At 63.9% G+C, this 51,581-nt stretch carries 53 protein-coding genes and 1 pseudogene; 19 read left to right on the top strand and 35 right to left on the bottom strand.

Annotated elements, in window-relative coordinates; translation table 11 throughout:
- Nucleotides 1-134 precede the first annotated feature (134 nt).
- A complete protein-coding gene (locus FS320_RS09185) occupies nt 135-968 on the bottom strand; it encodes a lytic murein transglycosylase (protein ID WP_152711033.1) in 834 nt (277 codons plus the stop codon).
- A 442-nt stretch (nt 969-1,410) separates the two neighbouring features.
- On the opposite strand from FS320_RS09185, the gene FS320_RS09180 reads away from it, so the two are divergent.
- From FS320_RS09180 to FS320_RS09170, 3 genes are all read left to right on the top strand, one after another.
- Nucleotides 1,411-1,728, top strand: a complete 318-nt coding sequence (locus tag FS320_RS09180; RefSeq protein ID WP_152711031.1) for a hypothetical protein — start codon at nt 1,411-1,413, stop codon at nt 1,726-1,728.
- Between the two features lie 87 nt (nt 1,729-1,815).
- Complete coding sequence (arsC, locus tag FS320_RS09175) at nt 1,816-2,241, top strand: arsenate reductase (glutaredoxin) (RefSeq protein ID WP_152711029.1); 426 nt, start codon at nt 1,816-1,818, stop codon at nt 2,239-2,241.
- A gap of 72 nt (nt 2,242-2,313) precedes the next feature.
- Nucleotides 2,314-3,093, top strand: a complete 780-nt coding sequence (locus FS320_RS09170) for an SDR family oxidoreductase (RefSeq protein ID WP_152711027.1) — start codon at nt 2,314-2,316, stop codon at nt 3,091-3,093.
- 24 nt (nt 3,094-3,117) lie between these two features.
- On the opposite strand, the gene FS320_RS47000 is transcribed toward FS320_RS09170, so the two are convergent.
- The 4 genes from FS320_RS47000 to FS320_RS09155 all read right to left on the bottom strand — a co-directional run bounded on the left by FS320_RS47000 (nt 3,118) and on the right by FS320_RS09155 (nt 8,001).
- Nucleotides 3,118-3,624 carry an MFS transporter gene (locus FS320_RS47000; protein WP_244627051.1) on the bottom strand — a complete coding sequence of 169 codons (507 nt, stop codon included), beginning with the start codon at nt 3,622-3,624 and terminating at the stop codon, nt 3,118-3,120.
- Nucleotides 3,543-4,352, bottom strand: a complete 810-nt coding sequence (locus FS320_RS09165) for an MFS transporter (protein ID WP_202882840.1) — start codon at nt 4,350-4,352, stop codon at nt 3,543-3,545. The genes FS320_RS47000 and FS320_RS09165 overlap by 82 nt, the downstream gene beginning before the upstream one ends.
- Nucleotides 4,353-4,626: 274 nt before the next feature.
- Nucleotides 4,627-6,432 (bottom strand): translation elongation factor 4, encoded by a 1,806-nt coding sequence (gene lepA, locus FS320_RS09160; RefSeq protein WP_152711025.1) that lies wholly within the window; start codon nt 6,430-6,432, stop codon nt 4,627-4,629.
- A 90-nt stretch (nt 6,433-6,522) separates the two neighbouring features.
- Nucleotides 6,523-8,001 (bottom strand): SulP family inorganic anion transporter, encoded by a 1,479-nt coding sequence (locus FS320_RS09155; RefSeq protein WP_152711023.1) that lies wholly within the window; start codon nt 7,999-8,001, stop codon nt 6,523-6,525.
- Nucleotides 8,002-8,730: 729 nt separating this feature from the next.
- Here FS320_RS09155 and FS320_RS09150 point away from each other — a divergent pair.
- Nucleotides 8,731-9,060 carry a hypothetical protein gene (locus tag FS320_RS09150; protein WP_152711022.1) on the top strand — a complete coding sequence of 110 codons (330 nt, stop codon included), beginning with the start codon at nt 8,731-8,733 and terminating at the stop codon, nt 9,058-9,060.
- A gap of 99 nt (nt 9,061-9,159) precedes the next feature.
- Here the strand turns inward: FS320_RS09150 and FS320_RS09145 are convergent, their stop codons facing one another.
- Nucleotides 9,160-9,564 (bottom strand): hypothetical protein, encoded by a 405-nt coding sequence (locus tag FS320_RS09145; RefSeq protein WP_152711020.1) that lies wholly within the window; start codon nt 9,562-9,564, stop codon nt 9,160-9,162.
- A 137-nt stretch (nt 9,565-9,701) separates the two neighbouring features.
- Nucleotides 9,702-10,793: a heat-inducible transcriptional repressor HrcA gene (hrcA, locus tag FS320_RS09140; RefSeq protein ID WP_152711018.1), complete on the bottom strand. Its 1,092-nt coding sequence runs from the start codon at nt 10,791-10,793 to the stop codon at nt 9,702-9,704.
- Between the two features lie 149 nt (nt 10,794-10,942).
- On the opposite strand from hrcA, the gene rph reads away from it, so the two are divergent.
- Nucleotides 10,943-11,656, top strand: a complete 714-nt coding sequence (rph, locus tag FS320_RS09135) for a ribonuclease PH (protein WP_152711017.1) — start codon at nt 10,943-10,945, stop codon at nt 11,654-11,656.
- Nucleotides 11,653-12,294, top strand: a complete 642-nt coding sequence (locus FS320_RS09130) for a non-canonical purine NTP pyrophosphatase (RefSeq protein WP_152711015.1) — start codon at nt 11,653-11,655, stop codon at nt 12,292-12,294. Before rph ends, FS320_RS09130 begins: the two co-directional genes overlap by 4 nt.
- A 162-nt stretch (nt 12,295-12,456) precedes the next feature.
- On the opposite strand, the gene FS320_RS09125 is transcribed toward FS320_RS09130, so the two are convergent.
- Both FS320_RS09125 and FS320_RS09120 read right to left on the bottom strand, forming a co-directional pair.
- Nucleotides 12,457-12,930 carry a DUF2852 domain-containing protein gene (locus tag FS320_RS09125; protein WP_152711013.1) on the bottom strand — a complete coding sequence of 158 codons (474 nt, stop codon included), beginning with the start codon at nt 12,928-12,930 and terminating at the stop codon, nt 12,457-12,459.
- A gap of 74 nt (nt 12,931-13,004) precedes the next feature.
- Nucleotides 13,005-13,673, bottom strand: coding sequence for a TetR/AcrR family transcriptional regulator (locus FS320_RS09120; protein ID WP_152711011.1), 669 nt, complete (start codon nt 13,671-13,673; stop codon nt 13,005-13,007).
- A gap of 293 nt (nt 13,674-13,966) precedes the next feature.
- Between FS320_RS09120 and hemW the strand changes: the two genes are divergently transcribed.
- Entirely contained in the window at nt 13,967-15,127 is a 1,161-nt protein-coding gene (gene hemW, locus FS320_RS09115; RefSeq protein WP_152711044.1) for a radical SAM family heme chaperone HemW, read from the top strand.
- Nucleotides 15,128-15,278: 151 nt separating this feature from the next.
- Here hemW and gshB read toward each other — a convergent pair whose 3' ends face one another.
- The gene (gene gshB / locus FS320_RS09110) at nt 15,279-16,223 is read right to left on the bottom strand and encodes a glutathione synthase (RefSeq protein ID WP_152711009.1); all 945 of its coding nucleotides are present in this window, start codon (nt 16,221-16,223) and stop codon (nt 15,279-15,281) included.
- 163 nt (nt 16,224-16,386) lie between these two features.
- On the opposite strand from gshB, the gene FS320_RS09105 reads away from it, so the two are divergent.
- Nucleotides 16,387-17,271 (top strand): lipid kinase, encoded by an 885-nt coding sequence (locus tag FS320_RS09105; RefSeq protein WP_152711007.1) that lies wholly within the window; start codon nt 16,387-16,389, stop codon nt 17,269-17,271.
- On the opposite strand, the gene FS320_RS09100 is transcribed toward FS320_RS09105, so the two are convergent.
- Nucleotides 17,268-17,477: a DUF1127 domain-containing protein gene (locus tag FS320_RS09100; RefSeq protein WP_152711005.1), complete on the bottom strand. Its 210-nt coding sequence runs from the start codon at nt 17,475-17,477 to the stop codon at nt 17,268-17,270. The genes FS320_RS09105 and FS320_RS09100 overlap by 4 nt on opposite strands.
- Before the next feature lie 104 nt (nt 17,478-17,581).
- On the opposite strand from FS320_RS09100, the gene FS320_RS09095 reads away from it, so the two are divergent.
- Nucleotides 17,582-18,454 (top strand): LysR family transcriptional regulator, encoded by an 873-nt coding sequence (locus FS320_RS09095; RefSeq protein ID WP_152711004.1) that lies wholly within the window; start codon nt 17,582-17,584, stop codon nt 18,452-18,454.
- Here the strand turns inward: FS320_RS09095 and FS320_RS09090 are convergent.
- Together FS320_RS09090 and rsmI are read right to left on the bottom strand one after the other, a co-directional pair.
- The gene (locus tag FS320_RS09090) at nt 18,451-18,828 is read right to left on the bottom strand and encodes a YraN family protein (protein ID WP_152711002.1); all 378 of its coding nucleotides are present in this window, start codon (nt 18,826-18,828) and stop codon (nt 18,451-18,453) included. The genes FS320_RS09095 and FS320_RS09090 overlap by 4 nt on opposite strands.
- Nucleotides 18,825-19,763, bottom strand: coding sequence for a 16S rRNA (cytidine(1402)-2'-O)-methyltransferase (rsmI, locus tag FS320_RS09085; protein WP_152711000.1), 939 nt, complete (start codon nt 19,761-19,763; stop codon nt 18,825-18,827). The genes FS320_RS09090 and rsmI overlap by 4 nt, the downstream gene beginning before the upstream one ends.
- A 139-nt stretch (nt 19,764-19,902) precedes the next feature.
- On the opposite strand from rsmI, the gene FS320_RS09080 reads away from it, so the two are divergent.
- A complete protein-coding gene (locus FS320_RS09080; RefSeq protein WP_152710998.1) occupies nt 19,903-21,186 on the top strand; it encodes a penicillin-binding protein activator in 1,284 nt (427 codons plus the stop codon).
- A gap of 168 nt (nt 21,187-21,354) precedes the next feature.
- On the opposite strand, the gene FS320_RS09075 is transcribed toward FS320_RS09080, so the two are convergent.
- From FS320_RS09075 to FS320_RS09060, 4 genes are read right to left on the bottom strand one after another with little or no spacing between them, the layout of a single operon-like run.
- Nucleotides 21,355-21,864 (bottom strand): OsmC family protein, encoded by a 510-nt coding sequence (locus FS320_RS09075; RefSeq protein WP_152710997.1) that lies wholly within the window; start codon nt 21,862-21,864, stop codon nt 21,355-21,357.
- Between the two features lie 19 nt (nt 21,865-21,883).
- A complete protein-coding gene (locus tag FS320_RS09070) occupies nt 21,884-22,672 on the bottom strand; it encodes an ABC transporter ATP-binding protein (protein WP_152710995.1) in 789 nt (262 codons plus the stop codon).
- Nucleotides 22,672-23,526, bottom strand: coding sequence for an ABC transporter permease subunit (locus FS320_RS09065; RefSeq protein ID WP_162002905.1), 855 nt, complete (start codon nt 23,524-23,526; stop codon nt 22,672-22,674). The genes FS320_RS09070 and FS320_RS09065 overlap by 1 nt, the downstream gene beginning before the upstream one ends.
- Before the next feature lie 23 nt (nt 23,527-23,549).
- Nucleotides 23,550-24,518, bottom strand: a complete 969-nt coding sequence (locus FS320_RS09060) for an aliphatic sulfonate ABC transporter substrate-binding protein (protein WP_152711042.1) — start codon at nt 24,516-24,518, stop codon at nt 23,550-23,552.
- Nucleotides 24,519-24,780: 262 nt separating this feature from the next.
- Here FS320_RS09060 and FS320_RS09055 point away from each other — a divergent pair, with 262 nt between their 5' ends.
- From FS320_RS09055 to FS320_RS09045, 3 genes are all read left to right on the top strand, one after another.
- The gene (locus tag FS320_RS09055) at nt 24,781-27,531 is read left to right on the top strand and encodes a [protein-PII] uridylyltransferase (RefSeq protein ID WP_152710991.1); all 2,751 of its coding nucleotides are present in this window, start codon (nt 24,781-24,783) and stop codon (nt 27,529-27,531) included.
- A gap of 64 nt (nt 27,532-27,595) precedes the next feature.
- Entirely contained in the window at nt 27,596-28,219 is a 624-nt protein-coding gene (gene grpE / locus FS320_RS09050; RefSeq protein WP_152710989.1) for a nucleotide exchange factor GrpE, read from the top strand.
- A gap of 279 nt (nt 28,220-28,498) precedes the next feature.
- On the top strand, nt 28,499-29,143 hold the full coding sequence (locus tag FS320_RS09045; RefSeq protein ID WP_338105311.1) for a trimeric intracellular cation channel family protein: 645 nt from the start codon (nt 28,499-28,501) through the stop codon (nt 29,141-29,143).
- Nucleotides 29,144-29,230: 87 nt separating this feature from the next.
- Here FS320_RS09045 and FS320_RS09040 read toward each other — a convergent pair whose 3' ends face one another.
- The 10 genes from FS320_RS09040 to dnaK all read right to left on the bottom strand — a co-directional run bounded on the left by FS320_RS09040 (nt 29,231) and on the right by dnaK (nt 38,224).
- Complete coding sequence (locus FS320_RS09040; RefSeq protein ID WP_152710987.1) at nt 29,231-30,169, bottom strand: hypothetical protein; 939 nt, start codon at nt 30,167-30,169, stop codon at nt 29,231-29,233.
- Nucleotides 30,170-30,214: 45 nt separating this feature from the next.
- A complete protein-coding gene (locus FS320_RS09035; RefSeq protein WP_152710985.1) occupies nt 30,215-30,835 on the bottom strand; it encodes an alpha-ketoglutarate-dependent dioxygenase AlkB family protein in 621 nt (206 codons plus the stop codon).
- A 169-nt stretch (nt 30,836-31,004) separates the two neighbouring features.
- Nucleotides 31,005-31,625, bottom strand: a complete 621-nt coding sequence (locus FS320_RS09030) for a 2,3-bisphosphoglycerate-dependent phosphoglycerate mutase (RefSeq protein WP_152710983.1) — start codon at nt 31,623-31,625, stop codon at nt 31,005-31,007.
- Nucleotides 31,626-31,664: 39 nt separating this feature from the next.
- Nucleotides 31,665-32,471, bottom strand: a complete 807-nt coding sequence (gene dapB, locus FS320_RS09025; RefSeq protein ID WP_152711039.1) for a 4-hydroxy-tetrahydrodipicolinate reductase — start codon at nt 32,469-32,471, stop codon at nt 31,665-31,667.
- A gap of 294 nt (nt 32,472-32,765) precedes the next feature.
- Nucleotides 32,766-33,068, bottom strand: coding sequence for a DUF1330 domain-containing protein (locus FS320_RS09020; RefSeq protein WP_152710981.1), 303 nt, complete (start codon nt 33,066-33,068; stop codon nt 32,766-32,768).
- Nucleotides 33,069-33,072: 4 nt separating this feature from the next.
- The gene (locus FS320_RS09015) at nt 33,073-33,360 is read right to left on the bottom strand and encodes a DUF1330 domain-containing protein (RefSeq protein ID WP_152710979.1); all 288 of its coding nucleotides are present in this window, start codon (nt 33,358-33,360) and stop codon (nt 33,073-33,075) included.
- Between the two features lie 163 nt (nt 33,361-33,523).
- Entirely contained in the window at nt 33,524-34,249 is a 726-nt protein-coding gene (gene pyrF / locus FS320_RS09010; protein WP_244627049.1) for an orotidine-5'-phosphate decarboxylase, read from the bottom strand.
- Between the two features lie 8 nt (nt 34,250-34,257).
- Nucleotides 34,258-34,881, bottom strand: a complete 624-nt coding sequence (locus FS320_RS09005) for an rRNA adenine N-6-methyltransferase family protein (protein ID WP_162002904.1) — start codon at nt 34,879-34,881, stop codon at nt 34,258-34,260.
- 66 nt (nt 34,882-34,947) lie between these two features.
- The gene (gene dnaJ, locus FS320_RS09000; RefSeq protein WP_152710976.1) at nt 34,948-36,099 is read right to left on the bottom strand and encodes a molecular chaperone DnaJ; all 1,152 of its coding nucleotides are present in this window, start codon (nt 36,097-36,099) and stop codon (nt 34,948-34,950) included.
- Nucleotides 36,100-36,304: 205 nt separating this feature from the next.
- Nucleotides 36,305-38,224: a molecular chaperone DnaK gene (gene dnaK, locus FS320_RS08995; protein ID WP_152710975.1), complete on the bottom strand. Its 1,920-nt coding sequence runs from the start codon at nt 38,222-38,224 to the stop codon at nt 36,305-36,307.
- A 344-nt stretch (nt 38,225-38,568) separates the two neighbouring features.
- On the opposite strand from dnaK, the gene FS320_RS08990 reads away from it, so the two are divergent.
- Nucleotides 38,569-38,997: a GFA family protein gene (locus FS320_RS08990; protein WP_162002903.1), complete on the top strand. Its 429-nt coding sequence runs from the start codon at nt 38,569-38,571 to the stop codon at nt 38,995-38,997.
- Between the two features lie 213 nt (nt 38,998-39,210).
- On the opposite strand, the gene FS320_RS08985 is transcribed toward FS320_RS08990, so the two are convergent.
- The gene (locus FS320_RS08985; RefSeq protein WP_152710971.1) at nt 39,211-39,450 is read right to left on the bottom strand and encodes a helix-turn-helix domain-containing protein; all 240 of its coding nucleotides are present in this window, start codon (nt 39,448-39,450) and stop codon (nt 39,211-39,213) included.
- A gap of 308 nt (nt 39,451-39,758) precedes the next feature.
- On the opposite strand from FS320_RS08985, the gene FS320_RS08980 reads away from it, so the two are divergent.
- Entirely contained in the window at nt 39,759-40,133 is a 375-nt protein-coding gene (locus FS320_RS08980) for a hypothetical protein (protein ID WP_152710969.1), read from the top strand.
- A gap of 52 nt (nt 40,134-40,185) precedes the next feature.
- Here FS320_RS08980 and FS320_RS08975 read toward each other — a convergent pair whose 3' ends face one another.
- Entirely contained in the window at nt 40,186-41,094 is a 909-nt protein-coding gene (locus tag FS320_RS08975) for a methylated-DNA--[protein]-cysteine S-methyltransferase (RefSeq protein WP_152710968.1), read from the bottom strand.
- A 924-nt stretch (nt 41,095-42,018) separates the two neighbouring features.
- Nucleotides 42,019-42,528: a DUF2244 domain-containing protein gene (locus FS320_RS08970; RefSeq protein WP_152710966.1), complete on the bottom strand. Its 510-nt coding sequence runs from the start codon at nt 42,526-42,528 to the stop codon at nt 42,019-42,021.
- A 20-nt stretch (nt 42,529-42,548) separates the two neighbouring features.
- Between FS320_RS08970 and nth the strand changes: the two genes are divergently transcribed.
- Together nth and FS320_RS45110 are read left to right on the top strand one after the other, a co-directional pair.
- On the top strand, nt 42,549-43,292 hold the full coding sequence (gene nth / locus FS320_RS08965; protein WP_152710964.1) for an endonuclease III: 744 nt from the start codon (nt 42,549-42,551) through the stop codon (nt 43,290-43,292).
- 90 nt (nt 43,293-43,382) lie between these two features.
- Complete coding sequence (locus FS320_RS45110; RefSeq protein ID WP_153885295.1) at nt 43,383-43,706, top strand: hypothetical protein; 324 nt, start codon at nt 43,383-43,385, stop codon at nt 43,704-43,706.
- Here the strand turns inward: FS320_RS45110 and FS320_RS08955 are convergent.
- Nucleotides 43,697-44,494, bottom strand: coding sequence for an undecaprenyl-diphosphate phosphatase (locus tag FS320_RS08955; protein WP_152710961.1), 798 nt, complete (start codon nt 44,492-44,494; stop codon nt 43,697-43,699). The genes FS320_RS45110 and FS320_RS08955 overlap by 10 nt on opposite strands.
- Before the next feature lie 179 nt (nt 44,495-44,673).
- On the opposite strand from FS320_RS08955, the gene FS320_RS08950 reads away from it, so the two are divergent.
- On the top strand, nt 44,674-45,366 hold the full coding sequence (locus FS320_RS08950) for a glutathione S-transferase family protein (protein ID WP_152710959.1): 693 nt from the start codon (nt 44,674-44,676) through the stop codon (nt 45,364-45,366).
- Nucleotides 45,367-45,374: 8 nt separating this feature from the next.
- Entirely contained in the window at nt 45,375-46,508 is a 1,134-nt protein-coding gene (gene queG, locus FS320_RS08945) for a tRNA epoxyqueuosine(34) reductase QueG (protein ID WP_162002902.1), read from the top strand.
- A 163-nt stretch (nt 46,509-46,671) separates the two neighbouring features.
- On the opposite strand, the gene olsB is transcribed toward queG, so the two are convergent.
- The 4 genes and pseudogenes from olsB to FS320_RS08925 all read right to left on the bottom strand — a co-directional run bounded on the left by olsB (nt 46,672) and on the right by FS320_RS08925 (nt 51,354).
- The gene (olsB, locus tag FS320_RS08940; RefSeq protein WP_152710957.1) at nt 46,672-47,604 is read right to left on the bottom strand and encodes a l-ornithine N(alpha)-acyltransferase; all 933 of its coding nucleotides are present in this window, start codon (nt 47,602-47,604) and stop codon (nt 46,672-46,674) included.
- Nucleotides 47,605-47,782: 178 nt separating this feature from the next.
- A pseudogene (locus tag FS320_RS08935) lies at nt 47,783-48,686 on the bottom strand (YifB family Mg chelatase-like AAA ATPase); the annotation flags it as partial.
- Nucleotides 48,687-48,990: 304 nt separating this feature from the next.
- Nucleotides 48,991-50,622 (bottom strand): TnsD family Tn7-like transposition protein, encoded by a 1,632-nt coding sequence (locus FS320_RS50680; protein ID WP_420846717.1) that lies wholly within the window; start codon nt 50,620-50,622, stop codon nt 48,991-48,993.
- Nucleotides 50,623-50,730: 108 nt separating this feature from the next.
- The gene (locus tag FS320_RS08925; protein WP_152710954.1) at nt 50,731-51,354 is read right to left on the bottom strand and encodes a hypothetical protein; all 624 of its coding nucleotides are present in this window, start codon (nt 51,352-51,354) and stop codon (nt 50,731-50,733) included.
- Nucleotides 51,355-51,581 lie beyond the last annotated feature (227 nt).

The raw sequence follows: 51,581 nt of genomic DNA, 5'->3' as shown, positions 1-51,581 counted from the left end.
TCAGAGGCCTCGGCCTCGCCTCTGTCCACGTCCAGCCAGTCGAGTAATCCGACGAACCGCCGTATACGGACCCGTATGTACGGTGGTGTGGGAGGGGTGGAACCGCGAGGCTCCCCCCTATCCCGATTGAACGGCTACTGGCTCATCGATGCCGATGTCTCGTCGCCGGCGAGCTTCGAGGCGTAGTAGGCGATCGTGCGCGAATAGACCTGCGACTTGTTCCAGGCCCGGATGGCCTCGAAATTGGGTGAGCCTGGCTCCCAGTCGCCACCTCGGACCCAGCCATGACCCTGAAGATAATTGGCCGTCGAGGCCAACACGTCGGCCGGACTGTGCAGAAGATCGGCGCGGCCGTCACCATCGAAATCGATGGCGTATCTGACATAGTTCGATGGCATGAACTGGGTCTGTCCCATCTCGCCCGCCCAGGCTCCGCGCATCTCGGCGGGGGTCAGGTCGCCACTGTCGACGATGCGCAGCGCATCGAAGAGATGGGCCTTGAAGAAGTCCGAGCGCCGGCAATCATAGGTCAGCGTTGCGACGGAGCGGATCACCGGCAGATTGGCTTTCACCGCGCCGAAATCCGTCTCGAGACCCCAAATGGCGACGAGGACCGGGGCGGGCACGCCGAAGCGCTGCTCGATCCGCGAGAGAGTGGCCGCATGCCGCTTCAGCATCGTGGCGCCGCCTCTCAGGCGCGCGGGAGAGACCATGCGTCCCGCGAATTGCTCGAAGCTCTGCTTGAACACGCCCTGGCCACGATCTTTGCGGATGATGCTCTGGTCGAAGATGACGCCGGACAAACCCTGCTTTACGGCTTCTGGCGAAATGCCCTGCGCTACCGCTTCCTGTCCGATGTCATCGAGCCATTTCTCGAAACCTGCCGGATCGCGGCAGGTTGCAGCCGCTGCCTGGCCTGCTGCGAGCAGGATCGCCGCCAGAAAGGAGGCGCGTATGAAAGCCTGCATTAAGTCTCTCCAGGGTCATTTCGTTCCTGTGCGAGGTAGGGCCCGGCTCGTGCAACTCAAGAGCGTTGCAGTTTCGAGGCAACCGGTGCGGTTTGCGCGCGCTGCTATCAATGTGAAGGTTCGTTCCCCCTGGAGGGTCCGGTGCACAGCGTAAGATGGTGGGAAGCATGGTCTGGCAGGCTTGCCCTTCTGGCAGGGCTTGCCATTGCTTCCGTGGCGCAGGCCGCGAACGATCCGCTCGACAGCACCGGCGGGAGCGAGCCGATCAAGGCGCATTTCGATTCCCTTACGCACCAGACCCGGGTTTCCGGCAAGGTCGCGCCGGATCTCTGCTTCTCCTTCACACTGCCGGACGAGTGGCGCCTCACGGAAGCGGGTCTGAGCCATTGTCACGGACGCGGATCTCACGGTCGGTCTTCGCTCGGCCCAGGAATTGCGCGACATGCCGCAATCCGATCTCGCGACCCGGGACGCTGCAGTTCTGCAGCAGGACTACGAGCAGCTTCTCGGGCGTCCCGCGCAATCGGTGTCCCTGTCTTCCGACGCCGGAGCGACCCGCTGGTCCGCGACCTGGATCGATGCCAGTCTGCCATCAGCCTCACATGCCATGACGGTCGAGACTCTGATCGTGCCGCTCTCGAGCGAATGGGTGCTCGAACTTTCCCTCTCCGGCGTCGACACGCAGGAAGCCTACAATGGCCTTGCAGGGCACCTGCTGGCGCGACTGAAGGTTCAGGGCCGGCCGGCCTGCCGGAGCTGAACTCCTGCAACAGGCATTAGCCCCTAGTCATTCCCGACATGCGATGGCATCCATCGCTGCCACTTCATGCGATTGTCAGGATAAGCCATGGACGTGATCATCTACCACAACCCGCAATGCGGGATCTCCCGCAACACCCTGGGGCTGATCCGCAATGCCGGGATCGAGCCGCACATCATCGAGTATGTGAAGACCCCGCCGACGCGTCTGCTCCTGCGCCAGCTGATCGAACGCATGGGCGTGAGCGTCCGCGACGCGATCCGCGAAAAGGGAACGCCCTATGCGGAACTCGGGCTCGGCGACCATTCCTTGAGCGACGACCAACTCCTTGATGCGATGATCGCGCATCCTATCCTGATCAATCGGCCCATCGTGGTCACGCCCCTGGGCGTCAGGCTCTGCCGCCCGTCCGAGACCGTGCTCGACATCCTGCCGCCGCAGCAGGGCGAATTCGTCAAGGAAGACGGAGAGCCGGTGGTCGACGCCTCCGGGCGCCGCGTCGGTCTGGCATAGGGCTCAAGGGAACAAGCTGCCCGTCCTCCGGTTCAGGGACTGGACAATCCCGCTTGGAGGAAAGGCAGCATCATGGAGCTTCAAGGCAAGGTCGCGCTCGTGACAGGCGCAGGATCGGGCATCGGCAAGGCGACGGCCCTGCGCTTCGCGCGTGAGGGCGCCATGGTCGGTGTGCTCAGCCACACGGAAGACGAGATCCGAAAGGTCGCCGAGGAGATCGAGCGGGCAGGCGGCAGAGCCATTGCGCTCGTGGCCGATGTAGCGGATGAAGGCCAGATGCGCAAGGCGGTGGCCGATCTGGTGCAGGCTCATGGCCGGCTCGACATCGTCTTCGCCAATGCAGGCATCAACGGCGTCTGGGCGCCCATCGACGAGCTGCAGCCGCAGGAATGGGATCGCACGATCAACACCAATCTGCGCGGCACCTATCTCACGCTCCATCATGCCGTGCCGCATCTGAAGAAGGCCGGGGGCTCCATCGTCATCACGGCATCGATCAATGGATCCCGCACCTTCACGAGCGCCGGCGCGACGGCCTATTCCGCCACCAAGGCGGCCCAGGTGGCGATGGCGCAGATGCTGGCGGTCGAGCTCGCCAAGCACAAGATCCGCGTGAACGTGGTCTGCCCCGGCAAGATCGATACCGAGATTTCCGACAACACCGAGAAGCGCGATACGCAGGAGGCGGAGGTCCCGGCCGAATATCCGGCCGGTTCGATCCCGCTCACCGGCCAGGAGCCCGGCACAAGTGAGGAGGTCGCCGAACTCGTACTCTTCCTCGCCTCCGACCGCGCACGCCACATCACCGGCACGCCGGTCTGGATCGATGGCGGCCAATCGCTGCTCGTGTAGGCTCACAACTTCAGCTGGAGGCGCTCACGACGCCTCCAGCTGCGTTCCGACGGGAACGGTCGGTTCCGGGGTGAAGGTCTCCTTCTTCTCCGTCGGAGGCGCAGCGCGCTGCAGGCTGCGATAGGCACCCCAGATCGCCATGAGCGCCTGGGCGGTGATGACGACATAGAGAAGGCCCAATCGCCCGAACTCCGTCATAGCCATTCCTGAGATCACCGGGCCGATGGCTGCGCCCACGCCTTGCAGGATCAGGAGACCGCCGGCGGCGGCTACGAACTCACCCGGCTTCACCATGTCGTTCACATGCGCCGTGACGATGCTGTAGGTCGGGATGACGCTCCCGCCGAAGATCGCGACATAGATGAAGAGCAGCCAGATCGACACGGTCGCCGGCACGAAGTGGATGAGCGCGAGAAGGATCGCCGCCGCCATGCCAGACGCGCCGATGATCACATGGCGCCGGTCCATGCGGTCCGAGAGCCAGCCGAGGGGATAGGTGGTGACAAAGCCGCCCAGCGTCCCGCAGGCCATGAAGATGGCGATCTCGGTCGTTTCGAGCCCGCGTTCCTGAGCCCAGATCGGGCCAGCGCGAAGAACGAACTCGTGGTGATGCCGCAGAGAACCGCAGCCACCACGCCGAAGGGCGATTGCCTGTAGAGCTGCATCAGATTGATCTTCCTATCGCTGACCGCATGAGCCGGCGCGGTCGCCCGCGACAGGGCCGTCGGCACGAGGGCGAGAGAGATCAGAATGGTGACGAAGCAGAACAGCCGATAGCCATGCGGATCGCCCGCGGGCAGGAGCATCTGACCGCCGATTCCGGCGATCAAACCCGTCATTCCATAAACACTGAGAATCTGCCCGCGCGTCTGCGCATTGACGGAGGCGTTGAGCCAGCTCTCGACGACGATGAACAACCCGGCAAAGCAGAAGCCGGTTACCGCGCGCGCGGCGATCCAGACGGCCGGGCTGATGACGAGCAGATGCAGCAGGGCCGTCGAGGCGGCGATGGCCGCCAGCGCCGCGAAGGTCCGCGTATGTCCCACCTGCTGGATCACGCGTCCGGCATAGAGAGAGCCGACGACGATGCCGACCCAGAAGGCGGCACCCACGGCTCCGATCTGTGTTGGCGTGAACTGCGCGATGCTCCCGCGCACGCTGAGCAGCGTGCCCTGAAGCGTGTTGCCGATCTGCATGAGAGCGTAGCCCAGAAGGAGGGCGAAAAGCGTCGGCAGCGTGGCCCGCAGGGACGAAGACATGGACTCTCCTGTATTGCGAGATCCTGTGGCTCGGAGGTGCGGTATCGAAGGTTGAGCCTCGCCGACATGGACATGCCGAAGCCCGGCGTCCGCAGACCCCGTTCCTTCAGCCTATGACATGTGCGAGACCAAGCCCCGTGCCTGGGTTGAACTCTGGGAGGGAGGGCAGGTTCCAGCGCTTTTTGCTGCAGTGCAACCGACAAAAAGAATGGCCCGGCTCATGACCGAGCCGGGCCTGTCAAACGTTGCCGTGAAGGCCTCGACGGTGTCTCCTTTAGGAATCCATCTTCAGCGCGGCGATGAACGCCTCCTGCGGGATGTCGACCTTGCCGAACTGGCGCATCCGCTTCTTGCCTTCCTTCTGCTTATCGAGCAGCTTGCGCTTGCGCGAGGCATCGCCGCCGTAGCACTTGGCGGTCACGTCCTTGCGCAGCGCCCGGATGGTTTCGCGGGCGATGATCTTGCCGCCGATGGCCGCCTGAACCGGGATCTGGAACATGTGCGGCGGGATCAGCTCCTTCAGCTTCTCGCACATGGCGCGGCCGCGGCCCTCGGCGCGGTCGCGGTGCACCAGCATGGAGAGCGCATCCACGGGCTCGCCGTTGACCAGCACCGACATCTTCACGAGGTCGCCCTCTCGGTAGTCGGAAATGTGGTAGTCGAAGGAGGCATAGCCCTTCGAGATCGACTTCAGGCGATCGTAGAAGTCGAACACGACCTCGTTGAGCGGCAGGTCGTAGACCACCATGGCGCGCTTGCCGACATAGTTCAGGTCGATCTGGACGCCGCGCCGCTCCTGGCAGAGCTTCAGCACCGAGCCGAGATAATCGTCGGGCGTGAGGATGGTGGCGCGGATCCACGGCTCCTCGATGGTCTCGATCTTCATCACGTCCGGCATGTCGGCCGGGTTGTGCAGCTCGATGGTCGAGCCGTCACGTAGCTTCAGGTGATAGACCACGCTCGGCGCGGTGGAGATGAGGTCGAGATTGAACTCGCGCTCCAGTCGCTCCTGGATGATCTCGAGATGCAGCAGGCCGAGGAAGCCGCAGCGGAAGCCGAAGCCGAGCGCCGCGGAGGTCTCCATCTCGTAGGAGAAGCTGGCGTCGTTCAGGCGCAGCTTGCCCATGGCGGCGCGCAGGTTCTCGAACTCGGCGGCATCGACGGGAAAGAGGCCGCAGAACACCACCGGCTGCACGGGCTTGAAGCCCGGAAGCGCGTCCGTCGTGGGCTTGCGCTCGTCGGTGATGGTATCGCCGACACGGGTATCGGCCACCTCCTTGATCGAGGCGGTGAAGAAGCCGACCTCGCCGGGGCCGAGTTGGGCCATTTCTTGCATCTTCGGCGAGAACACGCCGACCCGGTCGAGACTGTAGGAGGCGTTTGTCCCCATCATCTTGATGGTGGAGCCCTTCTTCATCGACCCGTCGATGATGCGCACGAGCACGACCACGCCGAGATAGGCGTCGTACCAGGAATCGACCAGCAGCGCTTTGAGCGGTGCATCCGGATCGCCCTTCGGCGGCGGCAGCTTCTTGACGATGGCTTCCAGCACGCCCTCGATGTTCAGGCCTGTCTTGGCCGAGATCGGCACCGCATCTGAGGCGTCGATGCCGATCACCTCCTCGATCTGCTCCTTGATCCGGTCCGGATCCGCGGCAGGCAGGTCGATCTTGTTGAGGACCGGGACGATCTCGTGGTTGGCATCGATGGCCTGGTAGACATTGGCCAGCGTCTGCGCCTCCACGCCCTGGGAGGCGTCGACCACCAGCAGCGAGCCCTCGCAGGCGGCGAGCGAGCGCGAGACCTCGTAGGCGAAGTCCACGTGGCCGGGGGTGTCCATGAGGTTCAGGATGTAGGTCTTGCCGTCCTGCGCCTTGTATTCCAGGCGCACGGTCTGCGCCTTGATGGTGATGCCGCGCTCGCGCTCGATATCCATGTTGTCGAGCACCTGCTCCGTCATCTCGCGGGCCGAGAGCGCCCCCGTGGTCTGGATCAGGCGGTCGGCGAGCGTCGACTTGCCGTGGTCGATATGGGCCACGATGGAGAAGTTGCGGATATTGTCGAAGGTGCGAGCGGTCATCAGTAAACTCTGGCGGGTGTGAAACCCTGTTGGCCGGGCAATAGCAGCCCGGCCCCCTTATGCCAAGGGAAGGCGGTGTCGCGTGGCCCGTTAGTGGCCCGAGGCCAGCCCGACTCCCTCCTTGTTGTGGGTGCCCAGCTTCTCGACCAGGCTGGCGCTGGCCTCGTTGAGGCCCACGACCTCCACCGGGATATCGTGGTGGCGGAACTTCAGCACAACCCGGTCGAGGGCGTTGATGCCGGTGATATCCCAGAAATGGGAGCTGCCGACATCGATGACGACCCGCTTCAAGTCCTCCTCACGGAAGTCGAAGGCGCTGTGGAAGGCCTCCGCCGTGGCGAAGAAGATTTCCCCGTCGACCCGGTATGTCCGCACGTCTCCCTCGCGGGTGGACGTAACGCCGAAGAACTTGGCGACCTTGCGGGCGAAAAAGATGCCGCTCAGGATCACGCCCACCAGCACGCCCTTGGCGAGGTCATGGGTGAGGACGACGACCGCCACGGTGGCCAGCATGACGATGCTCGAGCTCTTCGGGTGCAGGCGCATGGCCAGGATCGAGCCCCACTGGAAGGTGTTGATCGAGACCATGACCATGACGGCGACGAGCGCCGCCATGGGGATCTGGCGCACCCATTCGTCGAGCACGAGGATGAGGAAGAGCAGGAAGGCCCCGGCCCAGAGCGTCGAGAGCCGTCCGCGGCCGCCGGACGAGACGTTGATCACCGACTGGCCGATCATGGCGCAGCCGGCCATGCCGCCGAACAGGCCCGCCACGATGTTCGCGAGGCCCTGACCCGTGCATTCCCGGTTCTTGGAGCTGTCCGTGTCCGTCATCTCGTCCACGATGGCGGCCGTCATGAGGGATTCGAGCATGCCCACCATGGCAAGCGTGAGCGAGTAGGGAAGAATGATCTTGAGCGTTTCGAGGTTCAGCGGCACGTCGGGCAGGGCGAAGGCCGGAAGGTCGCTCGGCAGCTGGCCCATGTCGCCGACAGTCCGCAGGTCGAAGCCGAAGTAAATGGAAATCGCCGTGAGCAGGACGATCGTCACGAGGGCGGAGGGCACCGCCTTCGTGACCAGCGGCAGCAGGTAGATGATCGCCAGGCCCACGGCGACTATGCCGTACATGAGCGGGCCCTGGCCGGTGAATTCCGGCAGCTGCGCCATGAAGATCAGGATGGCGAGCGCGTTCACGAACCCCGTCACGACGGAGCGGGAGACGAAGCGCATCAGATCGCCGAGGCGCAGGGCGCCGGCAACGATCTGGAACGCGCCGGTCAGAAGCGTGGCGGCGAGCAGATATTGCAGCCCATGGTCCTTCACCAGTGATCCCATAACGAGGGCCATGGCACCGGTCGCGGCCGAGATCATGCCCGGCCGCCCGCCTGCGATCGCCGTGATGACTGCGATGCAGAAGGAGGCATAGAGGCCGACCTGCGGATCGACACCGGCGATGATCGAGAAGGCGATGGCCTCAGGGATCAGAGCCAGGGCGACGACGGTGCCGGCGAGGAGATCGGCACGAACGTTGGGAAACCACTCGGCCTTGAGGCGGGAGAGATGAGTCATGTTGGAAATTCTCGTGAGCCCGACGGGGCTAGCGGGGCCGCAAGAACAGGCGTCGCTGTACAACAGGAGCGTCCATTAGGCGAAAGGAATGGAATGGGCTCAACAACCAAGAATGCGCTCGAAGCGCATTACGGCGGGGTCATCCGCGGGAACTTCGCAAGGGTATCACCGTAATCCACGCTCCTCCATACCAGTCTGATTTCGCATTGCAACGTGCCGGGCTGGGATCGGGGCATGTGACAGACGCATTTTGTGAATGGGGCGGATTAGTAATCTTGTCTCCGCGCCCCAGCCTTCCGTAATCCATTCAGGCATTGGAGGCGGCGATGGCAGGAGCCCCAGCAATCTCAGATGCTCCGCACGATCTCGGGACGGCAGCCGTCCCGAGCTTCACAGACGCATCGGCCCATTCCAGATGGCCCTCTACGGGCTCGGCAGCATGCTGGGTTCCGGTGTCTACGGCCTAATCGGAGCGTGGCATGGAGCATCGTGTGGAACCGCAGGTCCGCGTCAGCGAAGAGTGGACCCGGTTTTCTGGATCGACCGATGCGCTCGTCCAAGAAGACGCATCGATCCCAAACGTGCAAATCCACTTCTGGGTCCGATGCTCGAGCCCCGCAGACCTCACTTTTACTGTTAACAATTCCTTAATTTCGGGCACGCTCCCGCTTCATTCCGCAGCGTCATTGTCTAAGGTGATCGTCACAGACGTCTGCAAATGTTGATGCCGTGCTCTACCCGCTGACACAGAACCCGAACTTTCGCGTCCTGGACGCCGTCGGGCGGGATTTTGCCTCGCATCCGCCATCGCCGCCGCTGCCGTTATTCGGGCCGAGGACGGGCCAGCCGCGAAGCGCCGGGGACCTCGCGTTGGAGGGCGGCTTCGGCAGTCTCAGCGACATGCTGTGCCGCATCGCGGAAGTCGATCTGTCTCGCTACTCGCAATCGGCGGCTCTGCGGCAGTGGTATTACACGGACGGATCCAAGGGCGGGCTTCAGGCCATGATCAATGCCCAGTACAAATTCTTTGCGCCGGACCTGTCGGTCGAGGGCCCTTAGAGACGTCGTGCTCTTGCCTGAGCGGGCCTCGCATTCGAGCGCGGGACGTGAAGGCGAGCGCGGAACCGGGAGCCCGCGCGTGCCGAAGGAAGGGGACGATTAACGAGCGCACTCGACCGGAACGCGCTGTTCAGTGCCCTGGACCAGGACGGTACGGCAAGGAACCCCGTTGATGACCCGGATCTCATGGGGCGCAGCCGTGGGGAAGGCGGAGGCCGGCGTTCCGGACACGGGGGCTCGGGCCGCCGGAACCATGAGGACGCTGCCGGTCGTCGTCGGATCCATGCCGATCATGCCGGCCGAGCTGGCGCACTGGACCGGGACGCGCTGATTGCTCTCGCGGTCGAGAATGGTGCGGCAGGGAACGCCGTTGATCATCTGGACTTCGTGCGGAGCGGCATTCGGGAAGGGGGAGCCGGGCGTGCCGCTGGTCTGGGCCTGGGCCAAGCCGAGGGTGCCGAGCATCATGAGGCTGGCGCTGGCGATGATCGTCGCTGTCTTCAAGTGAACCTCCTGCATCGATAGGAACATTGGCCGCTTGCGCGGACAGGAGGTTTAACGCTTCAGACGAAGATGGTTCCCTTGTATCGGGGCAACGTGATGCAAAGCGCGCCGCCGCACACAGGCGTCGATCGGTGCCCCTACCGCCCCTGTTCCAGGATGCGCGAGATCACCTTGGCGGTATAGTCGACCATGGGGACGATGCGAGCGTAATTCAGTCGGGTCGGACCGATGACGCCCAGAACTCCGACGATCTTCTGGCTGCCGTCCCGGAAGGGGGCGGCGATCATCGAGGAGCCGGAGAGCGAAAAGAGCTTGTTCTCCGAGCCGATGAAGATGCGCACCCCTTCGCCGCCCTCGGCCCGACTCAGGAGGTCGATCACGTCGGTCTGGGTCTCCAGGTCCGAGAAGAGCAGGCGGATGCGCTCCAGATCCTCGGCCGCCTTCAGATCGTCGAGGAGGTTGGCCTGCCCGCGCACGATGAGCTGACGGGAATCCGCCGGTCCCACCGTGGTGGCGAGCCCCGCCTCCACGAGCCTCGCGGTGAGCGCGTCGAGCTCCCGCTCCATGTCTTCGCGGCGGGTCTGGATCTCCCGCTTGATGTCGCCGAGAGTCTTGCCCTGGATGCGGGCATTGAGGAAATTGCCGGCCTCGACCAAGGCGCCTGCGGGCAGGCCTGCGGGCAGGTCGAGAAGGCGGTTTTCCACAGAGCCGTCCGCGGAGACGAGCACCACCAGGGCGCGGGCCGGGTCGAGGCGCACGAATTCGATGTGCTTGAGGCGCGCATTGGACTTGGACGTCACGACCACGCCGGCGCCTCGCGAGACGCCCGACAGCAGCGCGGAGGCCTCGGCCAGCGCCGTTTCCAGGGTGTGGCCCGAGGCAGCGGCCCGCATCTGCGCCTCGATGCGCGAGCGCTCCTCGGAGGTGACGTCGCCGATCTCCATCATGGCATCAACGAAGAAGCGCAGGCCCGTCTCCGTCGGCAGGCGGCCGGCGCTGGTATGGGGCGCGAAGACCAGGCCCGCCGTCTCCAGATCCGCCATCACGTTGCGGATCGACGCGGGAGAGAGCGTCATCGGCAGGATGCGCGAGAGATGGCGCGAGCCCACGGGCTCGCCTGTCATGAGATAGCTCTCGACGATCTGGCGGAAGATTTCACGGGAACGGTCGTTCAACTCCGCGATGGCGCGGGTTTTCGACAGATGGGAGAAGGGACCGGTTGGATGCATCCGAAGGGTTCTACGCTCTCACAATTCCACCCTGCAAGTCAGTATTATGTGCGGATCGGAAGCCTCTTCGGCAAGCCTTGCGCTTGCCTAAACCGCCCCGCCGCTTCAAACAGGTGGAGAATCGCAAGATCTTTCAGGAGAATCCCGCCATGCGTCCTTCCAACCGCGCCCCCGACGAACTGCGTCCCGTCACCTTGGAGCGCGGGGTCGCGCGCTATGCGGAAGGCTCCTGCCTCGTCTCCTTCGGCAACACGAAGGTGATCTGCACCGCTTCGCTCGAGGAAAAGGGCCCGCCGTGGCTGCGCGGCACCGGCCGGGGCTGGGTGACGGCGGAATATTCCATGCTGCCCCGCGCCACCCATGAGCGCACCCGTCGCGAGGTCAATTCCGGCAAGCCTTCGGGCCGCACCCAGGAGATCCAGCGCCTCATCGGTCGGTCGCTCCGCGCCGTCGTCAACCTGCCGGCCATCGGCGAAAAGCAGATCGTCGTCGATTGCGACGTGATCCAGGCCGACGGCGGCACCCGCACGGCCTCCATCACCGGCGCCTGGGTGGCGCTGCACGAATGCTTCACCTGGATGCAGAACCGCTCGATCATCTCGATCAATCCGCTGCGCGAGCCCGTCGCCGCCATCTCCTGTGGCATCTACAAGGGCCAGCCGGTGCTCGATCTCGATTATGCGGAGGATTCCGCCGCCGAGACCGACGCCAATTTCGTGATGACGGGCTCCGGCGGCATCGTCGAGGTGCAGGGCACGGCCGAGGGCAAGCCCTTCTCGGAAGAGGAGTTCCTGAGTCTGCTTCGCCTCGCCAAGGCCGGCGTGACACAGCTGGTGGACCTGCAGAAGAAGGCCGTGGCATGAGCATTCATCGTTCCCTGACCGGCAAGGTCGTCATCGCGACCCACAACGCAGGCAAGCTGCGCGAGATGCAGGAGCTGCTCGCTTCCTTCGGCGTGGAGGCCGTGTCGGCGGGCGAACTCGGCCTGCCGGTTCCCGACGAGACGGGGCACATGTTCGCCGAGAACGCCGCCATCAAGGCCCACGCGGCGGCCATGGCCACCGGCCTGCCGGCGCTCTCCGACGATTCCGGATTGTGCGTCCATGCTCTGGACGGCGCGCCGGGCTTGTTTACGGCCGACTGGGCCGGCCCGAAGAAGGATTTCCATGCCGCCATGGAGCGGGTGGAGCGCGAATTGCTGAAGCGCGAGGCGACGGACCGCAGGGCCCATTTCGTCTCCGCCCTCGTCATTGCCTGGCCCGACGGGCACGAGGAGCTGTTCGAGGGGCGCGTCTTCGGCGAGGTCGTGTGGCCGCCGCGCGGCGACAAGGGTTTCGGCTACGACCCCATGTTCCAGCCGGATGGCTTCACCGAGACGTTCGGGGAGATCTCCTCGGAGGAAAAGCACGGCATCGACTGGTCGAAGCCGGAACCTTCCGGCCTGTCCCACCGGGCCCGCGCCTTCTTGAAGCTGGCCGCCGGGTGCCTGCACCGGGCCTGACGCCTTCGACGTCATCGCCGGCCTTGTGCCGGTGATCTCGAATGCCTGAAGCGCCACGCTTCTCCGGCCGAGATGACCGGGACGAGCCCGGCCCTGACGAAAAGAGCTGTTCAAAAAGAAAGAGCGCCCCGGAGGGCGCTCCACTGACTTGGATAATTCGGATCAGACGTTCGTCGTGCCGTTGTTGCGGCGCTTGGCCATGTAGGCATCGAACTCCTCGCGGTCCTTGGCCCGCTTCAGCTCCTCGACGAAGTTCCGGAAGTCGCGCGCTTCCTCGTCGAGCTTGCGGCGCTCTTCCTCGAGGCGCTCGAGCTCGCTGCGGCGGTAGTCGTCGAACGCCGCGTTTCCTGTGCTGGCGAAGCCGAACCCGGCAGGGCCACGCGAGGCGAAGAAGTCATCCTTGGCCCGACCGAAGGTGTCGCGGAAGAACGCCTTGGCCTCGTCGTATTTCGGATATCCACACATTTTCCACACCAGATAGGCCAGCGCGAGCGGCCAGACGAAGATAAAGCCCAGAATGATGCCGACGATCTCCAAACCGCGTCCGGGCTTGCGCCCGCAGCGGCGATGAGCGCCGTTGTTCCAGGGGCCCGCATGCGGGCCCGCGTTCCAGGCGGCAGAGGCAGAGTCAGACATTGGAGGTCCCTATGTTAATGCTAACAACATTAACATGCGGATCGATTTTGGCGCTTTCAAGAGAGGTTTCGTCGTTATTTTCCAGAATTGCCGGTGCGGCCTTTCAAGGCACCATGGACAAGGGCGAGCACGCCGGCGCGCAGCAACTCGTACTTGTCCGGCAGGCCCGGACCCTTTGGCAGTTGACCTGCGGCGTCCAGAGTTGCGATACCGTGGGACAGGGCCCAGACCTCTATGGCGATGAAGCGGACGTCGACGCTCTCGAAGCCGTCGGGAAACGTCTCTGACAGCGCCTGGACCAGGAAGTCGAAGGCGTTGCCGACGGGCTTGCCGCCGTTCTTGATCTCCTTGGTCCAGAATGGGCCGCAAGTCTCGCCCTCGCTGGGCCTGGCCGAGAACATGGCCGTGTAGAAGCCGGGTTCCTGCTCGGCGAAGGCGAGATAGGCCTCACCCATGCGGGTGAAGCGCTCCAGCGCTGTCCCGTCGCTCTGCAGGGCCCGTCCGAGCCGTTTCGCCAACTCGTCGTAGCCGCGGAACGCGACCTCGGCCACGAGCGCGTCCCGGCCCCGGAAATGGCGATAGAGCGCCGCGGGCGTCACGCCCACGAGCTTGGCCGCGTCGGCCAGCGTGAACCCGCCGATCCCCCGCTCGGCAATGAAGCGTTGCGCGGCTTCAATCAGCGCCTCCTTCAGATTGCCGTGGTGGTAGCCCTGCCGGTCGAACGGGCCGCGCCAATGCCGCATGATGGGTTCCTGTTGTCTGCCTGCCGATCTTAAGACCCCGCCGCAGCGGAAGCCAGGACCGAAGGCTCTATAAGGGTGAACAACCTTGTGAGCGATGAGGTTCAGAAAGGTTTCGGCAATACACCGCTGCGTGTCGTCCCCGGCGAGCGAAGCGAGGGAAGGGGATCCAGGGCGCGGCGCTTGGCAGTGGATTCCCTTCCCCTCCGCTGCGCTCCGGCCGGGAATGACACGGTAGCTGGTTACGCGACAACGCCACCCGTGACGCAGAGCCCGTGAACTGCCATATAGGCCCCATGATCGATCATCCGACGCGTGATGTGGGCTTCGGCGTCTATGTCCATTGGCCCTTCTGCGCTTCCAAATGCCCCTATTGCGACTTCAACAGCCATGTCCGCCACCAGCCGGTGGATCAGGAGCGGTTTCTCACGGCCTTCCGGCGCGAGATCGCCCATACGGCTTCGCGCATTCCGGGACGGACGGTCACGAGTATCTTCTTCGGCGGCGGCACGCCCTCGCTCATGAAACCGGAAACCGTGGGCGCGATCCTCGACGCCATCGGCGGCGCCTGGGCCGTCGATCCCAAGGCGGAGGTGACGCTGGAGGCCAACCCCACCAGCGTTGAGGCCGAGCGCTTCCGCGGTTACCGCAGAGCCGGCATCAACCGGGTCTCGCTCGGCGTCCAGGCGCTCAACGATCCCGATCTCAAGCGCCTCGGGCGCATGCATTCGGTCGACGAAGCCCTGGGGGCGGTGAGGATTGCGGCCTCCATCTTCGAGCGCTATTCCTTCGACCTGATCTATGCCCGCTCGGGCCAGACGCCGCAGGCCTGGGGCGCGGAGCTGGAGCAGGCGATCTCCCATTCGGTCGAGCATCTCTCGCTCTATCAGCTCACCATCGAGCCCGGCACCTGGTTCCAGCGTCTCTACGATGCCGGCAAGATCACCGTGCCGGACGAGGAGACCGGCCGCGCGCTTTACGACATTACGCAGGAGGTGTGCGAGAAGTACGGCCTTCCAGCGTACGAGATCTCGAACCACGCCAAGCCCGGCGCTGAATCCCGCCATAACCTGCTCTATTGGCGCTACGGCGAGTATGCCGGCATCGGCCCCGGCGCCCATGGACGACTCGTGACCGGCAATGCGCGGCTCGCCACCGCGACGGAGAAGCACCCGGAAACCTGGCTGGAACTCGTGGAGCGTGAAGGCCACGGCGTTATCGACGAAGAGGTACTGACCTCCGAGGCCGAGGGCGACGAATTCCTGCTCATGGGTCTGCGCCTGAAGGAAGGCGTCGATCCGCGCCGGTTCGAGGCATTCACCGGGCGGACGCTGAACCCGAGGCGCTTGCGCAACCTGGAGGAGGAAGGCCTGATCCAGGTGAATGGAACACGCCTCGCGGTGACACCGAAGGGCTTTCCGGTGCTGAACGCGGTGATTGCGGAATTGGCGGCTTAATACACGCTGCTGTCATTCCGGGGCCGCATCCTGGAGCCCGGAATCCATCAACGCTGACGGTTCTGCAGACGCAAGATGAAAGCCCCTGCGCTCCTCTTGCCTGCGTCGTGGATATGGATCCCCGCCTTCGCGGGGATGACAGTGGAGGGTATCAGCGCCTCACCTTGCTTTCGATCACATCCCACACCGTCACGGCGAGATCTGGCCCGCCGAGGCGCTTGATGGCGCGGATGCCCGTGGGGGCGGTCACGTTGATTTCGGTGAGGTTGCCGTCGATCACGTCGATGCCGACGAGGATGAGGCCCATGCGCTTGAGGTCAGGACCGATGGTTTCGCAGATCTCGCGCTCGCGCGGCGTCAGATCCGTGGGCTTCGCCGCGCCGCCGCGCACCATGTTGGAGCGGATGTCGTTCGCCGCCGGGACACGGTTGATCGCGCCCGCCGCCTCGCCGTCGATGAGGATGATGCGCTTGTCGCCTTCCGTGATCTTCGGCAGGAAGCGCTGGATCACCCAGGGCTCGCGGAACAGGTTGGAGAACAGGTCGTATAGCGAGCCGAAGTTCGGATCCTCACGGCCGACCTTGAACACACTCGCACCGCCATGGCCGTAGAGCGGCTTCATCACCACATCGCCATGCTCGCGCCGGAACTCCTCGATCTCCTGTCTGTCGCGGGAGATGAGCGTCGGCGGCATCAGGTGCGGAAAATGCGTGACGAAGATCTTTTCCGGCGCATTGCGCACATGGGTCGGATCGTTGACGACGACCGTCTTCGGATGGATGCGCTCTAGAAAATGAGTGGCGGTGATGTAGGCCAGATCGAAGGGCGGATCCTGGCGCATGAGCACCGCGTCGACGGTCGAGAGATCGACCCGTTCGGGCTCACCCAGCGTGAAATGGTCGCCCTCCACGTCGCGCGCTTCGATGGTTTCCGCCATTGCGACCACCGCGCCGTCGCGCAGGGAAAGGCGGTCGGGCGTGTAGTGCAGGACCCGATGCCCGCGCCGTTGGGCTTCGAGCAGCAACGCAAAACCCGTATCGCCTGCGATCTTGATGCTGCGGATGTGATCCATCTGGAACGCAACGGTGACGGTCATGCGTCAAGCCTCCTTGGGAAGCAGGGTTATTGGCCTTAAAAAGAAGGATGGCAACTCTTCATCGTCGGTGTCGTGAACGAAATCGGGGGAGGGGGGTTATCCAACGGCCCCGCTTAAGCCGGCCCCCTTGCAGATCCCGTCAAGCTTATCCATGTGATAGTCCATGCCCCGCCGCGCCCTTCTGATTGTCAATGCCAAGAGCCGCAGCGGTGCCACCCAGTGTGACATCGCCATGGAGCGCCTGAAGGATCATGGCATCGAGCCCGTTCACCTGGAATGCGGCCGCCGGGAGGATCTATCCCCGCTCATCGTCAAGCATGCCAAGGACGTGGATTGCGCCATCGTCGGCGGGGGCGACGGCACCCTGAACGCGGCGGCGTTCGGCGTCATCGAGGCCGGGCTGCCCTTGGGCATTCTGCCGATGGGCACGGCAAACGATCTGGCGCGGACCCTCGACATTCCCTTCGATCTCGATGGTGCTGCCCAGGTCATTGCCGATGGCCTCACCCGCAGGATCGATCTCGGCATCGTCAACAACGAGCCGTTCTTCAACGTGGCAAGCATTGGGCTGTCGGCAGAACTAGCGCAGAAGCTGACGCGGGACATCAAGCGCCGCTGGGGCCGCCTGGGTTATGCGCTCGTGGCCCTGAAGGTTCTGGCGCAGGCCAAGCCTTTTCGGGCCACCATCTACAGCGAGAAAGAATCCGTGCGTGTGAAGACGCTGCAGATCGCGGTCGGCAATGGACGCTTCTACGGCGGCGGGAATGCGGTGGAAAAGGATGCGGCCATCGACGACCAGCATCTCGATCTCTACAGCCTGGAACTGGACCGGGCCTGGAAACTCGCCCTCATGGCGCGGTCATTCCGCTACGGGCAGCATGGGGCCTGGGAAGAGGTGCGGGCGGTCCAGGCCAAGGAATTCGATATCCGCACCCGCAAGCCGAAGCCCGTCAATGCGGATGGCGAAATCGTAACCCAGACGCCCGCCCATTTCTCGATCCGGCCCGCGGCCGTGACGGTGTTTGCGCCGAAAGAAGAAGGGGCTTAATGCCGGCCGCACCGGATGGTGTCCTCGGCATTTCCAGGGGTGAGGCCGATATCGTGCAGCATCGCCTCGTCGAGCGTGCTGACCTCGCGCAAGGCGCGGCGGATCTCGATTTCGTGCATGAGGGATGCGAAAAGGCTCTTGATGCGCGAGGGCTTGGGGGCCTGCTGTTCCGAGGTCCAATCGCAGGTGGTGGAAAGTGCTGACATGACCGTCTCCTCAAGTTCGATGAAGAGATGATGCACTCGCCCCTTGCATAAAGGAAACGAATGTTCATTATATTAAAGATAAGGAACTGTTATTGAGGTCGGCAATGGCCCGGAATCTCGATGTGAGCCTGCTCAGAGCTTTTGTGGCGGTGGTGGATGCCGGCGGCATGACTGCCGCCACTGGAGTCCTCAACTTGACTCAGGCCGCGGTGAGCCAGCAGATCAAGCGCCTGGAAGAGACGCTCGGCGAGGAACTCATCACCCGCGATCGGCGCGCCATGAAGCTCACGACGGCCGGCGAGCGCCTGTTCGGGCGGGCGAAGCGCATGCTGGCCCTCAATGACGAAATCTGGACCGAGATGACGACGCCGGAATTCGAAGGCGAGGTAAGGCTCGGCATTCCAAGCGACATCGTCACCACCTATCTGCCGACCTTCCTGAAGGATTTCGCGCGCCGCTATCCCCGTGTGCAGATCTCGCTCAACAGCGGCTCCAGCGTGTCCCTTCGCTCGAAGCTCTATGGCGGCAAGGTCGATGTGGTGCTCGCCACCGAGATGAGCTGCGATCCCGACGGCGAGAACCTCGTCATGGATCGTCTGGTATGGGTGGGCGCGCGCGGCGGCGATGCGGTGCGCCAGCGCCCTTTGCCTGTCTCCATCGGCTGCTCCGACTGCGCCTTCCGGGCGCCGATCCGCGAGGTGCTGCAGAAGGCCGGCATCGAATGGCGTTCGGTCTCGGAGGTGACGAACACGTCGGCGCAGGTGGCGACCGTAGCCGCCGACATCGCCGTCATGGCCTGGATGGCCTCGACCGTGCCGAGCGGTTTTGACGTGCTGGGGCCCGAGTCCGGATTGCCCGCGCTCCCGCCCTTCATGGTCAATCTCTACCTGCCGCGCGACGGCGGCAATCACGTGGTGCAGGAATTGGCGCGACATATCCGCGAGGCGGTTGCGGACCGGCACCGGATGGCGGCTTAGGATATCTCCAACTCGAACGCGGACACGATGTGCTGCTGCCATCGTTTCGGCGCGATGAACACAGCATCGGCACGCCAAGTCTTTCCTTGAGCCCAATCATTGCGCGTGAGCCACGTGCGAACCGCGCGCGAGAACCGCTGGCGCTTACGGGCGGTGATAGCAGACAACGCATCGTCCATCAGGCCGCGTGCCTTCACCTCGACGAACGCGATGGTGTCGCCGCGGACAACGATCAGGTCGATCTCGCCGCCCGATGCCGCATAGCGGCGCGCGAGCGGGCGGTAGCCTTTCATCATGAGGAGCAGCAGCGCGATCCATTCGGCACGATGGCCACGCAGAAAAGTCGCGCGGCGGCGTTCGAGCGCGCTCGTCATTTGCCCTTCTTTGCGAGCGTCAGCGCGCGGGCATAGACTTCGCGCTTTGGCATGTCGAGCTCCGCCGTGACAAGCGCCGCAGCGTCCTTGATCGAGTGGTTCTTGAGCGCCGCTTCGAGCTTGCCGTCGAGCGCCGCATCGGCTTCCGCCGCGTGCATGGCTTTCGTCGCCTCGCCGATCAGCACCACGATCTCGCCCTTGGGCGGCCCTCCCTCGGCGAATTGCTGCGCCAGTTCCGGCAGGGTGCCGCGCCGGATCGTCTCGAACATCTTCGTGAGTTCGCGCGCCACCACGGCCTGCCGCTCGCCCAGGACGGCGGCGGCATCGGCGAGCATCTCGGGCAGGCGATGCGGTCCCTCGAAGAGCATGAGCGTGCCGGGGATCGTGCCGATCTCGGCGAGCCTCGTACGGCGTGCGGCGCTCTTCGACGGCAGGAAGCCCTCGAAGAAGAAGCGGTCGGTCGGCAGGCCCGAGGCGACGAGCGCGGTGAGCACGGCCGAGGGACCGGGAATGGGGGTGACCGGCAATCCTTCCTCGATCGCCGCCTGCACGAGCTTGTAGCCCGGATCCGACACCAGCGGCGTGCCGGCATCCGACACGAGGGCAAGCGCTTGGCCTTCGCGGATCCGGTGGACCATGCGCTCGCGCACGGCATCGTTGGAATGCTCGTGATAGGCTACGAGCGGCGTGGTGATGCCGTAATGGGCGAGCAGGGTCTTCGTCACCCGCGTGTCCTCGGCGAGGATCGCGTCCGCGGCGGCAAGCACGTTCAGCGCACGGAAGGAAACGTCCTGCAAATTGCCGATGGGGGTCGCGACCACATAGAGGCCGGGCGACAGGGGCTTCGCCTCGGCGGCGAGGCCGAAGGCGGTGAAGGTGGCGATCCGCTCGTTCGGCTCGCGCCGTTTGGTCCGGTTATCGATTCTCTGACTCATCGTTCGTCACTGTCGCATGAGGGGCGGCGCCGCGGAAGCGGGGTTGTCGAGACCATCATCCTGCATTGGAAACAATGTTTACCTTTTGCTGTCACGCTTCTGTCCATGAACGGATAGCTGTTTCCAAAAGGGGGTGGAGATGGCGCAGGCGTCGCATGGTACAGCCGGAGGCCTTGCAGGCCGGGCCGCGTGGGTTTTTGTCATTGCCGGGGCGCTGGTTTTGTCCGGCTGCGTCGGCTCCGGCAGCCTGGCGCCGCCGCGAAAGGCGAGCCGGCCTCAACCCGCTCCCGTCGAGCCTGCGTATGCGGCCGGCGTGACGCCCCCCGGCGCTCCGATGCAGGATGCTCCGCTCGGGCCGGCCATGGCCGGAACCACCATCGGCAACGGTCCCGTCAGGGTCGCCCTGATCCTGCCCATGACCGGAGCGGGGCAGGGGGCCGTGGTGGCGCAGAGCATGCGCAACGCGGCGGAACTGGCCCTCGGCGAATTCCAGAACTCGGATCTCACCCTTTTCGTGAAGGACGACAACGGCACCCCGGAGGGCGCGCAGGCTGCGGCCCAGCAGGCGCTGGCGGAAGGAGCCGAACTCATCATCGGCCCACTCTTCGCGGGCTCCGTTCAGGCGGCCGGACAGGTGGCGCGCCAGAGGGGCAAGCCGGTCATCGGCTTCTCGACGGATGCGAGCGTCGCCAGTCAGGGCGTTTATCTTCTGAGCTTCCTCGTGCAGGAGGAGGTGGACCGCATCGTCTCGTTCGCCGCCACTCAAGGACGCCGCTCCGTCGCCGCGTTGATCCCGGAGACGCAGTACGGCCGCGTGGCCGGCGCGCGGCTGCAGCAGGCGGCGGCGCAGCAGGGTATCCGCATCGCGGCGCTCGAATATTATCCGCCGGGACAGCCTCGGGAGGCCGTGCAGCGCATGGCACCCGTCATCGGCGGTTCCGCGCCGCAGGCCGACGCGCTGTTCCTTCCAGACAATGGCGACGGCCTGCCGGCCATGGCCCAGGCGCTGCAGATGGCCGGCTTCGATCCGCTGCGGGTCAAGCCGCTCGGCACCGGGCTGTGGGACGAACCTCGCGTCGTCGCTCTTCCGATCCTGCAAGGGGGCTGGTTCGCGGCACCCGACAAGCGTGGTTTCACGGCCTTCGCCGAGCGCTATCGCGCACGCTTCAATGTCGATCCGATCAGGCTGGCGACTCTGTCCTACGATGCGGTGACGCTCGCCGCCGCGCTGGCGCGGATGCAGGGCGCACAGGCCTTTACCGACGCCATGCTTACGAATCCCGCAGGCTTCGCCGGGGCCGACGGCGTGTTCCGCTTCAATCCCGATGGCACCAACGACCGTGCGTTGACCGTGCAGGAAATCCGCGGCGGCGCTGCTGTTGCGATCAGCGGCGCGCCGCGAACCCTGGTGGCTGGAAACTGACGGCATTTCAGTATCCTCGCCCTCGTCCACAGTATTCCGCCACGTCATCACCGGCCTTGTGTCGGTGATCCCGATGGATTGAAACGCCGCGCTTTTGCTTATCGGGATGGCCGGGACAAGCCCGGCCATGACGAGTAGATCTCATACTGATCGAGCAAACAAACAGGCCTATTTGCGCGTCAGCGTGGTGCTCAGCTCGGGCTTGTTGTTGAGGGTCTGGAACACCACGCAGTAGCGCTCAGTGAGCTTGAGCAACTGGTCGACCTTCTCCTGCGGCGCATCGGTATCGATCTCGAAGGACAGGCGGATATTCCTGAAGCCCACGGGTGCCGCCTTGTCGACGCCGAGCGTGCCGCGGAAATCGAGGTCGCCTTCCGCCTTCACCGCACCGTGGCGCAGGTCGATTTCGAGCGCGGTCGCAACGGCCTTGAGAGTCACGCCGGCGCAGGCGACGAGCGCTTCGAGCAGCATGTCGCCCGAGCAGAGTTCCGCACCGGAGCCACCGGTGGCCGGGTGAAGGCCTGCGACGGCGAGCGCCCGGCCGGTCTCGACCTTGCACGCGATGTGCTGGTCGTCGAGCGTGCCTTGCGCCTTCAGGGTGATCACGGCCTTGTCGGGATCGTTGCGGTATTGATCCTTCAACGGCGCCTGGAGGGCGCGAAGGGCTGTCGCATCCATGATGAAGTCCTTTTGGTTCCTACCACCACAGCGCGGCGGCCTGGCGGTCGCGCTCACGCTGAGGCTGCAATTGCGGAGCTTTGAGCGAATGGTCCAGGGCCGTCAAGACGCGGCGCACGGAAGTCTCGAAGGGAAGGCCCGTCTTGTCGCGCGGTCGCGAGAGGGTCAGCGGCAGTTCGTCGAAGATCCGGCCCGGCTTCGGTTGCATGACGATGGACCGGTCGGCGAGCGTCACGGCCTCCTGCACGTCGTGCGTGACGAGCACGACCGTCGGGCGCGTCTCCTCCCACAGCCCGAGCAGATGCTCGTGCAGGCTCGCGCGGGTGAAGGCGTCGAGCGCCGAGAAGGGCTCGTCGAGGAGCAGAACCTTCGGATTCGTCACGAAGGCGCGCGCGATGGAGACGCGCTGCTGCTGTCCGCCTGACAGGTCGCGCGGCCAGCGGTCGGCATGCTCGATCAGGCCGATCTTGTCGAGCGCATGTGCGACGCGGGCCTTGCGCTCCGCCGCACTCACGCCGTCCAATCCGAAAGCGATGTTGTCCGAAACCGACAGCCAGGGCAGAAGGCGCGGCTCCTGGAACACGATGCCGACGTCTGGATGGGGGCCTGAGAGCACCTCGTCGTCGAGGCGGATCCGGCCTGCGCTTGCCGGGTCGAGACCGGCGATGAGGCGCAGCAACGTGGTCTTGCCGCAGCCCGAGCCGCCGATCAGGGAGACGATCTCGCCTTCATGCACGGTGAGATTGATGTCGGACAGCGCGCGCGTGCCATCGGCGTAGGTCTTGGAGAGGTGTTCGAGGTTCAGCATTACAACCTCTCCCGCACGGTGTCCTGCCAGCGCACGAGCGGCTTGGTGCCTGCAACGAGCAGGCTGTCGGCGATCTTGCCGAGCAGCGCGAAGGCGATGATCGCGGCGAGGATCTGGTCGGGCTTGCCCATCTGCTGCCCGTCGACGAGCAGATAGCCGAGGCCCTCGGATGCACCCATGAATTCCGCAGCGACAACGAACATGAAGCCGAGGCCGAGGCCCGAACGCAGCGCAATCACGGCCTCCGGCAGAACGGCGGGCAGCAGGATGCGGCGGGCCAGCTGAACACGCGAGAGACGGAACACGTGGCCGACCTCCACGAGCTTGCGGTCGACGGAGAGGATCGCGCCTGCAATGCCGAGATAGACCGGGAAGAACACGCCGACGGCGATCAGCGCCACCTTGGATGCTTCGAAGATGCCGAGCCACAGAATGAACAGTGGCACCCAGGCGATGGAGGGAATCGCACGAAGAGCCTGCAGGGTCGGATCGAGCAATTGGCGGATGGTCTTGCTGGAGCCGGAGAGCGCACCCAGCACGATGCCGGCAACCGCGCCGATCACGAAGCCGACGAGGACGCGCCAGAGCGTCATCCAGGTGTGGGTCCACAATTCGCCGGTCTGAGCCAAGCCCCAGAGCGTCGCGATAATGCGGCTCGGCGGCGGAACGAGGCGTCCCTGCGCGAGGTCGAGCGCGACGACGGATTCCCAGAGAAGAGCGATGGCGATGGGTAAAAAAAAGCCGAGAAGGATGCGCCAGTCGAAGGCGCGTCGCTTCTCGGTCAAGGCAGGGGCCGCGAGAGCGGCGGCACCCTCATGGGAGGACCAGGCGTTGCTTGTGGCTTGGCCTGTCACGGCGCTCTCCCGTGATGAAGACATCAGCGCGATGCGGTGGCGAAGCGGCGGTCGATGAGGGAATCGACGGCGGCGCGCACGTTGGTTTCAGGGGTGATGACGCCGGCCTGCTGCAGGGCGAGGCCCGCGGCGAGGATCGTGTCGACCTGCGGCTGGCCGATGTTGGAATGGCTCAGCTCCGTGCGCTCGAGCTGGCGCTCGATCACCGGCTCGGCGAGCTTGGTATAGGTGACGAGCGTCTTCTTCAGCTCGGCCGGGTTGGCGAGCGAGTACTTGCGGGCTTCCTCATAGGCCTTGAGCACGCGCTGCACGAGAGCCGGGTTGTCCTTGGCAAACGACTCGGAGACGTTCAGCACGCCCCAGGTGTTGGCGCCCGCATTGCGGTAGAAGAGCTGTGCGCCGCTTTCCACTTCGGCCGCTGCCATCAGCGGATCGAGGCCGGCCCAGGCATCCACGTCGCCGCGCTCGAGAGCGGTGCGGCCGTCCGGATGCTGCAGGAGAACGAGCTTCACGTCCTTCTCGGTGAGCTTGGCTTCCTGCAGGGCGCGCACCAGGAAGATGTGCGGATCGGTGCCGCGGGTCACAGCGACGCGCTTGCCCTTCAGGTCCTCGACCTTCGTGATGCCCGTATCCTTGCGGGTGACGAGCGCCGTCCATTCGGGGCGGGAATAGACATAGATCGACTTGATCGGGTTGCCGTTGATCTTGCCGATCAGGGCGGCGGCGCCGGCCGTGGAGCCGAAATCGATCGAGCCGGCATTGAGGAATTCGAGCGCCTTGTTGGAGCCGAGCGACTGCACCCAGCGCACGCTGATGCCGTCCTTCTCCAGTTCCTTCTCGAGGAAGCCTTTGTCCTTCAGGACCAGGCTGACCGGGTTGTAGGTGGCGTAATCGATGCGGATTTCCTTCACCTGCGCGGACGCGACAGTCGCAAAGGAGGCAAGGCCCGTGGCGAGGGAGGCGGCGATCAGAAGACGGCGGGTCAGGCTCATTGTGTTCAGTCCCATGTTGTGCGCATGGGAGCTGGACCGTCAGGTCTTCGCGCGCCCGGCGCTTTAGCTGCACTTGTTTCGCGCCCGCAAGCTGCATGCTCAAATCGGCGCGTGTCCGGTTTATAGAACTCTACGTTTTTTATGTCAAACAGTATCTCTTATAAAGAACACACTATCGGTTCCGACGGATAATGCCAGTCCACCCTTGGGCGGAGGCCCGATCAAGTGATAAGTCAAACGGTTCCTCGTGCGCGGTTGTTCCATGACCATCCATAGCCCCAAGAGCATCCTCGAAAGCCTCGGCAGTCAGCCGATCCGCGATGCGGCGGATCTGCGCGCCAAGCTAGTCCCCGAGTTGAAGAAGCTGCTCGACCGGGGCCATCAGGAGGCTCAGGAGAAGCTTCAGGACAGCCAAAACGGGCTCGTCTGCGCGCGCTATCTCTGCGACCGGATGGACGAACTGGTCCATATCGTCCACGACGCCGTGGTTCAGCATCTCTATCCCGCGGCCAATCCTTCGGCCGGCGAGCGCTTGGCCGTCGTGGCGACCGGAGGCTATGGGCGCGGAACTCTGGCGCCGGGCTCCGATGTCGATCTCCTGTTCCTGCTGCCCTACAAGCAGACGGCCTGGGGCGAGAGCGTCGTCGAGGCGATGCTCTACGTCCTCTGGGACCTGAAGCTGAAGGTCGGGCACGCGACCCGCTCGGTCGAGGAATGTCTGCGCGAGGCACATGCGGATATGACGATCCGGACCTCCCTGCTCGAGGCCCGCTTTCTCTTCGGCAACCGGGAGCTCTTCGATAATCTGGAGAAGCGCTTCGACCAGGAGATCGTCGCGACCACGGCGGCGGAGTTCGTCGACGCCAAGCTCAAGGAACGCGATGGCCGCGTCGCCAAGGCCGGCGCATCCCGCTACCTCGTCGAGCCGAACGTGAAGGACGGCAAGGGGGGGCTGCGCGATCTCAATACGCTCTTCTGGATCGCGAAATACGTCTACCGGGTGAAGGAGCCCAGGGAACTGGTCAAGGCCGGGCTCTTCACGCAGGCGGAGTTCAATCTCTTCTCGCGCTGCGAGGAGTTCCTTTGGCGCGTGCGCTGCCACCTGCATTTCGTCACCGGCCGCGCGGAAGAGCGCCTGACCTTCGACCTGCAGCGCACCATTGCCGAGCGCCTCGGCTTTGCTCCGAGAGGCGGATTGTCGGCCGTCGAGCGCTTCATGAAAGCCTATTTTCTCATCGCCAAGGATGTGGGCGATCTCACCGCGATCGTCTGTGCCGAACTCGAGGCGCGCCAGACGAAGCGCCGCCCCATGCTCGACCGGATGTTCGGCCGCTTCCGCCGCCGCAGCGGCGGCGCGCTCGTGAGCGAGGGCTTCATCATCGACAACAACCGCCTCAACGTCGAAAACGAGGAGGCTTTCGAACGCGATCCGGTCAACCTGATCCGCCTGTTCTGGCTCGCCGACCGGCGCAACCTCGCCATTCATCCCGATGCGACGCGACGGGCCGCCCGCTCGCTCAAGCTCTTGGGGCACAACGTCCGCAACGATCCGGAGGCCAACAAGCTCTTTCTGGAGATCCTGTCGTCCAAGAACGCCCCGGAGGTGGTGCTGCGGCGCATGAACGAGACCGGTGTGCTCGGGCGTTTCATTCCGGATTTCGGCCGCATCGTCGCGATGATGCAGTTCAACATGTATCACCATTATACGGTGGACGAGCACCTGATCCGCTCGGTCGGCGTGCTCACCGAGATCGAGGCGGGCCAGCTCGGCAGCGAGCATCCGCTGGCGAACCAGATCTTTCCCACCATCCGCAACCGCCGTGCGCTCTACGTGGCGATGTTCCTGCACGACATCGCCAAGGGCCGGCCGGAGGATCATTCGGAAGCGGGTGCCGTGATCGCCCGCAAGCTCGGACCGCGCTTCGGACTCACCGAGGCGGAGACCGACACGGTTGCGTGGCTCGTCGAGCATCACCTTCTCATGTCGAACACGGCCCAGAGCCGTGATCTCTCGGATCCCGCCACCATCAAGAGCTTCGCCGAGGTGGTGCAGACCATGGAGCGCTTGAAGCTCCTGCTCGTGCTCACCATCGCCGACATCAAGGCGGTCGGCCCTGGCACCTGGACCGGCTGGAAGGGCCAGCTCCTGCGCAATCTCTACCAGGAAACGGAAGTGATCCTCGGCGGCGGCGCGGTGGATCTGGCCCGGTCCGAGCGGGTACGCCTGGTGCAGGAGCAGCTGCGCGCCGAGCTGCCCGACTGGTCGGACGCCGAGTTCGAGACATACGCTTCGCGCCATACGCCGGGCTACTGGCTGAAGACCGACGAAACCCGGCGGGCCAAGCAGGCAAGGCTCCTGCGGGAATCCGACAAGGCGGGGCGCACGGTCACCACGGCCTATGAGACGGATCAGTTCCGCGGCGTGACCGAGCTCACCATCCTCTCGCCCGACCATCCGCGCCTCCTCGCCATCGTCACCGGCGCCTGCGCGGCGTCCGGCGGCAACATCGTCGATGCGCAGATCTTCACCACCACGGACGGAATCGCGCTCGACACCATCGTGCTCTCCCGCGCCTTCGACCGGGACGAGGACGAGCTGCGCCGGGCCGAGCGGGTCGCCAAGGCCATCGAGCGGGCCTTGAAGGGCGAGGTGAAGATCGCCGATCTCGTGGATGGCAAGCGCCCGGCCAAGGAGCGCTCCAAGGCCTTCCACGTGCCGCCGGAGGTGAGCATCGACAATTCCCTGTCGAACCGTCAGACGGTGATCGAGATCTCAGGCCTCGACCGGCCGGGCTTGCTCTACGATCTCACCACGGCCTTGGGGAAGCTCAACCTCAACATCGCGTCGGCCCACATCGTTACCTTCGGCGAAAAGGCCGTGGACGTGTTCTACGTGACGGACCTGACGGGCACCAAGATCACCCATGCGGGACGGCAGGCCACCATCAGCCGCACCCTTCTCGACGTGTTCAAGTCTGAGGAAACCGAGCCTCTCCACCGGCGCAGCGCTTGATTTGTGGAGCAAGGGACCTGATATGTGCCCCGAACCCTTCTTTTCCCATTTTAGTTGATCGACCATGAATCCGAACGACACGGAAAACCAGAACGCGGCCCCGCAGGCCGAGCCCGCCAATGATGCCGCTCCCGAGGCGGCCTCCGCGCCTGAGGCCGATCCGATTGCCGTTCTCGAGGCCGAGAAGGCGGACCTGAAGGACAAGATGCTGCGTCTGATGGCCGATATGGAGAACCTGCGCCGCCGCACCGAGCGCGAGATCGCCGATGCCCGTACCTATGCCGTGGCGAACTTCGCCCGCGACATGCTCAACGTGGCGGACAACGTCCGCCGCGCCATCGAGAGCGTGCCGGAGGAGGCTCGCAGCACCGCCGAGGGCCCCTTCAAGGCCCTCATTGAGGGCATCGACCTCACCGAGCGCGACCTGCTGAAGAACCTCGAGCGCCATGGCGTGAAGAAGCTCGACCCGCAGGGCCAGAAGTTCGACCCGAACGTGCATCAGGCCATGTTCGAAATCCCCAATGCGGACGTCCCGAACGGCACGGTCCTGCAGGTGGTCCAGTCCGGCTACGTCATCGGCGAGCGCGTCCTGCGCCCGGCCCTGGTCGGCGTCTCTAAGGGCGGCCCGAAGGCTGCGACCAACGGCAATGGCGCCGAGCCTGCGGATAATTCGTCGGCGGCTTCGTAAGGGATCGGTCAACGGCTTTTCTTGTGAACCGCATCCGCTTCACCTGAAAATGCTGTAAGCGAACACCCCATGTGCCCTCATCCTGAAGGTCTGGCTTGTCGGTTAGGCCCCGTTATGGCCGGCCTTGTCCCGGCCATCCCGATGCTGTGAAGCGCCGTGCTCATCCTACCGCGTCATCACCGGCACATGGCCGGTGATGACGCGGTAGGATGAGCGGGGAAACACGTGGCATTCCCTTTATGAGCCAGACACTCAGGATGAGATCTGGGATTGTGGCAGGTGTTCCCGGTGGACTTCCTTCGAAGCATCCCTTTTGAAAGCATCGGCGTCGCCGTCTTCGCGCTGTCCGGCGCTTTGATGGCGGCCCGCAAGGGCATGGACCCGTTCGGGTTTGCGCTGCTGGCCACGCTCACAGGCGTCGGCGGTGGTACGATCCGGGATTTGCTCATCGGCACGCGGCCCGTGTTCTGGGTCGGCGATCCGACCGACGTGCTCGTCTGCCTGATCGTGGCGGAGCTCGTCTTCGCCCTCGGTCCCAAGCGGGTGGCGATGATGGAGGGCGGCCGGCAGGGCCGCGTCCTTCTCTGGGCGGATGCCCTGGGTCTTGCCCTTTTCGCCGTCTCGGGCACCGGCAAGGCGCTGGCGGCCGGCGTTCCGGCGCTTTCCGCCGTCGCGCTCGGGACCACCACCGCCACCTTCGGCGGCATCATTCGCGATATCTTTGCCGGAACGACGCCCCTGGTGCTGCGCCAGGAGATCTATGTCACGGCCGCAGCCCTCGGCGCTTCGGTCATGGTTGCCCTGCAGGCCATGGGCCTCGATCCGTTCCTAAGCGCCGCTTTAGGCTTCGCGGCGGCCTTCTCCTTACGGGCGCTCGCCCTCCTGCGCGGCTGGTCGCTGCCGGCGTTTCCGAGGCGGGACTAGAGCATTTTTCGGCGAAGTGGTTCCGGTTCGCCGTCAAAAAATGCGGCAAACCAAAGAAGAGATGGATCCACCTCCGTGGAAACGGCTCTAGGGATTCATGTCGACGCCGTCGATCATCGTCCGGAAGCGGGGCAGGTTCTGGTCGCGCTGCTCGACCCGGGTCAGGCCGACCAAGCGCACATAGCGGTCGGGCTCGAAGCGGATCGTCTGCATCACCACGATCGGCTGGCCCGATTCCGCCTCCACGGCCTTGGCGACGATCTCATGCCAGTCCTGGCCCTTGAAGCGGAAGGATTCGGAACGCTCGATCTTGACGTCCTTGAGGATCTGGTTGGAGTTCAAGGCCGCATGGGCGAACTGGCTGCGCCGCTCCGCCGGCGGAACCGGAACGTTGACGGCGGCCGCCATGATGACCATCGGCTGCTCGACCGCCTTGATCGTGTCCTGCGGCCCATCGGTGAACAGGACCGAGTTGCCCGCCATCACGCGCACCGGTCGGAAACCGGCCTTGTCGCCGAACCGGAAGGGCAGGGCGGAGATCTGCTCCTCGATGGGGACCGGACCGCGCAGGGCGATGCTCTTCAAGGCCTCGCGCATCTGCGCCTCGCTGTAGCCGTCTTGGCCGCCGCGCACCTGCGCGATCACGAGGGCGGTGAGGTCCTCGTCCTTGACCGCCATCACCCATTTGCGGCCCTGCACGGGCCCCGCCATGGTGCCGCCGATCAGAACGCCCGTCTTGGCGCCGAGCTTCAGGGCTTCGCGCGAGGTTTCACTCAGGCCCTGGCGTTTCAGAGCATCCTTGGTAAGCCCGTTCACCAGCTGCGCATAAGCCGCGGCGGGCATTTCCACGAAGTTGATGGCCGCGGCCTTCTCCTCGCTCTCGAAGCCGCTGAAGCGCTTCGAGACCATCATGTCCGCGGGCGGGACGATGCCGATCCGCGAGGCGGGCGGATAGACGGGCTCGGCTGCGAGGGCGGCCTGAGCCGACAGGACGAGACCCAAGGCAGCGGCTGCAAAAGCTTTCATGGACGCCTCTTCGAAGGAAACCTGCAGGTAATCATGATCTTGAGGCTAAATCGCCTTCTCTACCTTGCGCAAGGTGAGACTGAGCCGCCCGCCCTGCGGCAGCAGGTCCGAGCTTCCCGCATTCAGCCGGTCGATGCCATGATAGATCAGCCGCGCGGGCCCGCCGAACACGATCGCGTCACCGGATCGGAGCTTGATCGAGCGGGTGGGATCCTTCCGCTCCAGTCCGCCATAGCGAAAGAGCGCCGTATCGCCGAGGGACAGCGACACGACGGGTGCCGCGAACTCTTCCTCGTCCTTGTCCTGGTGCATCCCCATACGGGCCGTGGGCTCGTAGAAATTGATCAGGCAGGCATCGGGCGGATGCGGGTAGTCGCTCAACTCCTCCCAGGCGCGCAGCACCTGGTCCGGCATGGCGGGCCAGGGCTTGCCGGTCTCGGGATGGGTGGGCTGGTAGCGATAGCCCTCCACGTCGGACACCCAGCCGAGCGGCCCGCAATTGGTCATGCGCACGGAGAACGGCTTTCCCGTGCGCGGCATGCGCGGCGTGTAGAGCGGCGCCTGGCGCGTGATCTCACGCAGGGATGACAGCAGCCGCTCCTGCGCCGGGCGGTCGAGGTAGTCGGGGTAGTAGGCGAGGCCGGGGCTAAGAGTGATGGGGGACATGCGGTTATTTTGGCACGTCCGATCCTTCCACGTCATCACCGGCCTTGTGCCGGTGATCCCGATTGCATGAAACATATCGCTCTTTCCGATCGGGATGGCCGGGCTTGATCCGGGGATCAAGCCCGGGGACGGCCATGACATGTGAGAGCGTGGCCGGGCTAGGGCTATCTCAACCCTCCAGCACCTTCTTGTCGGCCACGGTCGTGTCCTCATTGAGATCATAGACCAGCGGGATGCCCGTCGCGAGTTCGAGGCTCGGGATCGTCTCGGAGGTGAGGCCGTCGAGCACCATCACGAGGGCGCGCAGGGAATTGCCGTGGGCTGCCACGAGCACGCGCTCGCCGCGCATCACGCGGGGCAGGATCTCACGGATGTAGTACGGCAGCACGCGGGCGACCGTGTCCTTCAGGCTCTCGCCGCCGGGAGGGGGCACGTCGTAGGAGCGGCGCCAGACGTGGACCTGCTCCTCGCCCCAGCGGGCGCGGGCGTCGTCCTTGTTGAGACCCGATAGGTCGCCGTAATCGCGCTCGTTCAGGGCCAGGTTCGCGATGGTCTTGAGATCGGGCTGGCCGATCTCTTCCAGGATCAGCTTGCAGGTGGCTTGAGCGCGCGACAGATCCGACGTGAAGGCGACGTCGAACTGGACGCCCATCTCCTTCAGGCGACGGCCGGCATTGCGCGCCTCCTCGATGCCGAGATCGGTGAGCCCCGGATCCTTCCAGCCGGTGAACAGGTTCTTGAGGTTCCATTCGCTCTGGCCGTGGCGTGCAAGGACGAGAAGGCGGTTCATGTCTTGGCGTCTCCGATTGATACTCGTGAATGGCGTGTTTTAGAGCCGATCGAGGCCAAGAACATCGGCCATGGTGTAAAACCCAGGCTTCTTGTCAAAGCCCCAGAGAGCGGCCCTCACGGCGCCGCGGGCAAAGATGCTCCGGTCCTCGGCGCGGTGCGACAGCTCCAGGCGCTCGCCGGCGCCAGCAAAGATCACCGAATGCTCACCGACCACGGAGCCTCCGCGCATGGTGGCAAAGCCGATGTCGCCCGGATTGCGCGCGCCGGTATGGCCGTCGCGGCTGCGCACGGAGCGTTCCTTCAGCGGGATCCTGCGTCCCTCCGCGGCCGCTTCGCCCAGGAGGAGAGCGGTGCCCGAGGGCGCGTCCACCTTCATGCGGTGGTGCATTTCGAGAATCTCGATGTCGAAGTCTTCGCCCAGCGTCGCCGCCACCTTGCGCACGAGTCCCGCGAGCAGGTTCACGCCAAGCGACATGTTGCCGGACTGGATGATGCGCGCATGGCGCGCGGCCGCTTCCAGCTTGGTGAAATCGGGCTCCTGCAGGCCGGTGGTCCCGATCACATGCACGATGCGCGCCTGGGCGGCAAGCGCCGCGAAGGCGGTGGTGGCGGCAGGCGCCGTGAAATCGAGGACGCCGTCGGCCTGGGCGAACACGGTCAGCGGATCGTCGGTCACGTCCACGTCGAGCAGGCCGACCGCGGCGAGCAGACCGGCATCGTGCCCGAGCGCCGGAGAGCCTTCCCGCTCGATGGCGCCGACGAGGGTGCAGCCCTCGGTCTCGGCGACGGTTTTGATGAGCATGCGCCCCATGCGTCCGGCCGCACCTACCACGACGAGTCGCATTTCGCTCATGCCGCTCTCCTGTTGTTACGGGCTCAGGGTATAGCCGCTTGGAGTGCCGCTGAGAAGCGCGGAGGATAGAGCTCCTCTTGTCATCCCCGGCGGTCCGCAGGACCGGGAAGGGGATCCAATGACACGCTTAGCGCTATGGATTCCCTTTCCCTCCGCTTCGCTCCAGCCGGGAATGACATCCCCGCGTCATGGCCGGGCTTGTCCCGGCCATCTCGATCAGAAAAGCACTGCGTCTCTCATCATCGGGATCACCGGCGCAAGGCCGGTGATGACAGTCGAGAAACCTCACCCCGGCTGCGGTCCCTCATAAGCCTCGATGATGATGATGTCGGCAACGGCATGACCGTCGCGCTCGGCCTTGGCCGCCTGGTATTCGGGCGAGTCCCAGCATTCCAAGGCCGCTTCGTAGGTCGGGAACTCGATCACCACGTTGCGGGCGCGGGCATCGCTCTCGGCGACACGATACTGGCCGCCGCGCACCAGGAAACGGGCGCCGTATTTAGCGAAGGGGACGGCGTTGGCCTTCACGTAGTTCTGATAGGCGTCGGGATTCGAGACGTCGACGCGGCCGATCCAATAACCCTTCATCGCCTCAGGCTCCTTCCACGAGAACGAACTCGGCCACGCAGGCGCCTTGGCGCTTGGCTTTGGCCGCCTGATATTCCGGCGAGTTGTAATAGGTCCGGGCCTGCTCGACGGAGTCGAACTCGATCACCACGTTGCGGGGCCGTGCCTCACCCTCCAGCGCCTCGTAGGCGCCGCCGCGCACCAGCGGGCGCCCGCCATATTGGCGGATCGCCTCCGTCGCGCCCTTGGCGTATTCCGCATAGGCTTCGGGGTTCGTGACGGTCACGCGGGCAATGACATAGCCTTTGGGCATGAGGCGCTCCTCTTGGTTTTTGGGGGGATAGAAGCCCTCCTCCCCCTTGTGGGGAGGAGTTGGAGGTGGGGGTGCTGGTGCCTAACCTTCATAGGCTATCGCTCACACCCCCACCCTGTCCCTCCCCACAAGGGGGAGGGGAAATGCCGAGATGCCTTCGAGATCACAGTGCCTGAGCGATTTCCCGCACAATCGCGTCCGCGGCCGCACGCGGATCCGCGGCCTTCACGATGGGGCGGGCGACCACGAGGTGGTCGGCGCCAAGGCGAATGCCCTCGGCAGGCGTCACGATGCGCTTCTGGTCGCCCGCCTCCGCACCCGCAGGCCGGATGCCGGGCGTGACGATGAGGCGACCGGGGCCGACGATGGAGCGCACGCGCTCCGCTTCCGTCGCGGCGCAGACGATGCCGTCGACATCGAGGTCACGCGCCTGTGCCGCGCGGTGGGCGACGAGTTCCGCAGACGTGACGGGGGCGTACCCCGCCTCGACGAGATCGATGTCGTCGTAAGAAGTGAGCACGGTCACGGCGAGGATTTTCAGATCCGTTCCGGCTTTTCCGGCGACGGCCGCGCGCATGGTCTGCGGATAGGCGTGGACCGTCAGGAACGTGGCGCCGAGGCGGGCCACAGAGCGCACGCCTTCCTCCACCGTGTTGCCGATGTCGTGGAGCTTGAGATCGAGAAAGACCTTCTTGCCCTGTCCGATCAGCTCCCGGGCAAACTCGAAGCCGCCCGCATAGGCGAGCTGGTAGCCGATCTTGTAGAAGGTGCCGGCGTCCCCGATACGCTCGACGACGGAGCGGGCCTCCTCGACGGAGGGGACGTCCAGACCGATGATGAGCTTGTCGCGAATGTCTCCTGCGGGATCGGGATTCGTCGAAAGAGACATCGCAGCGCTCATAGATGGTTGACCTTGTTGTAGATCCAGACGCGGGCCGGAGGCAGGTTGCGCCAGATCCGGTTGGAGGCTTTGGCTTTGTAGGCCTGCGAGCGCGCCGGGATCGGCGGCACCACCGCATAGGTGAACTGGATGAAGGGCGCGTTGGGGTGCATCATCCCCTGAGCGGCTTCCAGGAGCTCCAGGCGTTGGTCCATGGGCTTGGTGAAGAGCGGCAGGCTGGACACGGTGGCGGCCGCCGGCTCCTTCAGGATGCCGGAGAGCGTTTCCTTCAGATCGTAGGCATCGCCCTGGATGATCGTCGCCTTGGGAAAGCGCCGCTTCAGGAGCTGACAGAATTCAGGGCTGTATTCGATGAGGACCAGCCGCTCCTGTGCCACGCCGCGCCGGATCAAGGCGTCGGTCACCGGGCCCGTGCCGGGGCCGAGCTCGATGACGGGACCGGGAATGCGCGGATCCACGTAGGAGGCCATGGTCCTGGCCAGGATCTTGCCGGAAGGGGTGACGGCGCCGACGACGAGGGGCCGTTCGAGCCAGGAGCGCAGGAACCGGGCCTCGTCCTGGAAACGATCCTTCTTGAGGGGGATTTTCCGGGCCGTTGACCGTTGGAACGACTGAAGCACTGATCAGGACCCCTTGTGCGACGGATCACGTTGGCTGTTTAGAACCCAAAGAAAACAACCGTCAAGTTAAGTTGATCCACCCAGCCCGTCGATAAACTCCCGGAAGCGCGAGAAAAAGCCCGAGCTTTCCGGGTGGTTTTCCTTGGAGCATTCCTGATCGAACTCCGTCAGGAGCTCGCGCTGGCGCTTGGTGAGCTTCTGCGGAGTTTCCACAACAACCTGGATGTAGAGGTCGCCCACGTCCCGCGAGCGCAGCACCGGCATGCCTTTTCCCTTGAGGCGGAACTGCTTGCCGGTCTGGGTGCCCTCGGGAACCTTCACGAGCGCGTCGGTGCCGCTGAGCGTCGGAACGCTGAACTCGCCGCCGAGCGCCGCCGTCACCATGGAGATCGGAACCCGGCAGAACAGGTCCGCCCCGTCGCGCTGGTAGAACGGATGGGGTTTCAGGGACAGGAAGATGTAGAGATCGCCCGGAGGTCCGCCGCGCAGGCCGGCCTCGCCTTCACCCGCGAGGCGAATGCGCGTGCCGTCCTCGACGCCCGCCGGAATGTTGACCGAGAGGGTGCGCTCCCGGGTGACACGGCCCGCGCCGCCGCATTGGCCGCAAGGATCGTCGATGACCTCGCCGCGCCCGTGGCAGTTGGGGCAGGTGCGCTCGATGGAGAAGAAGCCCTGCGTCGCCCGCACCCGGCCCGCGCCGCCGCAGGTGGGGCAGGCCTTGGGCTTGGAGCCCGGCTTCGCGCCGGATCCGGAGCAGGCCTCGCAGGTGATGGAGGTCGGGATCTTCAGCTCGGCGGTCTTGCCGTTATAGGCCTCGTCGAGGGAGATCTCGAGGTTGTAGCGCATGTCGGCGCCGCGCTCGCGTCCGCCGCCGGCTCCACGCCCGCGCCCGCTGCCGCGTCCCGCATCGCCGAAGAAATTCTCGAAGATGTCCGACATGAAGTCGGAGAAGTCGCCGCCGAAGCCCGGTCCGCCGCCGCCCGGTCCGCCATTGGCGAAGGCGGCATGGCCGAAGCGGTCGTAGGCCGCGCGCTTCTGACCGTCGGAGAGGGTCTGGTAGGCCTCGTTGAGTTCCTTGAACTTGACCTCGGCTTCGTGGTCGCCCGGGTTGCGGTCCGGGTGGTACTGCATCGCGAGCTTGCGGAAGGCGGATTTCATCTCCGCTTCGGTCGCGGTCCGCGAGACGCCGAGAACCTCGTAATAATCGCGCTTGGACATATCAGGCGCCCCTGGGAGCGGTTGGCCGCTCCATTATGCTGCCGGACCGTTTCGCACGCGTCCAAAAGGGAAATGCTCCGGCGTTCTCTGCCGAAGGATTGCGAAAATCGGTTGGTTGATCGGTCATTATTGTGTCGAGCCCATTCATGAAAACGGCACCCGGTCATGAAACCGGGTGCCGAATTCCTCAAAGAGCGCTCATGTTTTAAGCGCGCTTTTTCTTGTCGCCCTCGTCGACTTCCTGGAAGTCGGCGTCGATGACGTCGTCCTTCGGGGCGGCCTCGCCCTCGGGCTGCGGCTCGCCGCCTTCGCCGGCCGCGGCTTGAGCCGCATACATGGCCTCGCCGAGCTTCATGGACGCCTGCATCAGGTCCGTGGTGCGGGCCTTGATGACCTCGGCATCCTCGCCGGCGAGCGCCTGGCGGAGCGCGTCGATGGCGGTCGTGATGCCCTGCTTGTCGCCCTCCGAGACCTTGTCGCCGTATTCGGTCAGCGACTTCTCGGTGGCATGGATCAGGCTTTCGCCCTGGTTCTTGGCCTCGACGAGCTCGCGGCGCTTCTTGTCTTCCTCGGCGTGAGCCTCGGCGTCCTTCACCATCTTCTCGATGTCGGTGTCGGACAGACCGCCGGAAGCCTGGATGCGGATCTGGTGTTCCTTGGCCGTAGCCTTGTCCTTCGCCGTGACGTTCACGATGCCGTTCGCGTCGATGTCGAAGGTCACCTCGATCTGCGGCACGCCGCGGGGTGCGGGCGGAATGCCCACGAGGTCGAACTGGCCGAGCAGCTTGTTGTCCGCCGCCATTTCTCGCTCGCCCTGGAAGACGCGGATCGTCACCGCGTTCTGGTTGTCTTCCGCGGTCGAGAACACCTGGCTCTTCTTCGTCGGGATCGTCGTGTTACGGTCGATCAGACGGGTGAACACGCCGCCGAGCGTCTCGATGCCGAGCGACAGCGGAGTCACGTCGAGGAGCAGCACGTCCTTCACGTCGCCCTGGAGCACGCCGGCCTGGATTGCCGCGCCGATGGCGACGACCTCATCCGGGTTGACGCCCTTGTGGGGCTCCTTGCCGAAGAAGGTCTTCACCACTTCCTGGATCTTCGGCATGCGGGTCATGCCGCCGACCAGAACCACCTCGTCGATGTCACCGGCCGAGATGCCGGCATCCTTGAGCGCCTTGCGGCAGGGCTCGATGGTCTTCTGCACGAGATCGTCGACGAGCTGCTCGAACTTGGCGCGCGAGAGCTTGAGGGCGAGGTGCTTCGGACCGGAGGCATCGGCCGTGATGTAGGGCAGGTTAATCTCGGTCTGAGACGCGGAGGAAAGCTCGATCTTGGCCTTCTCGGCGGCTTCCTTCAGGCGCTGCAGGGCGAGCTTGTCCTTGGTTAGGTCGATGCCCTGCTCCTTCTTGAACTCGGCCGCCAGGTACTCGACGAGGCGCATGTCGAAGTCCTCGCCGCCGAGGAAGGTGTCGCCGTTGGTGGACTTCACCTCGAACACGCCGTCGCCGATCTCGAGGACCGACACGTCGAAGGTGCCGCCGCCGAGGTCGTAGACCGCGATCATGCCGGTCTGCTTCTTGTCCAGGCCATAGGCCAGGGCGGCCGCAGTCGGCTCGTTGATGATGCGCAGGACCTCGAGGCCGGCGATCCTGCCGGCGTCCTTGGTCGCCTGACGCTGGGCGTCGTTGAAGTAGGCCGGAACCGTGATGACGGCCTGCGTGACCGGCTGCCCGAGATAGGACTCGGCGGTTTCCTTCATCTTCTGAAGGGTGAAGGCGGAGATCTGCGAGGGCGAGTATTGCTTGCCGTCGGCCTCGACCCAGGCGTCGCCGTTCGGACCCTTGATGATGTGATAGGGGACGAGGCCCATGTCCTTCTTGGTCATGGGGTCGTCGAAGGTGCGCCCGATCAGGCGCTTGATGGCGAAGAAGGTGCGCGACGGGTTCGTGACCGCCTGGCGCTTGGCCGGCTGGCCGACGAGGCGCTCGCCTTCGTCCGTGAAGGCCACGATGGACGGGGTCGTCCGGGCGCCTTCCGCGTTTTCGATGACTTTGGGCGTCGTGCCTTCCATGACAGCGACGCAGGAATTGGTAGTGCCGAGGTCGATACCGATGACCTTACCCATGGCGGGATCCCTCACTTTCAAGCAGACCGCCGAGCCCTAAAAGCAGCCCGGCCCATGGCTTACATGTTGATGACTAAAATGCCAGAGCCGCCTCAACCCGAGCCGTGCCCTGTGCTGGCGCTGATATAAGAAGGGGTTTTCGAGGCTGCAAGACAATCCTGAAGGCTAGATTGCCTCATTTCGTCGGAGCCGGGGCCTGTTGCATGGCTGCAATGGGGGAATCTCTCTGGCCCGGTCTGGGCAAAACCCCCTGGGGAGGCATGATTTCGCGACAGCGGGATCTTCAGTTCTATCTAATCCAGGAAACTTCTTGGCCAGGAAACTTCGCAAGGCGGGAGCGGGTCATGGGAACGTCGACGGAAACATATTCCCTCAAGGGCGGCTGCCAATGCGGCCAGGTGCGGTACGGACTCACGAATGCGCCGCATGAGATCTATGTCTGCCACTGCCGGGAGTGCCAGAAGCAATCGGCCTCGGCCTTCGGGATTTCGGTCACCGCCCGCAGTGCCGACGTCCGGCTCCTGACCGGCAGGCTCGGCCACTGGACCCGTTCGACCGACAGCGGAGGGTCCTTGACCTGCTTTTTCTGCCCGGATTGCGGCTCACGCGTGTGGCATGGAGACAGGGAGCGGGAGGATGAGATCAGCATCAAGGGAGGCTCCCTCGACGAGCCGGTCGATCTGGCCAACGCGACCCATATCTGGACCTCCCGCAAGCTGAGCGGTGTGATCATCCCCGAGGGCAACCGGCAATATCCGGGAGAGCCCGATTAGGAATGGCCTGCGTTCTGGTCCTGGTGAGGATGTCGTAGACCAGCAGCCAGAACCGGACGGAGGCAGGGTTCATGTCCCGCTCCGCCAGAAATGCCCGAAGCAGCACCTCCGCGCCCGCTCCCTCGCCGTAGCAATCGGCCATGATGCGGGTGGCCTGGCTGGGATCGAGTCGATGCCAGAGCTTGGCTTCACAGGAGCGTTTCCAGGATTTCGTCACTGGTTGGGTTTTATGAGGGAGAGTGGGTCGACGTTCAGAGCTTCGGCAATTTCCAGAAGCTCCCTTAAGGTAAGCTCTCGCTCGCCGCTTTCGTACTTGCTGACATAACCTTTGTAAGTGCGAAGACGTTTTTCCAATTGGATCTGCGTCAGGCCGGCCTTCTTCCGGGCATTCTGAGCAGCATGCAAAGCTTGTCTTGCTGCGCCGGTTCGAATGAACTCATAAGCCGCCTTCATCTTAGACGGCAGATCCAATATGCAATCTTATGGAATTCCCCAAAACATTGGAAAATTTCCTTTTCTAGAGAATTTTGGGAGATCCAGGCATCAGCAGGTGAGCCAATTGCTCCCATCTTGAGAGCCGTCATGCCCGGCCTTGTGCCGGGTATCCACGTCCTGCTGGAAACCAAGTGCGGCCATGACGAAGTAGGGCGGTCAAGGCTGCACACGAACTGCGCAAGTATCCTCGGCCTTCGTCCTGGGGTAGGATGGGGTTTCCCGATGCTCTCATGAGCGCCGTTCACCTGTCCTCGTGGAAGCGACCCATGTCGATCAGGCTTTTCTTCTCTGCGATCCTTCTCTCGATAGGGTTCAACTCCCCGGCCGAAGCCCATGACATCTACTCGCACCTGTTGGATTCATGGGGAAACAGCTGTTGCAACGACAAGGATTGCCGGCCGGCGCCCTACCGGGTGACCCCGGCAGGCGTGCAGATGCTCGTCGACGGGGAATGGGTCGAGGTGCCGGGCTACACGATCCAGTACCGTGCGCTGGGCGGGGATTCCGGCGAAACGGGGGGAGGGCATTGGTGCGGTCGCGTCTACCAGAAGGTGGACAACAGCGTGTTCCATGTCACGCAATGCGCGGTGCTGCCGCCGAGCACTGCGGCGCTGTTGCCCCCTGAGCCGGGCAGCCCATAGGGGCAACAGGCGGTCGAAACGCGATCCTTCCCCAGGAGGCCTGCCTCGAATCCTAAGCGGCTGCTCCACCCAGAGCCTTCCCTGCCTCCCAGCCCAGGATCGCCTGTTTGCGGGTGAGGCCCCAATGGTAGCCGGTGAGCGCCCCGGAGCGGCCGAGCACCCGGTGGCACGGGACGACGAAGGAGACCGGGTTCTTGCCGACCGCCGCGCCGACCGCCCGGCAGGCCGAGGGATTGCCGATGTGACGGGCGATGTCGGAATAGGTGGTGGCCCTGTCGCGGGGGATGCGCAGCAGGGTCTGCCAAACCCGGACCTCGAAATCCGTCCCGATGAGCACCACCCGCAGGGGCTGCTCCGCCTGCCATTGCGACGGATTGAAGATGCGCCGCGCCAGCGGGGCGGTGGCGGCCTCGTCCTCCACATACTCAGCTTTCGGCCAGCGGCGGGTCAGGTCCGAGAGGGCTGCCTGCCGGTCGCCGTTATCCACGAAGCCGAGGCCGGCAAGCCCCCGGTCGGTTGCGATCAGGACCGCCTCGCCGAAGGGCGAGGGGTGAAAGCCGAAGCGCATGGTGAGGCCTGAGCCGCCCGCCTTGTAATCCCCCGGCGTCATGGCCTCGTGGGTCACGAACAGGTCGTGCAGCCGGGCCGGTCCCGAGAGGCCGACCTCGTAGGTGGCATCGAGCACGCTGGCGGAATCCGAGAGCAGCGCCTTGGCGTTGTCGAGGGTCAGCGCCTGCAGGAACGCCTTCGGGCTCAGGCCCGCCCAGCGCCGGAAGAGATGGTGCACATGGGTGGTGGACAGGCCGACATGATCGGCGATCGCCTCCAGCGAGGGCTGATCGCGCCAGCGCTCCGAGATGAACGCGATGATCCGGCGCACCCGCTCGTAATCCGAATGAGGCTCGTCCGGCACGGTGATCGCGCCCGGTTCGATGGTGATGTCGCGCAAGATATTGAGCATGGCTCTGAATCCTTATTGGCGATCATCCTAGCGAGCCGTGGAGGGAGGCGACACCCGATTTCTGTGGCGCCTGCCACGTGCCCCAGCGGCCTTTCGGGGCTGCGGAGAAGAGGCGCGATCGGTGAGCGCGTATGCCGCCTCTCCCTTTTGCGAACCGGGAAACGCAGTCGTGTGTCATTCCCGGCGAGCGTCGGCGAGGGAAGGGGATCCACAGTCCGGTGCCGAGCTGATGGATTCCCTTCCCCTCCGCTGCGCTCCGGCCGGAAATGACGCCTTCCCCGTCCTGGCCGTCCCCGGACTCGATCCGGGGATCGGTCCGGGCCATCCCGCTTCCAGACCCATGGCCCGCATCCTGAGGAGCAGCCGTGAGGCTGCGTCTCGAAGGAGGGTCCGGAAGAGCCCTGAACTCCTCCTTCGAGACGCCGCTTGTCGCGGCTCCTCAGGATGAGGCCGAGCGAGACGGTCGGGATCACGGCCCTCCTAGACACGGCTCCCCCGTCATGGCCGGGCCTGTCCCGGCCATCCCGATGCGGTGAGGCGCAGCGCTGTTCCGATCGGGATCACCGGGACGAGCCCGGGATGACGAGAGGGTGTGTGTAATGTTCTCACTTTGTTCTTGGCACTGTGTATCATCTGGGCTCGACCCGTGCTCATCCCGGCCCGACGACGGGCGCGCTCGCGAGGCGTCGCAGATGTGGGGCGGGGAGCGGTCCTGCAGCAGGCCTCGCACGCCGGTTGGCGGGAGGCCCTTGGCAGCCCTGTGCTGGTCCAAGTCGAAACGCCTAACAGTCCCGCGTGCGAAGAGGCATCCTGGCTCTTCCATCATTCCCATAGCCATCGAGCCGGGCTGCCCAGCGCACCACCCTCGATCAACCCCACGGCTCAGGGCTCCCAAGCCCTGGGCCTACGGGTGCTGGAACATTCTCAATGACCCCGCTTCACATCCGCCAGGGCCCGGCTGAGAGCCTCCGCCAGGGTCTCCCGCTCCGGCGGGGACAGGTCGCGGGCGATGACCACGTGCTCGTTGCGGGAGGTGAGCGAGAGTCTCTGCATGCCGTATTCGTCGTCGACCTCGCGGTCGAGGCGGGTCCAGAGCGGGTTGAACTGCCAGTCCCGTACCTCGCCCCGCGGACCCACCTTGCGGAAGAGAAGGCGGATCGGCGTCAATTCCAGAAGCTCGAAGGCCTCGGCTTGGCGATAGCTGACGCGGAAGGCGATGTAGAGACCGAGGAAATCGAGGCCGAAGAAGCCGGCCACCGGCCAGAAGCCCATGACCATGAAGGGCAGGCTCGCCACCACGGATACGAGGCAGACGAGCCCCATGACGATCTTGAAGCCCTGCGGGCTCAACGACAGGTGCGGGCGGATCACGGCCGAGAACACCGGCTGCTCGAACCGGTCGATCTCGCCACATGTCGCTTTGCCGCTTGCCATGCCTTAAGTATAACGCAGAAATGTCCGATCTGAAGCCGTCCTCCCGCCGCACCGCCAAGCCGAAGGCAAAGCCCGCCGTTCCGGCGAAGAAAGTCGGCAAGGCCCTGCGGGCCCGCACCCCGAAGCCCGTCGATCGGGCGACGATGATCGAGATCTTCCGTCGCCTGCACGCGGCCAATCCCGAGCCGAAGGGCGAGCTCGACTACACCAATCCCTACACGCTGCTCGTGGCCGTGGCGCTCTCGGCGCAATCGACCGATGTCGGTGTCAACAAGGCGACACGCGCTCTCTTTCCCATCGCCGATACACCGCAGAAGATGCTCGATCTCGGCGAGGAGGGCCTGCGCCAGCACATCAGGACGCTCAACTTCTTCAACACCAAGGCGAAGAACGTCATGGCGACGGCCAGGCGCCTCGTGGAGGAGTTCGGCGGCGCGGTGCCCAATTCCGTCGAGATCCTGGAGACCCTGCCGGGCGTCGGGCGCAAGACCGCGAGCGTTGTGGTCAACATCGCCTTCGGCGATCCGCGCGTCGCCGTCGACACGCATATCTTCCGCGTCACCAACCGGCTGCCGCTGGCGATCACGAAGACGCCGCTCGAAACCCAGGTGGCGCTCGAGGGCCTGATCCCGGACGAGTTCCGGCTCCATGCCCATCACTGGCTGATCCTGCACGGCCGCTACATTTGCAAGGCGCGTCGGCCTGAATGCTGGCGCTGCCCGGTGAACGATCTGTGCCGCTACCCGGACAAGACGATTCCTTAGGTCGATACGACGTTTCGTTCCCTTCCACGTCAGCACCGGACTCGTGCCGGTGATCCCGATCAGGAAAGCGCGGCGCTTCACGGAAGCGGGATGGCCGGCACAAGGCCGGCCATGACGGAGAGGCTGAAAGTCGGTGGATATGTCGCGATCCTCTACCGCCTCAAACAGCGCGGAGCGCCTCGGCTGCAGGCGATCCCAGGCGTCGAGCAGGCGAGACCTCCCGGCGTCCGAGAGCAGACCACGCAGCTGTCGGTCCATTCGAGGCAGGCGGGATCCGGTGGCCCGCCCTGCGTGGCAGGAGGCGGTCCGGCATTCGCCCCCGCAATCACCGCGAGGATCACCATCAGCAGCGCGACCGCGATGGAGAGAGTAACCGCAAGGGCCTCGTCGCGCGGTGGCATCGATCAGCCGTAGACGATCAGGCCGGCGAGGCCCGCGGCACCGACGAGGATGCGCCAATAGGCGAAGGGCGTGAAGCCGTGGCGGGAGACGTAATCCAGGAGTAGCCTCACCACGAGCAGCGCCGCGATGAAGGCGGAGATGAAGCCGGCTCCGATGATCGCCGCATCGTTGGCGGAGAGGAATTTGTAGTTCTTCAACAGATCGTAGGTGAAGGCGCCGGCCATGGTCGGCATGGCGAGGAAGAACGAGAATTCCGCCGCCGCGCGCTTCGATGCTCCCATCAGCATGGCGCCGACGATGGTGGCGCCGGAGCGGGAGACGCCGGGGACCATGGCGGCGCATTGGATGAGGCCGATCTTGAAATACATCGACAGGGGAAACCGGGTCGCGTCGGTCTTGGTCGCCTCCAGCGGCATGCGGTCGATGGCGAGAAGCACGAAGCCGCCGACGATCAGGGTCGTGCACACGATCCAGGGATCGAACAGCACCTCCTTGATGAAGCCGTGCAGCAGGGCGCCGATCACGGCTGCAGGCAGGAAGGCGATGAGAACGCCGGTGACGAAATGGCGCGCCATCGGATCGTGAGGCAGGGCCTTGGCGATGGACCAGAGCTTGTTGAAGTAGACCGACAGGATCGCCAGGATCGCGCCGAGCTGGATCAGAACCTCGAAGGTCTTGCCTGTCGACTCGAAGCCGAGGAAGTGGCCGACGAGGAGCAGATGGCCCGTGGAGGAGACCGGAAGAAATTCCGTCAGACCTTCGATGAGGCCGAGAAAGAGCGCCTCGATGATTTGCGACATCGTTGAAAATCCTGAAAACGGCGCCAGATGCGGGAGCTATCTCAAATCTGTCAAGCAAGGTTTGCGTTGCCGGCGTAACCCTTCTGCATCACGGACATGAGATTCACCAATATTCCTTACCAACCCTTAACGAAGCACGGCCTTATTCTCGCCCCCTGTTTCGCGTCACTCATAGATTCATGGCCATCCTGCATTCTTATCCGTTTTGCCCGCAGTCGCGGTTCGCGCGTCTTATCTTCGCGGAGCTCGGTCTCGAGCCGGAAATGGTCGAGGAGAAGCCGTGGGATCGGCGCATTCCCTATCTCGAGATCAACCCAGCCGGAAACCTGCCGCTTTTCATCGACGATAACGGGCTCGCCGTAGCGGGCCCCATGAGTCTTGCGGAGTATCTCGACGAGACGCGGGGCGAGGATCTGAGAGATCGGCGCTTCCTGCCGCGGGATCTCGCGCCGAGGATCGAGGTCCGGCGCCTGCTCGACTGGTTTCTGGTCAAGTTTCACGGCGAGGTCTCGGATTACCTTGCCACGGAAAAGATCTACAAGCGGTTCACGCCCATCGAACTGGGAGGCGGTCCGCCGGACATGGGCACGATTCGCGCAGCCCAGACCAATGTGCGATATCATCTCAAATATATCGGTTTTCTGATTTCCAAGCGGAATTGGCTCGCCGGCGACCAGATGACCTATGCGGATCTGGCGGCGGCGGCCCATCTGTCGGTGGTGGATTATCTCGGCGACGTGCCATGGGACGAGGACGAAACAGCGAAGCATTGGTACGCCAGGATCAAGTCCCGGCCGTCCTTTCGCGCGCTCCTCGCGGACCGGGTGCCGGGGATGGCACCGGCGGAGCATTACGACGACCTCGACTTCTAGACGGCGAGGTGCTGAAACAGGCCTTCGTCGAACGGGCCAGGACGCTCGGCTTCGATACGGTCCGCGTCGCCAAGCCAGATGCGATCCCGCTCGCACCTGAGCGGCTCAAAGCCTGGCTCGAGGCCGGCCATCATGGTTCGATGGAGTGGATGGCCGAGACGGCCGAGCGGCGTGCCGATCCGCGCACGCTCTGGCCGGAGGTGCGCAGCGTCATCCTGCTCGGGTTGAATTACGGCCCCACGGATGACCCGCTGGCCGAGCTGGCGCAGAAGGATCGCGGCTACATCTCGGTCTATGCCCGCAACCGGGATTATCACGACGTGATCAAGGGCAAGCTCAAGGAGGCGGCGGGCTTCCTCGCGTCGAAGGCGTCGTCCGACGTGAAGGTCTTCGTCGACACAGCGCCGGTCATGGAAAAGCCGCTTGCAGAGGCGGCAGGGCTCGGCTGGCAGGGCAAGCATACGGTCGTCGTCTCGCGCGAGTTCGGCGACTGGCTGTTCCTGGGCGCCATCTTCACCACGGCGGAGCTGCCCGCCGACGAGCCGGAGCGCGATCGTTGCGGCTCGTGCCGCCGCTGCCTGGACATCTGCCCGACGAACGCCTTTCCCGCGCCCTATCAGCTCGATGCGAGGCGCTGCATCTCGTATCTCACCATCGAGCACAAGGGCCATATCCCGGAAGAGCTGCGCCCAGGAATCGGCAACCGGATTTTCGGCTGCGACGATTGCCTCGCCGTCTGTCCCTGGAACAAGTTCGCTCAAGCAGGACGCGAGGCGCGGCTCGTGCAGCGGGAGGACCTGGCGGCGCTGCCGCTCAAGGAGCTGGCGCAACTCGACGATCCCGCCTTCCGCGTCCGTTTCGCCGGCACGCCGGTCAAGCGCACCGGGCGCGACCGATTCATCCGCAACGTGCTCATCGCCATCGGCAATTCGGGCGATGCCGCCTTGGCTGACGAAGCATTACGCCTCCTCGACGATGCCGCGCCGCTCGTGCGGGCCATGGCGGTCTGGGCCATCGGTCGCCTGCTATCCTCGGAGGCTGTTGCCCGTCACGCTGCCGAGCGGCTGGAACACGAGGATGATCCGGACGTGCGCGAGGAATGGCGCCGAGCGATGGCCTCATCCCTCGAGGCCGTGACCTAACCGAAGTTGACCCAGAATTCGCGACCTCATTCCTGAGGAGCAGCGCAGCTGCGTCTCGAAGGAGGCTCCAGAGAGCGCTGGAGACGCCCTCGTCCTTCGAGACGCCGCCTACGGCGGCCCTCGGGATGAGGGCTCAGGTGGAGACAGCTTTTGAGCTGGATGCTCAGGCCACGTGGCGATTCGCCGCCGATCCGAAATGGTCGATATAGCGCGGGTTGATCGCCGAGACGGGTAGCAGGACGAGCACGTCCGTGGTGCCGAACTGCCGGTCGATCACCACTCCCGTTCCGAAGGTCGCCCCCAGGCGCAGATAGCCCTTGATCAGGGGCGGCAGGGCATGGAGCGCGGCCGTGGGATCGATGGCCTCCTTGGGCAGGATATCCATCGCCGTGAAACGCTGCGGCAGGGCGCAGGCCTGCCACTCGGCGGGAGCGGCGGCGTAGTGATGCAGGAAGCTTAAAGGGAGCGCCAAATCCTGCGGGTCCGTACCCTCGAGGCTTGCGCAGCCCATCATCACGTCGATGCGATGATGCAGGACGTAAGCCCAGATGCCGTGCCAGAGCAGTTCGACCGTGCGCTTGTTGCGATAGGCTTCGAGGACGCAGGAACGCCCGAGCTCGAGAAAACGCAGATTGGGATGCGCCTCGAGCAGAGGAGCAATGTCGTATTCGCCCCGGGTGTAGAAGCCGCCGTGGCGGTTGGCCACGTCCTGACGGAGCAGGCGGTAGGTACCCACCACCTTCGGCTTGGCAGGCCGGAAGGCTTTGGGCTTCACGTCATGGTCGAGCACGAGGAGATGGTCGCAGATGACGTCATAGGCATCGACGTCGCGGCGCGAAATCAGAGAAGCGCCATTGGGAGACGCCGACATCTCCTTGTAGAAAACCTTGAAGCGCAGGCGCTGGGCTCTTCGGATCTCCCGGGTCGTCGTCGCGAGACGCACCTCGAGCGAACCGATCCGGCCGAGCACGGGATCGAGGCTGCCGTAATCGCGGACGGTTTTGTCGGCCCCCGGAATGAGCTTGCTGAAGCCAAGCGGGCGCGAATTCAGCGAAGCGGGCCGAGTGGCCGTCTCATTCAACGGAGAATAATTCATCGCTGCCTCACAGGCTCGTGTCCAGGAGCGCGGTGCGGCCTCCGTGCTACCCCGCTTCCACCATGACATAAAACCCATTTCAAACTGTTTTGTGACAGAAAACATAATTGTCTCGACGGAAAATTTCGAGAGTGGCGTGAGCTTCCACAAGGAGGCAGGAGAGCACCATTGCCGGCGCTCACGCAGCCGCCGGCCGCCGGTCGGCATGAGCGCGGTAGGACAGGGCCTCGGCCAGGTGAATGCGCCGCACGCGATCCTCTCCATCGAGATCGGCGAGCGTGCGTCCAACCTTCAGCACGCGATGAAAGCCGCGGGCCGACAGGCGCATGGCGTTGGCGGCGTCGCGAATGAGGGTCAGGCCCTCCGGGTCGGGCTGGGCGACCTCCTCCAGAAGCGCCGGCGGGCAGGCCGCATTGGTCAGGATGCTCTCCAGATTCAGGTCGGCATAGCGCTTCGCTTGCCGCTCACGGGCTCGGGCGACACGCGCCGCCATGTCGGCCGAGCCCTCCGCGGGGCGGCGGCAGGATCAGGTCGGCCGCCGTGACCGCCGGAACGTCGATGGCGAGATCGATACGGTCGAGGAGCGGGCCCGAGAGCCGCGCCTGATATTGCGCGATGCAGCGCTCGTTCGGCTGGCGGCGGCAGACATTGCCGGGCTCGGTGGCCTGGCCGCAGCGGCAGGGGTTCATGGCGGCGACGAGCTGGAACCGGGCCGGATAGGTGACGCGGTGGTTGGCCCGGGCGATCAGGATCTCTCCGGCCTCCAGCGGCTGGCGCAGCGAATCGAGCACCTGGGGCTGGAACTCCGGCAATTCGTCGAGGAAGAGCACGCCGTGATGCGCCAAAGAGGCCTCGCCGGGACGTGCATTGAGACCGCCGCCGACAAGCGCCGCCATGGAGGCCGAGTGGTGCGGAGCCCGGAACGGACGGCGATTGGAAAGAGCGCCGTCCGCCAGAAGTCCGGCCACCGACTGGATCATCGAGACTTCCAGCAATTCCCGTGGCGAAAGCGGTGGCAGGATGGACGGGAGGCGCTGGGCGAGCATGGATTTGCCAGCCCCGGGAGGGCCGTTCATCAGCATGATGGTTACGTCAAGACCCCAAACTGCTTTGAGAACTATGCAGGTGTGAAGGACTGTGCAGTACCTTCCTCCCCGATCATTGCGATCCCATGCGGCTGTCGCCACGGTTGCGCCTCGACGGTTCAAGTGTGGAATAACAATAAAGTTTGTACCAAGCCACGCAAACCGAATAATAAAGTTCGTACAATTGAATTTATATGATGTTGCTTAACGTGTGCGCTAGTCGCTCGACCTGGGACAAAGCCGTGCACGATTTATGAAGTTCCTACTCAGGTCGATGGTCAGGCGGTTACCCACTACTCATCTAAGCTCCCCTTGAAAGTACAACCTTACATTGTGGCAAGTGATGAAGTTTCGAAAATACCCACAGCTTCAACCCAGCAGCAAGTACGATACTCGAAGCCGAGACGCGTCGACTCGATCCTGCTTCTAACAGTCGATCCGCAGTTGCTCGAAGCCGCTCTGCCCATTCCCTATCCCTGACCCGCCATTGTTCATCCGTCATGGACCGGCGTCTATTCAGGCGTGTTCCGGTTGCTGACAGCCATTCGGGGTCAATGACCGCTAGCTCGGCATAAAGTGATTTGTTTCTCCGACGAGCAAGGTTGCGGCTCCTATCCGGAACTTCTGATAAGCATTCCTCCCAACGAGCCCGAAGCATGAGCTTTCGAGACTCTAGCCCCAGAACCGGCTCAGCATTGCTCAGAAGAGTTTTCACGGAGGCAAAAGGCAGCTTCATTAGCGAAGCAATTTCTCGAATTCTTATTCCTGACGCTCTCAGTTCTCTAAGCTTATCGGCCCAGCTGGGTGCAAACCTCCTAACCGTGTCAATGACTGGGAGATTGGGATTTGAGACACTGACACGAGAAAACGTAAATCGCATCCCGCAGGGACACCACGCTGAAATCGATCGCACTCCGTCCGTGCGAGCTTTCCCAACGTGAAGCCTCATCGTATAGATCTGTTCATGTTGAAAATACGGATTAGGGCACTGCCAAGAAGCTCTGCTGTGTCTTGCGAGCACCGATGCTTGCTGAGAGTGCTGTTCTAAAAACAGCTGTAAGAGAATGTGGCGGAGTGGGTGGCGAACTGTGAATCGCGACGGTTCAAGCGCTTTACGCAGCCAACTGTCCCTACCAATAAGTTCGCATCCTAACAGCGACAGAAAAGACTCGCTGTAGTATGAGGTGATTGCTGCTTCGAGATCAGGATACGAGATCATCCCCAATCTATAGGTGGAGCCTTGATTGAGAATAGCCGCACGATACTGTTCTACTATGCCATCCTTGGACCAAACGAGCTCCGTGCCACGCAGCAAGTCACATGATCGTTTTGCAATCGCAAAAGCGATGGAAGCCTTTGACCCCAGATCGGACATTATAGGATCGCAGAGTTCTGAAGTGCATTCTGTAGCATCCATATAACGCCAAAATCGATTGGATTCAGGAAGTTCAATGTATGACAGCACTTGCTCATGCCTAGTGCACACAAAAGTGCCCGGAAGTTGATGACAGCGGCGCCAGTAAGTTTCGCCATATAATGACATGTCCTCTTCTCGACATTGCATGCAGAACGCAAGGTATCTCCGTGAAGCAATCGTTGCAGAGGAGGCGCCAAGACGCGCATAAACGCTACTCGGACTGCATTCGGCCATACATGCAAGGCATTGAGATACCCTGCTCTTGTTAAGATAACAGGCAAAATAGGGAAATAAGGTCAGTTCGTAGGCAATCTGTTTAGCCGTTTTCCCCCACGATAGCGATGTCCGATCAGCCAATTCACCTAAACATCCAGGTAACCCAATTTGAGGTTTGGCACGATGCCCGAACAATGCGGATCGCGCCCTGTCGCGTTGAAGTCGGAGGTGCGCCATATAACGACCGATCACGCTGTAAAGCAGTTCGTCCGGATATGGCTCGGGTAACTGAACGAGCATTACGCGATCCGCAAGTACTTGCTCAGCATGCCCCTGCAATTCGAGTGAAGGAAGATTACTCATCTTTGCTGTTTGGATCCCTGTTGCTCGCGCTGTTGGGGGCAAAAACTAAACCTGCCGTTCTGATCGCATCGACGCACTTTGGCCTGCCAAAGCCATTTCAGCAATGCTCTTCAAGCTTTCGCTTGAGCATGCAAACTCCGAAGCCGGTCCGGGATCCACCGCGTTAAGTATCTGGCGAACAGCTGACGGTGCACTAAGGTTCGGATCGGCCTCGAAGATGCGATCAACAGCCTGCTTCGCGGTGGCCTGATCATATCCCATGGTAATAAGCGAGGATATTGCGCGGTGATGCTCGAATGCCAACTGTTGCCGGCTCTGGGATTGTTCTTGGAGGATAGACAGGTTGATGGCATCGTCAACATTTTGCTGGAGTTTAGGAAGGTTTAGTTGCAGTAAGTCCTCATACTGCTTGATTTTGCGCTGGTTGTTTTGCCTTAGGGCATCTAAGATTGGCGCAATTAGTCCGAACCGGTTCGCTGCAACTTCCTTGAGCAGAGCTGAGGTTATCTCAGCGTCATGTCCACGCCGTTCCTGATTTATCACCTCCAATTGGGTGAGTTGAAACAGTCGAACGGCCAGAGCTTCGACGCCTTGAGTTTCGTTCCGCATTGTTGCCGATAATTCGGCATTGAGGGTAACGGGGCGAGAGGTCCATTGATACTGGAACATTGCCTCTAAGAAATAGTCCCATACGTCGCCTTGAAGTAATGGACCCCAGATAATTGCTCCATTGCTGCCAGCTCGGCGGGCCTCATGAAACGTCGATGCTAGCCGTTCTTATGCACGAGAGGGCTGGAGAGGGCTGGCGGATGTAGCTTAAGCGCTTGAAGCAGCGTAGGATTTGGTTGCTGAGACCAACCCCTGCCACCGATTGCACTGTGCCACACCCGCCATGA

This window comes from Microvirga tunisiensis (genome assembly GCF_009296175.1).
Lineage (GTDB): Bacteria > Pseudomonadota > Alphaproteobacteria > Rhizobiales > Beijerinckiaceae > Microvirga > Microvirga tunisiensis.
Note: the sequence above shows the minus strand (reverse complement) of the source record. Positions and strands in the feature narration are given on the sequence as shown.

Coding starts and splice junctions, on each gene's coding strand:
- FS320_RS09185 (WP_152711033.1), bottom strand. CDS start 968: ATGCAGGCTTTCATACGCGCCTCCTTTCTGGCGGCGATCCTGCTCGCA.
- FS320_RS09180 (WP_152711031.1), top strand. CDS start 1,411: ATGCCGCAATCCGATCTCGCGACCCGGGACGCTGCAGTTCTGCAGCAG.
- arsC (WP_152711029.1), top strand. CDS start 1,816: ATGGACGTGATCATCTACCACAACCCGCAATGCGGGATCTCCCGCAAC.
- FS320_RS09170 (WP_152711027.1), top strand. CDS start 2,314: ATGGAGCTTCAAGGCAAGGTCGCGCTCGTGACAGGCGCAGGATCGGGC.
- FS320_RS47000 (WP_244627051.1), bottom strand. CDS start 3,624: ATGGCCTGCGGGACGCTGGGCGGCTTTGTCACCACCTATCCCCTCGGC.
- FS320_RS09165 (WP_202882840.1), bottom strand. CDS start 4,352: ATGTCTTCGTCCCTGCGGGCCACGCTGCCGACGCTTTTCGCCCTCCTT.
- lepA (WP_152711025.1), bottom strand. CDS start 6,432: ATGACCGCTCGCACCTTCGACAATATCCGCAACTTCTCCATCGTGGCC.
- FS320_RS09155 (WP_152711023.1), bottom strand. CDS start 8,001: ATGACTCATCTCTCCCGCCTCAAGGCCGAGTGGTTTCCCAACGTTCGT.
- hrcA (WP_152711018.1), bottom strand. CDS start 10,793: ATGCATCCAACCGGTCCCTTCTCCCATCTGTCGAAAACCCGCGCCATC.
- rph (WP_152711017.1), top strand. CDS start 10,943: ATGCGTCCTTCCAACCGCGCCCCCGACGAACTGCGTCCCGTCACCTTG.
- FS320_RS09130 (WP_152711015.1), top strand. CDS start 11,653: ATGAGCATTCATCGTTCCCTGACCGGCAAGGTCGTCATCGCGACCCAC.
- FS320_RS09125 (WP_152711013.1), bottom strand. CDS start 12,930: ATGTCTGACTCTGCCTCTGCCGCCTGGAACGCGGGCCCGCATGCGGGC.
- FS320_RS09120 (WP_152711011.1), bottom strand. CDS start 13,673: ATGCGGCATTGGCGCGGCCCGTTCGACCGGCAGGGCTACCACCACGGC.
- hemW (WP_152711044.1), top strand. CDS start 13,967: ATGATCGATCATCCGACGCGTGATGTGGGCTTCGGCGTCTATGTCCAT.
- gshB (WP_152711009.1), bottom strand. CDS start 16,223: ATGACCGTCACCGTTGCGTTCCAGATGGATCACATCCGCAGCATCAAG.
- FS320_RS09105 (WP_152711007.1), top strand. CDS start 16,387: ATGCCCCGCCGCGCCCTTCTGATTGTCAATGCCAAGAGCCGCAGCGGT.
- FS320_RS09100 (WP_152711005.1), bottom strand. CDS start 17,477: ATGTCAGCACTTTCCACCACCTGCGATTGGACCTCGGAACAGCAGGCC.
- FS320_RS09095 (WP_152711004.1), top strand. CDS start 17,582: ATGGCCCGGAATCTCGATGTGAGCCTGCTCAGAGCTTTTGTGGCGGTG.
- FS320_RS09090 (WP_152711002.1), bottom strand. CDS start 18,828: ATGACGAGCGCGCTCGAACGCCGCCGCGCGACTTTTCTGCGTGGCCAT.
- rsmI (WP_152711000.1), bottom strand. CDS start 19,763: ATGAGTCAGAGAATCGATAACCGGACCAAACGGCGCGAGCCGAACGAG.
- FS320_RS09080 (WP_152710998.1), top strand. CDS start 19,903: ATGGCGCAGGCGTCGCATGGTACAGCCGGAGGCCTTGCAGGCCGGGCC.
- FS320_RS09075 (WP_152710997.1), bottom strand. CDS start 21,864: ATGGATGCGACAGCCCTTCGCGCCCTCCAGGCGCCGTTGAAGGATCAA.
- FS320_RS09070 (WP_152710995.1), bottom strand. CDS start 22,672: ATGCTGAACCTCGAACACCTCTCCAAGACCTACGCCGATGGCACGCGC.
- FS320_RS09060 (WP_152711042.1), bottom strand. CDS start 24,518: ATGAGCCTGACCCGCCGTCTTCTGATCGCCGCCTCCCTCGCCACGGGC.
- FS320_RS09055 (WP_152710991.1), top strand. CDS start 24,781: ATGACCATCCATAGCCCCAAGAGCATCCTCGAAAGCCTCGGCAGTCAG.
- grpE (WP_152710989.1), top strand. CDS start 27,596: ATGAATCCGAACGACACGGAAAACCAGAACGCGGCCCCGCAGGCCGAG.
- FS320_RS09040 (WP_152710987.1), bottom strand. CDS start 30,169: ATGAAAGCTTTTGCAGCCGCTGCCTTGGGTCTCGTCCTGTCGGCTCAG.
- FS320_RS09035 (WP_152710985.1), bottom strand. CDS start 30,835: ATGTCCCCCATCACTCTTAGCCCCGGCCTCGCCTACTACCCCGACTAC.
- FS320_RS09030 (WP_152710983.1), bottom strand. CDS start 31,625: ATGAACCGCCTTCTCGTCCTTGCACGCCACGGCCAGAGCGAATGGAAC.
- dapB (WP_152711039.1), bottom strand. CDS start 32,471: ATGCGACTCGTCGTGGTAGGTGCGGCCGGACGCATGGGGCGCATGCTC.
- FS320_RS09020 (WP_152710981.1), bottom strand. CDS start 33,068: ATGAAGGGTTATTGGATCGGCCGCGTCGACGTCTCGAATCCCGACGCC.
- FS320_RS09015 (WP_152710979.1), bottom strand. CDS start 33,360: ATGCCCAAAGGCTATGTCATTGCCCGCGTGACCGTCACGAACCCCGAA.
- pyrF (WP_244627049.1), bottom strand. CDS start 34,249: ATGTCTCTTTCGACGAATCCCGATCCCGCAGGAGACATTCGCGACAAG.
- dnaJ (WP_152710976.1), bottom strand. CDS start 36,099: ATGTCCAAGCGCGATTATTACGAGGTTCTCGGCGTCTCGCGGACCGCG.
- dnaK (WP_152710975.1), bottom strand. CDS start 38,224: ATGGGTAAGGTCATCGGTATCGACCTCGGCACTACCAATTCCTGCGTC.
- FS320_RS08990 (WP_162002903.1), top strand. CDS start 38,569: ATGGGAACGTCGACGGAAACATATTCCCTCAAGGGCGGCTGCCAATGC.
- FS320_RS08985 (WP_152710971.1), bottom strand. CDS start 39,450: ATGAAGGCGGCTTATGAGTTCATTCGAACCGGCGCAGCAAGACAAGCT.
- FS320_RS08980 (WP_152710969.1), top strand. CDS start 39,759: ATGTCGATCAGGCTTTTCTTCTCTGCGATCCTTCTCTCGATAGGGTTC.
- FS320_RS08975 (WP_152710968.1), bottom strand. CDS start 41,094: ATGCTCAATATCTTGCGCGACATCACCATCGAACCGGGCGCGATCACC.
- FS320_RS08970 (WP_152710966.1), bottom strand. CDS start 42,528: ATGGCAAGCGGCAAAGCGACATGTGGCGAGATCGACCGGTTCGAGCAG.
- nth (WP_152710964.1), top strand. CDS start 42,549: ATGTCCGATCTGAAGCCGTCCTCCCGCCGCACCGCCAAGCCGAAGGCA.
- FS320_RS45110 (WP_153885295.1), top strand. CDS start 43,383: ATGGCCGGCACAAGGCCGGCCATGACGGAGAGGCTGAAAGTCGGTGGA.
- FS320_RS08955 (WP_152710961.1), bottom strand. CDS start 44,494: ATGTCGCAAATCATCGAGGCGCTCTTTCTCGGCCTCATCGAAGGTCTG.
- FS320_RS08950 (WP_152710959.1), top strand. CDS start 44,674: ATGGCCATCCTGCATTCTTATCCGTTTTGCCCGCAGTCGCGGTTCGCG.
- olsB (WP_152710957.1), bottom strand. CDS start 47,604: ATGAATTATTCTCCGTTGAATGAGACGGCCACTCGGCCCGCTTCGCTG.
- FS320_RS50680 (WP_420846717.1), bottom strand. CDS start 50,622: ATGCTCGTTCAGTTACCCGAGCCATATCCGGACGAACTGCTTTACAGC.
- FS320_RS08925 (WP_152710954.1), bottom strand. CDS start 51,354: ATGTTCCAGTATCAATGGACCTCTCGCCCCGTTACCCTCAATGCCGAA.